Annotated in this window: 36 protein-coding genes and 2 rRNA genes (1 of these 38 running past the window's edge); 16 read left to right on the top strand and 22 right to left on the bottom strand. The window is 71.9% G+C overall.

Translation table 11 applies throughout. The features are described 5' to 3' along the window. Together AB0I83_RS03600 and AB0I83_RS03595 are read right to left on the bottom strand one after the other, a co-directional pair. Window positions 1-905: the 5' portion of a serine/threonine-protein kinase gene (locus tag AB0I83_RS03600; RefSeq protein ID WP_363303472.1), read on the bottom strand. It extends 346 nt beyond the left edge of the window; 905 of the gene's 1,251 nt are visible here — the first part of the coding sequence; the start codon lies at window positions 903-905; the stop codon falls past the left edge of the window. 147 nt (window positions 906-1,052) lie between these two features. After that, window positions 1,053-2,678 carry a serine/threonine-protein kinase gene (locus AB0I83_RS03595; RefSeq protein ID WP_363303471.1) on the bottom strand — a complete coding sequence of 542 codons (1,626 nt, stop codon included), beginning with the start codon at window positions 2,676-2,678 and terminating at the stop codon, window positions 1,053-1,055. A gap of 429 nt (window positions 2,679-3,107) precedes the next feature. On the opposite strand from AB0I83_RS03595, the gene AB0I83_RS03590 reads away from it, so the two are divergent. The 5 genes from AB0I83_RS03590 to AB0I83_RS03570 all read left to right on the top strand — a co-directional run bounded on the left by AB0I83_RS03590 (window position 3,108) and on the right by AB0I83_RS03570 (window position 12,705). Then, window positions 3,108-6,419, top strand: a complete 3,312-nt coding sequence (locus AB0I83_RS03590) for an FHA domain-containing protein (RefSeq protein WP_363303470.1) — start codon at window positions 3,108-3,110, stop codon at window positions 6,417-6,419. Window positions 6,420-6,647: 228 nt separating this feature from the next. Further along, window positions 6,648-8,012 carry an extracellular solute-binding protein gene (locus tag AB0I83_RS03585; protein WP_363303469.1) on the top strand — a complete coding sequence of 455 codons (1,365 nt, stop codon included), beginning with the start codon at window positions 6,648-6,650 and terminating at the stop codon, window positions 8,010-8,012. Window positions 8,013-8,016: 4 nt separating this feature from the next. Further along, window positions 8,017-9,390, top strand: a complete 1,374-nt coding sequence (locus AB0I83_RS03580) for a sugar ABC transporter permease (RefSeq protein WP_363303468.1) — start codon at window positions 8,017-8,019, stop codon at window positions 9,388-9,390. Then, complete coding sequence (locus AB0I83_RS03575) at window positions 9,387-10,301, top strand: carbohydrate ABC transporter permease (RefSeq protein ID WP_356534096.1); 915 nt, start codon at window positions 9,387-9,389, stop codon at window positions 10,299-10,301. Before AB0I83_RS03580 ends, AB0I83_RS03575 begins: the two co-directional genes overlap by 4 nt. A 169-nt stretch (window positions 10,302-10,470) precedes the next feature. Beyond that, a complete protein-coding gene (locus tag AB0I83_RS03570; protein ID WP_363303467.1) occupies window positions 10,471-12,705 on the top strand; it encodes a bifunctional glycosyltransferase family 2 protein/CDP-glycerol:glycerophosphate glycerophosphotransferase in 2,235 nt (744 codons plus the stop codon). 55 nt (window positions 12,706-12,760) lie between these two features. On the opposite strand, the gene AB0I83_RS03565 is transcribed toward AB0I83_RS03570, so the two are convergent. The 6 genes from AB0I83_RS03565 to AB0I83_RS03540 form a co-directional block, all read right to left on the bottom strand. Beyond that, on the bottom strand, window positions 12,761-13,915 hold the full coding sequence (locus AB0I83_RS03565) for a glycosyltransferase (RefSeq protein WP_363303466.1): 1,155 nt from the start codon (window positions 13,913-13,915) through the stop codon (window positions 12,761-12,763). After that, the gene (locus AB0I83_RS03560; RefSeq protein WP_363303465.1) at window positions 13,912-16,758 is read right to left on the bottom strand and encodes a CDP-glycerol glycerophosphotransferase family protein; all 2,847 of its coding nucleotides are present in this window, start codon (window positions 16,756-16,758) and stop codon (window positions 13,912-13,914) included. Before AB0I83_RS03560 ends, AB0I83_RS03565 begins: the two co-directional genes overlap by 4 nt. After that, complete coding sequence (locus tag AB0I83_RS03555; RefSeq protein WP_363303464.1) at window positions 16,755-20,207, bottom strand: CDP-glycerol glycerophosphotransferase family protein; 3,453 nt, start codon at window positions 20,205-20,207, stop codon at window positions 16,755-16,757. The genes AB0I83_RS03560 and AB0I83_RS03555 overlap by 4 nt, the downstream gene beginning before the upstream one ends. A 117-nt stretch (window positions 20,208-20,324) precedes the next feature. Further along, the gene (locus AB0I83_RS03550; RefSeq protein ID WP_356534104.1) at window positions 20,325-21,206 is read right to left on the bottom strand and encodes a TylF/MycF/NovP-related O-methyltransferase; all 882 of its coding nucleotides are present in this window, start codon (window positions 21,204-21,206) and stop codon (window positions 20,325-20,327) included. 11 nt (window positions 21,207-21,217) lie between these two features. Then, the gene (locus AB0I83_RS03545; RefSeq protein WP_363303463.1) at window positions 21,218-21,928 is read right to left on the bottom strand and encodes a methyltransferase domain-containing protein; all 711 of its coding nucleotides are present in this window, start codon (window positions 21,926-21,928) and stop codon (window positions 21,218-21,220) included. Window positions 21,929-22,007: 79 nt separating this feature from the next. Beyond that, window positions 22,008-24,026: a CDP-glycerol glycerophosphotransferase family protein gene (locus AB0I83_RS03540; RefSeq protein WP_363303462.1), complete on the bottom strand. Its 2,019-nt coding sequence runs from the start codon at window positions 24,024-24,026 to the stop codon at window positions 22,008-22,010. Between the two features lie 100 nt (window positions 24,027-24,126). Between AB0I83_RS03540 and AB0I83_RS03535 the strand changes: the two genes are divergently transcribed. Beyond that, window positions 24,127-27,648: a CDP-glycerol glycerophosphotransferase family protein gene (locus tag AB0I83_RS03535; protein ID WP_363303461.1), complete on the top strand. Its 3,522-nt coding sequence runs from the start codon at window positions 24,127-24,129 to the stop codon at window positions 27,646-27,648. Here AB0I83_RS03535 and AB0I83_RS03530 read toward each other — a convergent pair. Next, entirely contained in the window at window positions 27,638-28,243 is a 606-nt protein-coding gene (locus tag AB0I83_RS03530) for a TetR/AcrR family transcriptional regulator (protein WP_356534110.1), read from the bottom strand. The genes AB0I83_RS03535 and AB0I83_RS03530 overlap by 11 nt on opposite strands. A 141-nt stretch (window positions 28,244-28,384) precedes the next feature. Between AB0I83_RS03530 and AB0I83_RS03525 the strand changes: the two genes are divergently transcribed. Continuing rightward, window positions 28,385-29,326, top strand: coding sequence for an ABC transporter permease (locus AB0I83_RS03525; RefSeq protein ID WP_356534112.1), 942 nt, complete (start codon window positions 28,385-28,387; stop codon window positions 29,324-29,326). Beyond that, the gene (locus tag AB0I83_RS03520) at window positions 29,319-30,119 is read left to right on the top strand and encodes an ABC transporter ATP-binding protein (RefSeq protein ID WP_356534113.1); all 801 of its coding nucleotides are present in this window, start codon (window positions 29,319-29,321) and stop codon (window positions 30,117-30,119) included. Before AB0I83_RS03525 ends, AB0I83_RS03520 begins: the two co-directional genes overlap by 8 nt. Window positions 30,120-30,251: 132 nt before the next feature. On the opposite strand, the gene AB0I83_RS03515 is transcribed toward AB0I83_RS03520, so the two are convergent. The 3 genes from AB0I83_RS03515 to AB0I83_RS03505 all read right to left on the bottom strand — a co-directional run bounded on the left by AB0I83_RS03515 (window position 30,252) and on the right by AB0I83_RS03505 (window position 37,048). Next, on the bottom strand, window positions 30,252-35,285 hold the full coding sequence (locus tag AB0I83_RS03515) for an NAD-glutamate dehydrogenase (protein ID WP_363303460.1): 5,034 nt from the start codon (window positions 35,283-35,285) through the stop codon (window positions 30,252-30,254). Window positions 35,286-35,750: 465 nt separating this feature from the next. After that, a complete protein-coding gene (locus tag AB0I83_RS03510) occupies window positions 35,751-36,422 on the bottom strand; it encodes an HAD family hydrolase (RefSeq protein ID WP_356842214.1) in 672 nt (223 codons plus the stop codon). A gap of 119 nt (window positions 36,423-36,541) precedes the next feature. Next, complete coding sequence (locus AB0I83_RS03505) at window positions 36,542-37,048, bottom strand: hypothetical protein (RefSeq protein WP_363303459.1); 507 nt, start codon at window positions 37,046-37,048, stop codon at window positions 36,542-36,544. 280 nt (window positions 37,049-37,328) lie between these two features. On the opposite strand from AB0I83_RS03505, the gene AB0I83_RS03500 reads away from it, so the two are divergent. Then, window positions 37,329-37,757, top strand: coding sequence for an Rv3235 family protein (locus AB0I83_RS03500; protein ID WP_363303458.1), 429 nt, complete (start codon window positions 37,329-37,331; stop codon window positions 37,755-37,757). Between the two features lie 308 nt (window positions 37,758-38,065). Here AB0I83_RS03500 and secA read toward each other — a convergent pair whose 3' ends face one another. After that, complete coding sequence (gene secA / locus AB0I83_RS03495) at window positions 38,066-40,891, bottom strand: preprotein translocase subunit SecA (protein ID WP_356534121.1); 2,826 nt, start codon at window positions 40,889-40,891, stop codon at window positions 38,066-38,068. Between the two features lie 239 nt (window positions 40,892-41,130). Here secA and AB0I83_RS03490 point away from each other — a divergent pair, with 239 nt between their 5' ends. Both AB0I83_RS03490 and AB0I83_RS03485 read left to right on the top strand, forming a co-directional pair. After that, complete coding sequence (locus AB0I83_RS03490) at window positions 41,131-41,718, top strand: GNAT family N-acetyltransferase (protein WP_356534122.1); 588 nt, start codon at window positions 41,131-41,133, stop codon at window positions 41,716-41,718. A gap of 9 nt (window positions 41,719-41,727) precedes the next feature. After that, window positions 41,728-42,906, top strand: a complete 1,179-nt coding sequence (locus tag AB0I83_RS03485; protein ID WP_356842209.1) for a crosslink repair DNA glycosylase YcaQ family protein — start codon at window positions 41,728-41,730, stop codon at window positions 42,904-42,906. 24 nt (window positions 42,907-42,930) lie between these two features. Here AB0I83_RS03485 and AB0I83_RS03480 read toward each other — a convergent pair whose 3' ends face one another. The 7 genes from AB0I83_RS03480 to mtnA all read right to left on the bottom strand — a co-directional run bounded on the left by AB0I83_RS03480 (window position 42,931) and on the right by mtnA (window position 51,566). Then, the gene (locus AB0I83_RS03480) at window positions 42,931-43,683 is read right to left on the bottom strand and encodes a response regulator transcription factor (RefSeq protein WP_356534126.1); all 753 of its coding nucleotides are present in this window, start codon (window positions 43,681-43,683) and stop codon (window positions 42,931-42,933) included. 193 nt (window positions 43,684-43,876) lie between these two features. After that, on the bottom strand, window positions 43,877-44,566 hold the full coding sequence (gene raiA / locus AB0I83_RS03475; protein ID WP_356534127.1) for a ribosome-associated translation inhibitor RaiA: 690 nt from the start codon (window positions 44,564-44,566) through the stop codon (window positions 43,877-43,879). 322 nt (window positions 44,567-44,888) lie between these two features. Continuing rightward, a complete protein-coding gene (locus AB0I83_RS03470; protein WP_356842207.1) occupies window positions 44,889-45,650 on the bottom strand; it encodes a ComF family protein in 762 nt (253 codons plus the stop codon). Between the two features lie 207 nt (window positions 45,651-45,857). Continuing rightward, window positions 45,858-47,723 (bottom strand): LpqB family beta-propeller domain-containing protein, encoded by a 1,866-nt coding sequence (locus AB0I83_RS03465; RefSeq protein ID WP_363303457.1) that lies wholly within the window; start codon window positions 47,721-47,723, stop codon window positions 45,858-45,860. Next, complete coding sequence (mtrB, locus tag AB0I83_RS03460) at window positions 47,713-49,725, bottom strand: MtrAB system histidine kinase MtrB (RefSeq protein WP_363303455.1); 2,013 nt, start codon at window positions 49,723-49,725, stop codon at window positions 47,713-47,715. Before mtrB ends, AB0I83_RS03465 begins: the two co-directional genes overlap by 11 nt. Before the next feature lies 1 nt (window position 49,726). Continuing rightward, a complete protein-coding gene (mtrA, locus tag AB0I83_RS03455; RefSeq protein WP_187282414.1) occupies window positions 49,727-50,416 on the bottom strand; it encodes a two-component system response regulator MtrA in 690 nt (229 codons plus the stop codon). 4 nt (window positions 50,417-50,420) lie between these two features. Further along, the gene (gene mtnA, locus AB0I83_RS03450; RefSeq protein WP_363303453.1) at window positions 50,421-51,566 is read right to left on the bottom strand and encodes an S-methyl-5-thioribose-1-phosphate isomerase; all 1,146 of its coding nucleotides are present in this window, start codon (window positions 51,564-51,566) and stop codon (window positions 50,421-50,423) included. Window positions 51,567-51,706: 140 nt separating this feature from the next. On the opposite strand from mtnA, the gene AB0I83_RS03445 reads away from it, so the two are divergent. From AB0I83_RS03445 to AB0I83_RS03425, 5 genes are read left to right on the top strand one after another with little or no spacing between them, the layout of a single operon-like run. Beyond that, entirely contained in the window at window positions 51,707-52,915 is a 1,209-nt protein-coding gene (locus tag AB0I83_RS03445; protein WP_356842202.1) for a glycerophosphoryl diester phosphodiesterase membrane domain-containing protein, read from the top strand. 4 nt (window positions 52,916-52,919) lie between these two features. Next, on the top strand, window positions 52,920-53,612 hold the full coding sequence (locus AB0I83_RS03440) for a DUF4129 domain-containing protein (RefSeq protein ID WP_363303452.1): 693 nt from the start codon (window positions 52,920-52,922) through the stop codon (window positions 53,610-53,612). Beyond that, the gene (locus AB0I83_RS03435; protein ID WP_363303451.1) at window positions 53,609-54,838 is read left to right on the top strand and encodes a DUF4350 domain-containing protein; all 1,230 of its coding nucleotides are present in this window, start codon (window positions 53,609-53,611) and stop codon (window positions 54,836-54,838) included. The genes AB0I83_RS03440 and AB0I83_RS03435 overlap by 4 nt, the downstream gene beginning before the upstream one ends. Further along, window positions 54,835-55,854: a MoxR family ATPase gene (locus AB0I83_RS03430; protein ID WP_363303450.1), complete on the top strand. Its 1,020-nt coding sequence runs from the start codon at window positions 54,835-54,837 to the stop codon at window positions 55,852-55,854. Before AB0I83_RS03435 ends, AB0I83_RS03430 begins: the two co-directional genes overlap by 4 nt. Window positions 55,855-55,864: 10 nt before the next feature. Next, window positions 55,865-57,178 carry a DUF58 domain-containing protein gene (locus AB0I83_RS03425; protein ID WP_363303449.1) on the top strand — a complete coding sequence of 438 codons (1,314 nt, stop codon included), beginning with the start codon at window positions 55,865-55,867 and terminating at the stop codon, window positions 57,176-57,178. A gap of 226 nt (window positions 57,179-57,404) precedes the next feature. Here AB0I83_RS03425 and rrf read toward each other — a convergent pair. After that, window positions 57,405-57,521 (bottom strand): 5S ribosomal RNA (rrf, locus tag AB0I83_RS03420). Window positions 57,522-57,599: 78 nt separating this feature from the next. Then, window positions 57,600-57,671 (bottom strand): 23S ribosomal RNA (locus AB0I83_RS03415); the annotation flags it as partial.

Below are 57,671 nucleotides of genomic sequence, written 5' to 3'. Positions count from 1 at the left end.
GTGTACTGCTGCTCGTCGTAGGCGGAGGGGCCGGGGTCCCCGTTCTCCGGGTCCGGCTCGTCGACGTCGAGCGGGGGTATCCCCGAAAGGAGTGGCAGCAGGTCGCGCAGGCCGGTCGCGAGCTCGGAGGCGCGCAGCCGGGAGGCCGGGGCCTTGGCCAGGCACTGGACCAGGAGCTGCCAGAGCTCCTCGGGGATGCCGGGCAGCGGGACGACCGTCTCGGTCACGTGGCGGCGCAGGACCGCGCCGGGGTGTCCGCCACCGAACGGGGTGAAGCCCGCGAGGAGCTCGTAGAGCACGGTCGCGAGGGCGTAGATGTCCACCGCGGCGCGCGGCGGGAGACCCTCGACGATCTCGGGGGCCAGGTAGTCCGGCGTACCGATGATCTTGGTGGCCTTGGTGCGGCGCGGGGTGTCGATGAGTTTGGCGACGCCGAAGTCGGTCAGCAGGGCCGGGTGGGATCCACCCGGGCCGGGCGGGCCCTCCATGTCGAGCAGGATGTTCTCCGGCTTGACGTCGCGGTGGACCACTCCGGCGCGGTGCGCGGCGGCGAGGCCGTCGGCGACGTCCGCGATGATCGCCGCGGCGGCCTCGGGGGCGAGACGGCGTTCACGGTCCAGGCGCGTGCGCAGGTCCGTACCCGGCACGAGGTCCATCACCAGCGCCAGGTCGGTGCCGTCCACCACGAGGTCGCGGACGGCGACGACGTGCGGGTGGTCGAGTCCGAGCAGCGCGGTGCGCTCCTGCACGAAGCGGCCCACGAGCTCCTGGTCGGACGCGAGGTCCTCGCGGAGCAGCTTGATCGCGACCGGGCCCTCGGGCCCTTCGCCGAGCCACACCGTGCCGGCGCTGCCGCGCCCCAGGATCTGGTGCGCGGTGTACCGGCTGCCGATATTCCGTGCCAAGACTGCTCCCTCAGCGGCTGGCGTTGACCCCCCGGTCGACAAAGTTACGCGGCGATCGGGGTGTCGCGTGCCCTGGATGGCGCCAACCTTCACTTCTGCGGGCGGATTGGGCCCGAGGAAGTCGACAAAGACACGAAACGCGGGCGGTTACTGGCCGGTCGTGCCGTCCGAACCGCTCCCGTTGAGTTCGTCGAACCAGCCGGTGACCTTGTCGATGCCGTCCCCTATGGCGTCCCAGAAGCTCTTGCCCTGGGCGACCCAGTCCTGAAGCGGCGTCAGTTCCCAGATGAGCCAGGCCGCGACGACCAGCAGCACGACCGAGAACAGGCACCCCTTGAGACAGCCGAGGCCGGGGATGCGCATCGGGTTGGCACTGCGCTGCCTCGGCTGACGCGGCGCCGGCGGCTCGGGCGCGGGCCGCTGCGGCGCGTACTGCTGCCGCTGCTGGGGCTGCTGCGGCCGGCTGTAACGCTGGGCCTGCTGCTGCTGTTGCTGTTGCTGCGGGTACTGCTGCGCCTGCTGCCGCTGGGGCTGCCGGCTCTGCTGCTGTCGCTGCTGCTGGTCCTGCGGGGGCTGCTGGCGCTGAGGACGGCGGCGCAGCGGGTCCTGGCTCGGGTCGAGGTACTGGACCTGCGTCTGCTCGTTGCGGTCGCGGGCCGCCCGCAGCTGGTTCTGCCAGGGGTGCGGCTCGTCGGGCCGCGGCGGCACGGGCGGCATCATCGCGGTCGGGTCGGCTCGACCGCCTGTGCCCCCGGTCTGCTGCATGACGCTGGTCGGCGCGGACGGGTCGTACGAGCCCGCGTTGCTCGGCAGCACCTGCGTCGGGTCCGCGTCCTCAGGGGTCCCTGGGACCGGGGCGGGGGCCGGGTCGGGGGCGAGCAGGGCGCCCACACCCTCGGCGGCCGCGATCTGGGCCGAGTTCGCGTGGACGCCGATGCCGGAGCCGACGGTGCGCAGCGCGCGGGCGAGGTTCACGGCGCTGGGGCGCTGGTCGGGGTCCTTGCGCAGGCAGCGCTCGATGACCGTCCACAGCGGCTCGGGCACCGTGCTGGGGCGCCGGGGCTCCTCGCTGAGGTGCCGGTGCAGGACTTCGAGCGCGGTGCCCCCGGCGAACGGAGGGCGGCCGGTGACCAGTTCGTACAGCAGGATCCCCGCACCGTAGACGTCCACGGCCGAGGTCTGCGGGCGGCCCTCGGCGGACTCGGGGGCGACGTAGGCGGGGGTGCCGACGAACTCGTGGGTGCGGGTCAGCCCCGGGGAGTCCGCGAGGCGCGCGATGCCGAAGTCGGTGAGCATCGGGTGCATCTCGCCGTTGCGCTCGTCGAGCAGGACGTTGGCGGGCTTCAGGTCGCGGTGGACGACGCCGTCGGCATGGCTGGCGGCGAGCGCGTCCGCGATCTGGGCCGTGAGCAGCGAGGCGGCGACCGGGGTGAGCGGGCCGTTCTCGCGGAGGTAGCGGTGCAGGTCGGGACCGTCGATCAGGTCCATCACGAGGGCGAGCAGATCACCCTCGACGACGAGGTCCCTGGTACGCACGATGTTGGGATGGGTGAGCCGCAGCAGCACGGAGCGCTCGCGCAGGAACCGCATCACGACGTCCGCGTCGTTGGCGAGCTCCTCCTTGAGCACCTTGATCGCAACGGTCTCGCCGGGCTGGCCGGCGACGGCCGCCTCGGCGCCCGCGGTCTCCCGCTGGCGGGCTCGCCAGACGGTCCCCGTGGCGCCGCGTCCGAGCGGCTCCTCGAGCAGGTACTTGCTGCCTACCGGCCGCACGTCATGCGCTCCCTGCTGATCGTTGTGCTTGCGGATCCCCCCGGTCCCGCCCGGATGTTCCGGCCCACTGTAGTGCCGCCGTACGGGGCACCGGCCGGTCGTGCCGCGGTCGCGTCGCCACCGCGGGCGGGGGAGGACAAGGAAGACGCAACCACGGAAGAGTTGGTTGCCGAACGAGTGTGCAGCACGTCCGCGGCAGGGCCAAGCAGGCACTTTTACGTCCGTACTCGGCCATTCAAGATCACTAAGCGGTCACCCCCGGGCGTGTTGTCGGTGGCAGGTGCGAGGATGCCACCAACACGGAACCGTGAGGTCGGGAGATTCACGCTCCGTGACGACCTGTACCGGACGACGCGTCCGTACCGGGTGGGGGGAATCACAGGGCGTTCCCCCTGCCGGCACCCCGCGCAGAAGGGACCGCTGACGGCGATGCAGATCCGGCTGACCGTCCTCGCGCCGCGCAGCGGCCAGACCCCGGCGCGCGCCTGCGACGTGCTCGTCACCGCCCCCGCCGGCACGGCCCTCTCGGCCGTCGCATCCGCGCTCGCCACAGCGGTGTCCGGCCCCGAAGGCTCCCTCGGCGGCGGCGCCACCGTCCTCTACGCCGGGCGTGAGCGGCTCGACCCGCAGCGCTGCGCACTCGGCGAGCCTCCCCTGGTGGACGGCGCGGTGCTCTCGCTCCAGGTGCCCGGCGAGGACGAGGCGGCGGACGACGCCGTCCCGGCACGACTGCACGTGGTCGCGGGACCGGACGCCGGCGGGGTCCACCTGCTGCACGGCGGACAGATCCGCATCGGCCGCTCCGCCGACGCCGACGTCCCGCTGGACGACCCGGACGTGTCCCGGCTGCACTGCGCGGTGACGGTCGCCGGCGACGGCCGGGTGTCCGTGGCCGACCTCGGCTCCACCAACGGCACCTCACTGGACGGCGCGCAGGTCGGCGCCCGCCCGGTCCCACTGCCGCCGGGCGCCCTGCTCCGGCTCGGGGAGTCCACGCTCCGGCTCACCCCCGGCACCCCGAGACCCCTGCTCAGGACCGCGCCCGACGGCGAGGGACATCTGCGGGTGGCCCGGCCCGTCCCGGGCTCCGCCCACGGGGCGGAGCCCGGGACGGCGGGAGAGCCGGACACGTACACCGCCACCACCGCCGCCGGGGAGGGGCACGGACACGCCTACAGCGCCGAGCCCGCGGGACCCGGCGCCCGCGACCCGTTCGACGACGGGCCGTCCGGCCACGACATCCGCTACGACACGGCCCCGCCGCCGGTCGCCCACGGCCGCGACGCCGACCTGACGCACGGCGGTGCCCCCAGACGCGCCGGCATAGGAGCCTGGGCCCGCCGCCTCACCGGAGCCAGGGGCGAACCCGCCCCTGGCGCACCGGCACCGTCGGACGGTTCCGGCGCCCGCGCCTCCTCCGCACCAACCGCACCGCGCGCCCCGGCCGGGACCTGGCCGGACCCCGCGGCCGTGCTCCTGACCGCGCTCGGCCCAGGCCCCCGCCTGTGGGAACGCGACACCGCGCACCCCGAGGCCCTGGTCGTACGGCTGGGCACGACGGAGCGGGCCGACCTGCCCGCCGTGCCCGTCACGGTGGCGCTGCGGGAAGCCGGCTCGCTGGGCCTCGCCGGGCCCCGGGAACGGCTGTCCGGGCTCGTGCGGTCGACGGTGGCGCAGCTCGCGGCGCTGCACTCCCCGTTCGACCTGGAGATCGTGCTGATCAGCTCCGACCGGGCCCGCAGCCTGGAGGAACGCCGGCGCGAGTGGTCCTGGCTCGGCTGGCTGCCCCATCTGCGCCCCATGCACGGCCAGGACTGCCGGCTGCTCCTCGCCTACGACCGCGAACAGGCGGACGCCCGCGTCGGCGAGTTGGCCCGCCGCGTGGAGGAGGGGCCGCTGGGTGCCGGCTGGGCGAGCGCGGACCGGGCCTCGGTGGCCGACGCCGCCCGGCGGCACACCGGTCCCTACACGGTGGTGATCGTGGACGGTGACCCCGGCTCCGCCGCACTGCGCGGGACCACCGCCGGGCTGGCGGGCGCCGGAGCGGCTGCCGGGATCCACCTGATCTGCCTGGCCGAGACCCCGGCCGCCTCACCGACGTCCCCGGTCGCCGCGACCTACGACAGCGCCTGCCGGGCCTCGATCGCCTTCCGCGAGTGCGGTGCGGTCGCCATGCTGAGCGGGGACGTGGCGACCGCGCTGCGGCTGCTGCGCACGGCGGGCGGCCAGGCCGCGGGCCACGGCACCGTCGCCGCCGTGGACGCCGTCTCGGCGGCCTGGGCCGAGCGGTTCGGGCGCGCCCTGGCGCCGCTGCGCGACGAGGCCTCGGCATCACTGCGCGGCCGGCCCGCGGCGGCGGCAGCCCTGCCGCCGTCCGCCCGGCTGCTGGACGAGCTGGGCCTCGCCCGGGCCACACCGGCCTCGCTGATGGCCCGCTGGGCCTCCACCGCCGACGAGCAGCCCGGCGCCACGGTGCGCGCGGCGGCGCCCGGAGCGGACCCGGACCCCGCCGGCTCGGGCCGCACCCTGAGCACCGGCCCCCGGGTGGGCGCGCCCCGCGAGTCCCCCGAGCACACCCCGTTCCGCGGCGGCCACGCCGCCGGGAGCGACGACTCCCCGCGGATCGGCTCCCAGCGGCGCGACAGCGGCGCCACGGGGGCCGGCCCCTCGGCGGCGTCCTCGGGTTACGCGGGACGGCCCGTGATCGTGCTCGGAGCCGGGCCCCGTGGCCCGCTCTCCGTCGATCTGGCCGACGAGGGCCCCCACCTGCTGGTCGAGGGGCCCGTGGGCAGCGGCCGTACGGAACTGCTGCGAGCCGTCGCCGCCTCCCTGGCGTCGGCCGCCCGCCCGGACCGGCTCGGCCTGCTGCTGATCGACGGGGCGGGCGGTGAGCACGGGGAGCGCGGCGAGGGGCTGCGCCCCTGCACGGAGCTGCCGCACGTCTTCACACACCTGGTGGCCTCGGATCCCGTACGCATGCGGGAGTTCGCCCAGGCCCTGCTGGGCGAGCTGAAGCGCCGCGCGGAGCTGCTCGGCGAGCTCGACTTCACCGAATGGCACGCGCGGTACGACGCATCGGCCCAGGCGCGCACGGGGCGGCGCACCGCCGGTGCCGCCGAGCAGCGGGGCGACGCCGAGACACCGGCCGGCGGCACCCTGCGGCTACGGCCCGCCGCGGCCCGCCCCGTGGACCCCGGGCCCTCGCCGCTGCCCCGGCTCGTCGTGCTGGCCGACGACTTCGACGCCCTGGTCGCTCCGGCGCTCGGCAGCCCCGGCCGCCCCTCCGCCGGTTCGGTCGTCCGGGTGCTGGAGGCGGTGGCCAGGGACGGCGGACGGCTCGGTGTCCACCTGGTCGCCACCTCGGCCCGCCCCGACCGCACCGAGGACACGGAGCTGGCCCGGGGGGCCCGGCTGCGCATCGTCCTCGACCCGCCCGCCGTCCCCCCGTCCCCGGACGAACCCTCGCCGGGCCGCGGACGGCTCGGGCACCCGGACGGCAGGGTGACGCCGTTCCAGGGCGGCCGGGTGACCGGCCGCATCCCGCGCACCGCGACCCTGCGCCCCACCGTCGTACCGCTGGAGTGGGAGCGGATGGGCGATCCGCCCACCCGCAGGCCGGTCCGTGAGCTCGGCAACGGCCCCACCGACCTGGCCCTGCTGGCCAGCGCTTTGGAGCGGGCGGCCCGTTCGGTGAACGCCGAACGGCTTCCGCCACTGGTGCCCCATACCTCGCCGTCCTGACCAGGTGCGCGTCGGAGCGCACACTGTAGGGAACGTTTCAGTGCGACGTCACGAGCCCACAACGATCAAGGAGTTGGGGCCGACGACTGTATTGCGGCGCTGGTCCACCGGTTGTAGGACTGTGCGCACGGACGGCGTGAACCGCACGACGTGAGACGTGAACGGCGCGGCGGCGAAGCGCTGTTGAGGCCGGTTCACGCACACGCGCACAGATGAAACGGGGCAGGGATGCGCACAACCCTCCGCATGCGTAGGGCCGCAATGGTGTTCACCGCGATCGGGGCGCTGGCCCTCGCCGGATGCAGCGGCGACACCGACGGCGACGACAAGGCGGGCAAGGACTCGGGCAAGAGCGAGGACAGCCCGTCGAGCGTCAATCTGCCGAAGCTCGACGGTCAGAAGATCTCGGTGGCCGCGGTCTGGACCGGGCCCGAGCAGGCCAACTTCACCAAGGTGCTGGACGAGTTCGAGAAGCGGACGGGTGCCACGGTCACCTTCGTCCCGGCCCAGGACCCGATCGTCAACTTCCTCGGTACGAAGATCGCGGGAGGCCAGCCCCCGGACGTGGCGATGATCCCGCAGGTGGGCGCCATCCAGCAGGCCGTGGCCAAGAAGTGGGCCAAGCCGGTGGGAGCCGAGGCCAAGGCCCAACTGAGCAAGAACTACGGCAAGGTGTGGCAGGACCTCGGCGCGGTCGACGGCACCCAGTACGGCGTCTACTTCAAGGCCGCCAACAAGTCCCTGGTCTGGTACAACACCAAGGCCTTCGAGAACGCGGGCGCGAGCGAGCCGAAGACCTGGAAGGACTTCCTGGCGACCGCCGAGACGGTCTCCGCCTCCGGTGTCACCCCGGTCTCGGTCGGCGGCGCGGACGGCTGGACGCTCACCGACTGGTTCGAGAACGTCTACCTCTCGCAGGCCGGTCCCGAGAAGTACGACCAGCTGGCCAAGCACGAGATCAAGTGGACCGACCCGTCCGTCAAGGACGCGCTGGCCAGCCTCGCCGAGCTCTTCGGCAAGCCGAGCCTGATCTCCGGGGGCGCCGACGGCGCGCTTCAGACCGAGTTCCCCGTCTCCGTCACCCAGACCTTCACCGGCGGCGACCAGCCCAAGGGTGCGATGGTGTTCGAGGGCGACTTCGTCTCCATCAACATCGCCCAGACCAAGGCGAAGGTCGGCACGGACGCCAAGGTGTTCCCCTTCCCGGCGGTCGGCGCGGACTCCCCCGTGGTGACGGGCGGCGACGCGGCCGTGGCGCTCAAGGACGGCAAGGGCGCCCAGGCGCTGCTGACCTGGCTCGCCTCGACCGACGCGGCGAAGATCTGGGCCGAGGCGGGCGGGTTCATCTCGCCCAACAAGAGCCTGGACGCAGCCGCCTATCCGAACGACGTGCAGCGCAAGATCGCCGAGGCTCTCATCGCGGCCGGTGACGACGTCAGGTTCGACATGTCCGACCAGGCCCCGCAGTCGTTCGGCGGGACCCCCGGGAAGGGCGAGTGGAAGACGCTCCAGGACTTCCTGAAGAACCCGAAGGACATCGCGGGGACTCAAGCGAAGCTGGAGTCCGACGCGGCCAAGGCGTACACGAGCTGACGGGATGACCACAACGACAGCGGGGGGCGCCGGAGCGGCGCCCCCCACCGACAAGCGTCCCGGCACGACCGCGCTCACCCGGACACGCAGGAGCGTGACCGGCACCCGGAGGGCCGTCGCGACGGCCTTCCTGCTGCCGGCCCTCGTGCTGCTCGGCGCGCTCGTCGTCTATCCGATCGTCTACTCCGTCTACCGCTCGTTCATGGACCAGGCGGGCACGGGGTTCGCGGGCCTCGACAACTACAAGGCGCTGTTCACGGACGCCACCATCCGTACGGCGGTCAAGAACAACGCGATCTGGGTCGTGTTCGGGCCCACGGTCGCCACCGTGCTGGGGCTGATCTTCGCGGTGCTCACCGAGAGGATCAGGTGGGGTACGGCCTTCAAGCTGATCGTCTTCATGCCGATGGCGATCTCCATGCTGGCCGCCGGGATCATCTTCCGGCTGGTGTACGACCAGGCTCCGGAGCGCGGTGTCGCCAACGCCGTGGCGGTGGGCGTGCACGACACGTTCGCCCAGTCCTCGGGCTTCCCGAAGGCGCACCCGCTGCCGGTGCATCCGCTGAAGGCGGGCGGCGGCGGTTCCTTCGTCACGAAGCAGACCGTGCGGGCCGGTGAACCGGCGAGTCTGCCGCTGGTCGGTGTGGTCCCGGCGAAGATGCCGGGCGACGCGGAACCCGCGAAGGCGGCCACCGCCTCCGGCAAGGGCGTCACGGGAACGGCCTGGCTCGACTTCACCAAGGGAGGCGGCGGCAAGCCCAACGTCGTCGACCCCGAGGAGCTGGGGCTCAAGGGCATCACCGTCGAGGCGGTCAAGGACGGCAAGGTCGTCGCGACGGCGACGGCGGGCGCGAACGGCGTGTTCACCCTGCCCGCCTCGGCGGACGGGTCGGTGCTCCGGCTCCCGGCGGACAACTTCCGCGAGCCGTACAACGGCGTCGACTGGCTCGGGCCGTCCCTGGTGACACCGGGGATCATCGGCAGTTACGTCTGGATGTGGGCCGGGTTCGCGATGGTCCTGATCGCGGCCGGGCTCGCGGGCCTGCCGCGCGAACTCCTCGAAGCGGCCCGGGTGGACGGCGCGAACGAGTGGCAGGTGTTCCGCAGGATCACCGTCCCGATGCTGGCGCCCGTGCTCGCGGTGGTGCTGGTCACCCTGATGATCAACGTCCTGAAGATCTTCGACCTGGTCTTCATCATCGCGCCGGGATCCTCCCAGGACGACGCCAACGTCCTGGCCCTGCAGCTGTACCGCTCCTCGTTCGGCACGGACGCGGATCTCGGGGTCGGCAGCGCCATCGCCGTACTCCTGCTGCTGCTGGTGATCCCGGTGATGCTCTTCAACATCCGCCGGATACGGAAGGAGGGGCGCCGGTGACCACGACCGAGGCCGTACAGGCCGAGCGGGCACCCCGCACCGAGGCGGCAGCCAAGGCGGAACGGTCCCTCGGGGCACGGATCGCAGCCCGCGCGGGCGGTGGCGTCATGCGGGTCTTCCTCGTCCTGGTGGGCCTGTTCTGGCTGATGCCGACCATCGGGCTGCTGCTGTCGTCGCTTCGGGGAGCCGACGACATCGCGGCGAGCGGCTGGTGGCGCGTGTTCACCGCGCCGTCCGAGCTCACCTTCGACAACTACCAGCGTCTGCTGGACAACTCGACCATCACCGACTCGCTCCTCAGTACCGTCCTGATCACCGTCCCGGCCACCTTCCTGGTGGTCGTGATCGGCTCGCTCGCCGGATACGCCTTCGCGTGGATGGAGTTCCCCGGACGCGACTGGTGGTTCCTGGTGGTCGTGGGGCTGCTGGTGGTACCCGTCCAGGTCGCGCTGATCCCGGTGTCCGAACTCTTCGGCACCATCGGGATCTTCGAGACGACGTTCGGCGTGATCATGTTCCACACGGCGTTCGGCCTGCCGTTCGCCATCTTCCTGCTGCGGAACTTCTTCGCGGAGATCCCGCGCGAACTGCTGGAGGCGGCGCGGCTGGACGGGGCCGGTGAGATCCGGGTGTTCACCCGGGTCGTGATGCCGCTCGGCGGGCCCGCGATCGCCTCGCTCGGGATCTTCCAGTTCCTCTGGGTGTGGAACGACATGCTCGTCGCCCTGATCTTCGCGGACTCGGACTCCCCGCCGATCACGGTGGCCCTGCAGCAGCAGGTCCGGCAGTTCGGCAACAACATCGACGTCCTGGCGCCAGGCGCCTTCGTGTCGATGGTGATCCCGCTGGCGGTCTTCTTCGCCTTCCAGCGGCAGTTCGTCTCCGGAGTGATGGCGGGCGCCGTCAAGTAGGAAAAGCCGGACGGCACATACGTTCGTCAACACCAGGGCGGTCCGTTCACTCCTGTTCGGGCCGCCCTACCTCGCACTTCCCCCCGGATGCCACGTCCGGCGTAACCAAGTCACTCCATCGGCCGTTTGCGGGCCACCTGCCCGCCCGCGAGCGACCCCTGGATGTGTTGTGCCCCGGTTCAGTGTCATCGTGCCCGCGTACCGGGTCCAGGCGTACCTGCACGCGTGTCTCGACTCCGTGCTGAACCAGTCCTTCAAGGACCACGAGATCATCGTGGTCGACGACTGTTCCCCGGACGCCTGCGGCCCGATCGCCGACGAGTACGCCGTCCGCGACCCCCGCGTCACCGTCGTACACCTGCCGCACAACTCCGGCCTGGGGCCCGCACGCAACGCGGGCGTCGCCCGGGCCACCGGCGACTACCTCCTCTTCCTCGACGGTGACGACACCTTCGCCCCCGAGGCCCTCCAGGCGGTCGCCGACCGCCTGGAGACCACCGGCGAGCCGGACGTCCTGGTGTACGACTACGCCCGCACGTACTGGTCGGGCGAGAGCGTGCGCAACACCTTCGCCCAGCACCTCGCCGAGACCGGCCCGGCCTCCTTCCGCCTCGCGGACCGCCCCGAACTGCTCAAGGTCCTGATGGTCGTCTGGAACAAGGCGTACCGCCGCGAGTTCGTCGAGGCGGAGGGCTTCACCTTCCCGCCGGGCTACTACGAGGACACCCCCTGGACCTACCCGGTGCTGATGGCCGCCGGGTCCATCGCCGTGCTGGACACGGTCTGCGTCGGCTACCGCCAGCGGCGCCGGGGCAACATCCTCTCCACCACCACCCACCGGCACTTCGACGTGTTCGACCAGTACGACCGCGTCTTCGCCTTCATCGACTCGCGCCCCGAACTCGCCGTCTGGCGACCGGTGATGTTCCGCCGGATGCTCGACCACTTCTCGACCCTCTTCACCTCCCGTGGGCGGCTGCCGCGCGGCAGCCGCGCCCAGTTCTTCCGCCGGGCCCGCGCCCACTGCCGCCGCTACCGCACCCCCGGCGCCCCGGTGCCGCGCCGCGCGAGGCTGCGGCACGCGCTCTTCCGGCTCGGGGCGCACCGCACCTACCGCGCCCTGTGGGCGGCGCAGCGGCTGCGCGCCCGGCTCGCCCGCGCGACGGCGACGGCGCGCCGGGCGGGGCGCGGGGCGGCTCTGCAGCTGCACTACCGCGTGCAGCTGCGGCTGCCCGTGCGCTCGGCGGACGCGGTGTTCGCCGCCTACTGGCACCGCGGCTACACCTGTAGTCCCGCGGCGCTGGAGGCCGCGGCCAGGGCCCTCGTGCCCGGTGTCCGCACCTCCTGGATCTGCCGGCCCGAGGACGCGCACACGGTGCCGGACGCGACCAGGGTGCTGCACCCGGGGACAGCCGCGTACTGGACGGCGCTGGCCCGCTCGAAGTACCTCGTGAACAACGTCAACTTCGACCGGCGGCTGGTGAAGAGACGGGGTCAGGTGCTGCTCCAGACCCATCACGGCACGCCGCTGAAGACCATGGGCACCGATCTCGTGCACCATCCGGCAGCCGCCGGGACCATGGACTTCCGGCAGCTGCTCCGCAACGTCGACAAGTGGGACTTCTCGCTCTCGGCGAACCAGCACTCCACGCTCGTGTGGGAGCGCACCTACCCCTCCGGCTACACCACGCTGGAGTACGGCAGCCCCCGCAACGACGTCTTCCACCGCACCCGCCCCGAGGAGTGCGCCCGGCTCCGCGAGCGTCTCGCCGTGCCGGAGGGCAGCACCGCCCTGCTGTACGCGCCGACCCACCGCGACTACCGGCGGGAGCAGCAGCACCCGCTGGACCTGGAGCAGCTGGTCCGTGTCCTGGGCCCGCACTTCGTGATCCTGGCCCGCTCCCACTACCTGGACCCGACGGCCAGGGCACTCGCCGGCCACACCAGGCACCCCCGGATCATCGACGTCAGCTCCCACCCGTCCGTCGAGGAGCTCTGCCTCGCCTCCGACGGGCTGATCACGGACTACTCGTCGCTGATGTTCGACTACGTCAACCTGGACCGCCCGGTGGTGCTGCACCTGGAGGACGCGCAGGCGTACGAGGCCGCCCGGGGCACGTACTTCGACCCGGCGGCCTTCCCGCCCGGGGCGGTGGCGCGCGACCAGGAGGAACTGCACGAGATCTTCGCGACCGACCACTGGCGCGGGCCACGCTCCGCGCAGCGCCGGGCGGCCTTCCGGGCCCGGTTCTGTCCGTACGACGACGGGCACGCGGCGGAGCGGGTGGTGCGCCGGGTCTTCCTCGGGGACACCTCGGGGCTGCCCCTGCCCGCCCAGCTCGCCGGGCGGGGGCCGACGGGGGTGCCCCGGCAGGTGCCGGTGCGGGAGTACACCAACGGCTGACGCCCCGTCCCGGCCCTCGGGAGGGCCGGGACGGGGCGTCACGGGGTCCGGCGGTTCAGCGCTCCAGGAACGCGAACAGTTCCTCCCAGCGGCACATGATCTCCGCCTCGGAGAAACGCTGGACGTCGACCCGCGCCCGGTCCCCCATCGCGTCCCGCATCCGGGGGTTGCCGGTGAGCCGCAGCAGCCGGTCGGCGAGCGCGCCGATGTCACCGGCGGGCGCGAGCAGACCGTCCTCGCCGTCCCGGACGATCTCGCGCACCCCCGGTGCGCAGTCGAACGCCGCACACGGCACCCCGCTCGCCATCGCCTCCAGCAGGGCCAGCGGGAAGCCCTCGCCCCGTGAGGACTGGACGAAGACGGAGGAGCCGGCGAGCGCTCCGGGAACGTCGTCCGTACGCCCCCGCCAGCGGACCGAGGCGTCCAGTCCCAGGGCGGTGCACCGCGCCCTGAGCGCCTCTTCGTCCTCGCCCGTGCCGTAGACGTCCAGCCGCCACTCCGGGCGCTGCGGGGCCACCAGTGCCCAGGTGTCCAGGAGCATGTCCACGCCCTTCTGGTCCGTGAGCCTGCCGATGCTCGCCACCGACTTCTCCCGGCGCGGGGACGGCACTTCGGGCAGGCCGGCCAGGGCGTTCGGCATGAAGCCCACGTTGTTCATCCCGTCGGCCGCCCAGCTGTCGGCGTCCTCGGCCGTGAGGACGAGCCAGCGGTCGAGCGCCGTGTAGTGGTTCCTGATCCAGCGGTAGCGGTGGCTCGCACGGGAGTAGTCGTACGACTCGTGGCTCATCCCGATGACCCGCAGACCGGCCGTGTCCGCCTCGCCGACCCACTCCATCGCCCACACCTGACTGACGATCACCACACCGCCCGGCCGGGCCCCCCGGAAGATCTCCGAGAGCCGGTCGACGGCCTGCCGCTTGCGGGCCGCGCGGGCGGCCTCGGCACGTCGGGCGGGGATCCGGAAGCGGTCCCGCATCCCCTTGGGGACCCAGGGGGTCGGGGGGTGCTCCGGGTACAGGGCGGTGACGGGATGGCCGCGCGCCTCGGGCAGGGCCATCTTCCGTTCGGCGGCGTGGATGCCGACGACGTGCACCCGGTGGCCCGACTCCTGGAAGAGCTGGGCCATCCGGTGCGTCCAGCCGGTCACACCGCCGAGTTCGTCGGTGCTGTTGGAGACGATGAAGACGTCACGGTCACGGATGCCGCTCATCGGCGGGCCTCCCCGGTGCGGCTGGTGCGGGACGGGACGACGTGCCGGGCGAACACCGTGTCGACGACGGCACGGGCCGCGTCGCCCCGGTCGTAGTCGCCGAACTCCGCCGCGAAGGAGGCACGTCGCTCCTGGAAGCCGCTGTCCGCGGTCTTCAGACGGGCGAGCACGGCGAACAGCTCCTCCTCGGTCGCGGCCACCGGCCCCGGCGCCTTCTCCCGCAGGTCGAAATAGCTGCCGCGCTCGGCGGCGTACTCGTCGAGGTCGGGTGCGAACAGGACGATCGGGCGGTCCAGGAGCGCGTAGTCGAACATGATCGACGAGTAGTCCGTGACCAGGACGTCGGTGAGCGCGAGCAGTTCGCCGACGTCGTGGTGGTCCGAGACGTCCACGACCGTGCCGGGCGGGCAGGCGGGCAGACTCGCCGCCTCCAGGTAGTGGGCCCGGACCAGCAGCGTGTACGTGTCTCCGAAGCGCTCCGCGAAGCGCGCCGCGTCCAGCAGGAGCCGCTGCCGCCTGCGCCTGCCGGGCCCGCCCCGGAAGGTCGGCGCGTACAGCACGACCTTCCGGTGGTCGGGCAGACCGAGTGCGGCCGCCGGCGCCGGGCGCGGCAGTCTTCCCTCCGCCTCGTCCCGGGCACGCGCCGCGAGGAGGACGTCGTTGCGCGGGTACCCGGTGCGCAGCAGTGCCTTGTCGGGCAGCCGGTAGGCGCGGGCCAGGGTGCGCTCGTCGTGCTCGGAGCGGACGAGGAAGTGGTCGAACCGGCCCACCGCCTGCTGGAGCCGCTCACGCTGCGGGGCGTTCTGCATGCGCACCCGCGTCTCGTCGAAGCCCATGCGCTTGTACGCCGACCCGTGCCAGGTCTGGAGGTAGGTGGTGCCGACCGGCTTGTCGAGGTGCTGCGGGAACCCCTGGTTGTCGACCCAGTACTCCGCGCGGGCCAGGGCCCACAGATAGCGCCAGGACCAGCGCCGCACCAGCCGGGCGTCCGCGGGGAAGCCCTCGGGCGAGTCGGCGTACGCCCAGACGCAGCGCAGCCGGAGCCCGCGGGCTCGGACCTCCTCGTGGACGGCGCGCGGGCTGTCGCCGTAACACGTGCCCATGTGGCTCTCGAACACCGCGGTGCCCTTGCGCACGGGCAGCCTCAGCAGCCAGGAGCGGTAGACGGAGGTCTTGAAGCCCCGTGACCTGAACCGGTCCCGGCGCCTGCCAAGGGCCCGCGCCAGCCGCCTGACCAGGCGTGCGGGGCGGAAGTGGGTGGCGTAGTGGACCAGCCGGCGGGCCGTGCGGGCAGGGCGCCGGTGGGCCTCCAGCCGGAGCGCCAGGTGGTCCCGGAGCGTGATGTAGGGCTGCCAGGTGTCCCCGGTCGCCCGGCCCAGCCGGGGCCGGGCCGGGGAACGGTGGGCCGGACCGAGCAGGTCGTGGGGGGCGAACAGGTCGCTGACCGAACGCGTGCGGCCGTCCTCCACCACCATCCGGACGTCCCAGACCGTGTCACGCGGCCCGTGGGGGCGTACCGCTCCCGTGAGGTCGAAGCGGACCGACCAGTCGATGCCGGTGGCGTCGGCCCGGAGGTCGTCCACCGGGACACGGAAGGCGCGCGAGCCGTCCCGCACACGGAACTCCAGATGGGCGGTGAGGGGGCCGTCCGGGTCCGGGCCGGTGTGCGCGGGCAGGACCATCCGGCCCCGGAGCAGGACGCCGCGACCCTCGGCCTCGTAGCGGGTGAGCCGGTTCATCAGCTTCACCTCGCCGAACACCCGGTACTGGTGGCCCAGTTCGGTGACGTCCAGCGCGGGGTCGGTCCCGTCCGACCAGTGGACGCGCCCGTCGTCGCCCGTGGACAGGGGAGCCGCCACGGTGCCACGCCTGCGCAGGGCGTACGCCGCCGTGAGCACCCCGTCCGCGTCGCCCCGCTCCAGCAGGCGCACGCCGACGCGTTCGACGGGCGGCAGGGTGAGCAGGGCCGCGTCCGGGACGCAGCCGGGCAGCACCCGACCGGCGGTCGCGGCGATCGCGGCCCGCCGGGCGGCGGGCAGCTCGGGATAGCTGCGCACCAGCGGGACGAGGTGGTCCTGCGGGAAGGCGCGGTCCCGCTCCTCGCGCAGTCCCGCCAGCCCCTGGGCCACCAGCACGTGGCACACCCGCCGGTGCGCCTCGACGAGCCCGGCGAGGTCCCGGCCCGCGTCGGGCAGGGCCCGCCCGGAGACGATCCGGCGGCGTACGAGCGCGATACGGCCGACCACGGACGCGGCCAGCGGGCCGAAGAGCACCTCGCTGTGGGTGAGGTCGTCGGCGTAGCGCAGGTTGTGCCGCTCCAGCGCGTCGCGACGCAGGCAGAAACCGGTCACCAGGGCTTCGTGCACGGCCAGTTCGGGGGCGTCGGTGAAACGGCGGACGGTCCGGGAGCGGACGAACAGCGACTGCTGCCAGGACGGTTCTCGCTCCTTTGCCCCGTCCCCGGTGAAGCGGCTCCAGCGCCCGGCGACAAGATCGGCGCCGGTGCTCATGCCGGCCTCCAGGAGGTTGCGGCAGGCGTGCCGCTGGAGGCGTTCGCCGGCGTCGAGCACCAGGACGTAGGTGCCACGCGCCGCCGCCAGACCCGTGTTCCGCAGCACCGCGACGGAGTCCGCCTCGGCGTCCAGGACGCGGACGCGGTCCGGGGAGCGTACGGCGAGCTCCTCCGCCGCCGTCCGCAGCTCCCCGCCCGCGCCGGGGGGCAGGACGACGAGGGCCTCGGCGGCGCGCAGACTCTGGTCGAGCACGGACTCCACGGACGCCCGCAGTTCCTCCTGCCCGCCCTCTCCGGCGGCGACCACGCAGCTGAAGTCGGGGGCGCTCACGCCTGTGCCCCCTTCAGCATCCGGTCCACTACCCGGGCCGACGCGGTCCCGTCGTCCAGATCGCAGAACGACTCCCGGAAGCGGGCGTACGCCTCCCGGTGGCCCGCCGTCGCGGCGTCCGGGTCGCGCAGCGCCTCGACGACACCGGCCGATCCGGTGATCAGCGGGCCGGGCGCCTGGTTCTCGAAGTCGAAACAGAACCCGCGCAGGGTGTCGCGGTAGTGCTCCAGGTCGTAGGTGTGGAAGAGCATCGGCCGGCCCGTCTGCGCGAAGTCGAACATGAGTGACGAGTAGTCCGTGACCAGCGCATCGCTGATCAGCATGAGTTCGGCGACGTCGGGGTGGCGCGAGACGTCGCGGACGAAGTCGCTCTCGGGGATGCTCCCGCCGACCAGGTAGTGGCGGCGCACCAGCAGGACCACGTCGTCGCCGAGTGCCTCGCGGGCCCGCTCCAGGTCCAGTTGGAGGTCCAGCCCGTACAGCCCGCTCCGCTTGGGCAGGTCCTCGCGCCAGGTGGGGGCGTAGAGGACGACCCGCCTGCCGTCCGGCACACCGAGCGACTGGCGGACCTGGGCGGCGACCTTCGCCCGGTCGGGGGCGAACAGCAGGTCGTTGCGCGGATAGCCGCATTCGAGCACCTCGCCGGTGTGCCCGAACGCGCGGCGCAGGACCGGCGTGGAGAAGCGGTTCGGCGACACGAGGACGCTCCACTGCGCGGCGCGCCGGGGCAGGGACTCCATGTACGCCGTGTCCGCGCAGGCGGTGCCCGCCAGGTCCCGGCCGATGCGCTTGAGCGGGGTGCCGTGCCAGGTCTGGACGACGAACTGGCCGTCCGCCCGCTCGAACCACTCGGGCAGCTGGGTGTTGGTCACGATCCACCGGCTGCGGGCGAGGGCCTCGTACCACTCGGCGCTGTGCAGGGCGACGGCCCGGACCCCGGCGGGCACGGCGGCCTGCTGGTCCCGCACCACCCACAGGTGCTCGACCCCGGTGTCGCGGCGCGCCAGTTCCTCGTGGACGGCACGGGGCGAGTCCGAGAACTGGCGCCCGTCGAAGCTGGAGTAGAGCACGGCCTCCCGCAGCTCCGCGCCGCGTGCGCCGGCGTACCGGTCGCGCAGCCGGCGCTGTGCGTACGCCCCGCGGTCACGCACCGGCAGGGCGCTGCCCGACGACAGGCAGAGACGGTCGTGGAAACGGCGCTCCAGGGTGAAGCGGCGACCGCCCGGATCGTGGTGGAGCGGCAGGCCCGCGTGCAGTTGGGAGACCACGCGCAGCGGCAGGTACCGCCCGGGATCCGTCTCCCCCCGCTGCCGCAGGAAGGGGTACCACCTGCCCTCGGCGAGCGGCAGCGTGCCGCCGGGCCCCTCGACGGCCCCGGGAGTGAGCGTCGTACGGAATCCCGCTGCCGTGTGCTCCACGGCGAAGGCGTTCTCCTCCTGGTGACCGCCGTGGCGCAGGACCAGCTCTACCCGGCCGTCCCGCGCGATGGGGAAGGTGCCTTCCAGGACCAGGGCGCCGTCCCGGGTCCAGGTCGCACCGGTGACGACGGGCGGCACGGCCCGGTCGGTGAGCACCAGGTCGCCGGACGGGTTGGCGGCGGCGTACACCTCACGGCCGCCGGTCAGCCGATAGCGCCCGGTCTCGGTCTCGGGACGGGCCGCGACCGTCAGACGGCTCTCACCGCCCACGAGTTGGACACCCCAGTCGCCGTCCGTCCCGGGGAACGCGTCCAGCGGGATCTCGGCGACGAAGGTGCGGCCGTCCGTGCCCTCGCCCGGAGCCAGGGGGAACTCGCGGGTCTGCTTCGTACGCCACTCCTGGATGCGCAGGGCCGTCGCCGTGTCCCGGCCGAGCATCCGCACCGCGATCCGGACGCCGTCGCCCGCCTCCGTCGCCCGGTGCCCGGCGAGCACTGCGTCGATCCGTTCGGCACGCAGCTCCAGCTTGTTCCCGGAGAGCAGGGGGACGACCCGGGTGCGCTCGTCGACGTACCGCACGGCGGGCGCCGCCGGGTTCCCGAGCAGGCGCATCGGGCCGCGGCGGGGACGTCCGGCGCCGACGACGACGGACTCCAGCTTCCACAGGGTGCGGACCCCGCGGGCCGTACGCCGGCCCGCCAGGCGCCCCGGGTCGACGACGGTCTCGAAGCCGGACCGCTCGTAGCCGTGCAGCGAACGGCCCGAGCCGGCAGCCGCCTCGTCCGTCGCCGTCCTGCGCAGCCGCAGCGGAACCACCCTGCGCCCCGAGCGCAGCCAGCCGGCCCCGGCCGACCCGCCCGGTGCGTTGCGGACGTACGCGTACCCCTTGAGGTGCAGCAGGCCGTCCCGCCAGACGGCCTCGGTGAGGTGCGCGTGCACGGGGAGGTCCGCGGCGGACAGGGCGGTCGCCCGGCGCGGGAGCGGGGCGACGACCCCCGGGTAGGAGGCGCGCGGGCGGAGCCGGCCCCGGACGTGGAAGGTGTCCCGGTCGGTGGACTCGTGGGCGAGGAGGGCGAGGAGCTCCGCCGTCCTGCGCTCCCGGATGAGCTGCCACTTGACCCGCAGGTGCAGCGGCAGCCCGTCGAGGACCGCCGGGTCGACCGTGTCGGCGAAGGCGTTGGCATGGGTGAGGAAGGCCTCGTGGAAGCCCTCGTCGCCGTCCGGCAGCGCCTCGATGAACAGCCACAGGTCGCCGGAGAGCACGTGCTCGTCGTAACGCCGCTTCGCCTCCGTCATGCCCCGGCCGGCGAGGAAGCGGCTGACGGTGGAGACCGCGGTGACCCGGTCACGGATGCCGTGGGCCACCGCGCGCCGGGTGGTGATCGAGCCGTCCCGGTCCCGCCAGTGGTAGACCGGCGCCTCGACCACGTCGACGCTCCGGGCCAGGAAGTACGCCGGCAGGACCACGGCGATGTCCTCGTACAGGACGCCCGTCGGGAAGGCGAAGGCGTGCCGGTCCCAGAAGGACCTGCGGAACACCTTGTTGCACGCGATGCGGTCGCCGAGCAGGATCCAGTCCCGGGTGATGTGCGTGGCCCGGCGGGACCTCTCCATGGGCCGGCGGAACATCGGGGACTGTTCGAGCGCGCCGTTCGCCCGGAGCCTGAGCACGTTGCCGGTCGCGAAGTCCGATCCGGAGGAGTCGAGTTCGGCCAGCAGCAGGGCGAAGGCGTCCGGCGGCACCACGTCGTCGCTGTCGACGAAGGCCAGGAACCCCGCGTCCGGGTGGGCCTGTCCGGCTCCCGCGTTGCGCGCGGCCCCGAGCCCGCCGTTCTTCTGGCGCACGAGCCGGAAGCGCGGATCACGCCGGGTGAACTCCAGGGCCACAGCGGCGCTGCCGTCCGTCGAACCGTCGTCCACAATGACGACTTCCAGGTCCGCCATGGTCTGCCCCGCGAGCGATCCGAGACAGGCTCCGAGGTACTCCTCGACGTTGTAGAGCGGGACGACGACGGTGAGACGGGGTGCCATGACGCTGCGCACGATCCTTCCGGAGGGACGAACGGACGTCCTTTCGTGACGGACGTCCTCTCTATGGAACGAGCCCCGTGCCGGGGAGGCACGGGGCTCGCAACGGGGCCTGCCCGGTCAGGGTTTGACGGCGATCCGGCCCTCGTCCATGCGCAGCAGCAGGAGCTGTTCGCCGGTCTCCTCCAGGAACTCGTCCACGGCCTGGCGCGATCCCTGCCAGTAGCCGTAGTCGTCGATCAGCAGCACCCCGCCGCTCACCAGGCGCCCGTACAGGTGGTTGAGCTCGTGCTTCGTCGACGCGTACCAGTCGGTGTCGAGCCGGAGGATGGAGATCTGCTCCGGCGCCTGCTCCGGGACGGTGTCCTCGACCTTGCCCCGCACGTAGTGGACGCGGTCCTTCGGGTACGGCACCTGCTCGAACCCGGCCTGCACGTCCTCCAGCGAGGCCACGGCCCAGATCGGCCGGTCCCTGCCCTGGGTGTCCAGCAGCTCCTGGGCGGGCCTGCCGTCCCGCCGCAGGTCCTCGGCGGTGGGCGGGGTCATGCCCTCGTACGTGTCGAAGAGGTAGAGGTCGCGGCCGGTCTCGCCGAGCGACAGCAGCGTCCTGGCACAGGCCTGCATGGAACCGCCTCGCCAGACGCCGCACTCGACGATGTCTCCCGGGATGCCGTGCTTGACGACGTGCCGCGTGGCGAGGACGAAGGCGTTGAGCCGCTCGGGCGAGGTCATCGTGTACGGCTTGACCGCGCGGATGACGTCCTTCGCCTCGTTGTCGTAGTCCGCGGGGAACTGCGGCTTCTTCGCGGCGGCGGGCTTCACGGCTGCGGGCTTCACCGCCGCCGGCCGCGCCACGACCGGGTCCTGCCGCGCCTCGGGGGCGGAGCGGGGGGCGGGGACGGTCGCGCGCCTGAGCTGGTATCCGGTGAGTTGCTGAAGGACGCCGTTGACGGCGTTGCGCCAAGCCATGGGCCGGGACAGTACGCGCGCTTTGCGGCTCATGTCATCTTTCGTCAACCTGTAGTTGATGGGAACGTACGCGTGTCCGGCCGCCCGCACAGCTCCCGCCCGTCCAGCGGCCTCGGCAGCGGCACCCGGTCCACGCCGCCGACCCGGTTCGCCCACCAGACCGCCGTCTCCCGCACGGCGAACATCGTCAGCCGGGGGTAGCGGAGCGGCCTGCGGAAGACGCCGACGGAGTCCCCCCAGTAGGCGGCCTTCGCGTCGATGGACCGGTAGTCGTGCCAGATGCCCCTGGTGGGCGGGAAGTCCGTGTACGCCTCGCGGAGTTCGAGACCGGAGTGCGCCGCCATCGCCCGGAAGCCGTCGGGGTAGTAGCGCCAGCAGTCCTGGGCGTCGTGGACGTGACCGCGCGAGGGCGCGGTGACGAAGGCGTGGCCGCCGGGCTTCAGCACACGGGCGATCTCCATCATCGACACCCAGAAGAAGGGGATGTGCTCGAACGCCTGCCCGGACAGCACGACATCGGCGCTGCGGGAGGCGGCGGGGATGCGGTAGGGCCGGGTCATGACCGCGTCGACGTTGGGGCCGTCCTGGACGTCGACCCCGAAGTAGTCGATGTCGTGTTCCGCGAGCAGACCACGGTGGGTGCGGGTCTGCTTGCCGGAGATCCGCGAGCCGAGGTCCACGACCCGGTGCCTGCGGTCCCTGGGCAGATACTCCTCGACGCAGAGCCGCATCTGTTCGTAGGCGGACCGGTGCATGGACTCTCCCGACGTTGCCGTGTGCGCTGTTGAACACAACGACCGCGGGGTGCGGAGGACACCCCGGAGCCGGTCCGCCTCAGTCCGGGCGCACCGGGAAGACCCGCCGCACCACCCGCTCCGCCGCCTTCCCGTCGTCGTACGGGCAGAAGCGGTCACGGAACGCGGCGCGCAGCGCGGTCGCCTCCCGCGAGCGCCAGGCGCCCCGGCGGAGGACCTCGACCAGCTCGTCCTGCGTGGTGGCCACCGCCCCCGGGGTGTCGCCCGGGCGCCCGGAGAGCAGGTCGACGTAGGTGCCGCGGGCGGCCCGGTAGGCCTCCCAGTCGGGGGCGTAGGTGACGATCGGGCGGTCCAGGCAGGCGTAGTCGAACATCAGGGACGAGTAGTCGGTGATCAACGCGTCCGAGGCCAGGCAGAGTTCCTCGATCCGCGGATGCCCGGTGACGTCCACGACCCGCTCCCCCGCACCGGCGCCGGCCGAACTCCCGTAGAAGTAGTGGGCCCGCACCAGCAGGACCCAGCCGGGGCCCAGCTCCCGGGTGAGGCGCTCCACGTCCAGCAGGGGGACGAAGCCCCTGCGGTAGTCGCGGTGCGTGGGCGCGTACAGCAGGACCGTCGCGCCGGGGGCGATACCGAGCTCCGCCCGGACCTTCCGGGCCGGCTCCGCGGTGGCCGTGCACAGGACGTCGTTGCGCGGGTAGCCGTAGGGCAGTTGCTCGTACGACGACGGGTAGGCCCGGTCCCAGACCTCGGAGCTGTGCGGATTGGCGGAGAGGCTGAAGTCCCACTGGTCGGTGTGGGCGACGACGCGTTCGAGACCGGCGCCTGCGGTGAGGGCGGGGTAGGGGTACTGGTCCAGGCCCATGGTCTTGAGCGGGGTCCCGTGGTGGGTCTGCAGGTAGATCTGGCCCGGCCGCTTGGTGAAGCCCCCGGGGAAGCTGGAGTTGTTGACGAGGTACGTCGCGGTGGCCATGGCCCGCCAGTAGGCCCGCGAGCCCTCGATGACGTACGGCACACCCGGCGGCATCCGGTCGCGGTGGCGGGAGGAGACGACCCAGACGCCCCGGATGTGCGGGACCAGCTCCCGGGCCTTGGCGTAGACGGCGGCCGGATTGCAGGCGACTCCCCTGTTCCAGTAGGCCCCGTAGACGGCGAGGCACGGGTCCAGCGGGCGGTGCAGGTCGGCGCGGTAGACGGCTCTCATCACGCGGGCGCGCAGCGACTTGCGGCCCGCGCGCAGCGAGGCACGCGCCCGGGCGCGCCCGGCGCGGACGGCTTCCCGGGCGCTGTGCACGGCGTACGGACCGGGGAGCCCGGCGGCGCGGAAGAAGGCGGCGCGGTCCCCCGGGGCGACACGGCCGGGATCCCTGAGCACGGCCGTCAGGTGCGCGGTGCGGGCGGCGGGGATCCGGGGGTCGTCGCCGGCCTCGTCGGCCAGCCGCGCGTAGGCGTCGATCACGGCGAAGTGCGCGCGGCCGGGTGCCGGGGCGGAGGGGCCCGCCCGGCGCAGCCGGTGGCGCACGCACAGCCGGTCGAGCGAGGCCAGGGTGCCCGCGTCGGAGGCGAGGAACACCGCGTGGTGGACGGGCACGACCTCGCCGTACGGGCCGTCGGCGAAGCGGAGCCGGCGGCTCTCCCAGAAGGCACGGCGGAACAGCAGGCCACGGGCGGCCGGGAGTCCGTCGTCGCCGGGCTGCTCCGTGCCCCACCAGTCGACGAGGCCGTGGCCCAGCCGCAGGACGTCCGGCCGGTCCGGCGTCAGCCGTGCGGCGATGGCCGCGACCGCGCCGGGGAGCAGCAGGTCGTCCCCGTCCAGGAAGAGCAGATACGCCCCGCGCGCCTCCGCCGCACCGGCGTTGCGGGCCGCACCGGTGTCCCAGGGACCGTCGAGGAGCAGGACGCGCGCGCGGGGCTCACGCGCCGCGCACTCCCGCGCGATGGCGAGCTCAGGGGCGCCGTCGGGGGCGCCGGTGCCGACTGCGATCAGCTCCAGTTCCACCGGCCCGCTCCCGGCCGGCGCCTGCCCGGTCACGGACTCCAGGGCCGCCCTCAGGTAGCCCTGGGCGTGGTGGGCGGGCATGACGACACTGAGCAGCATGGCAGCCGAGCGTAGTGCGGACCGTGCGCGGCCCCCTACGGATCTTCACCCGTTCGGGGCAACGGCGTGACCCGCGGCCCTCACCCGGGTTGATCCGTACATGAAGCCACTCCTCAGCGTCGTCGTCCCCGTGCACAACGTCGAGGACTATCTGGAGGAGTGCCTCGCCTCCCTGGCAGGCCAGTCCCTGGCGGACATCGAGGTGGTGCTGGTCGACGACGGCTCGACGGACGGAAGCCGCCGCGTCGCGGAGGACTTCGCCGCCCGGGACGACCGCTTCCGCTGCGTCCACCAGCCCAACGCCGGTCTGAGCGCCGCCCGCAACACGGGGGTCGCCCACACCACCCCCGGGGTTCCGTACCTGGCGTTCGCCGACAGCGACGACCTCGTCGTCCACGACGCCTACGAGCGGATGGTGGCGTCCCTGGAGTCGACCGGCTCGGACCTGGTGACGGGCAACGTGTGGCGGCTGAACGAGCAGGGCAGGCAGCAGGCCTGGCAGTACCGCTGGCTCACCGACGACCGCCCGCGCACCCACATCACCCGTGACGCCCGGCTGCTGTCCGACCGGGTCGCGTGGAACAAGGTGTTCCGGCGCTCGTTCTGGGACAGGCACGCCTTCTCCTTCCCGGTGGGGAAGCTCTACGAGGACACACCGGTGATGATCCCCGCGCACCACCTCGCCGGGTCGGTGGACGTGCTCCACGAGCACGTCTACTACTGGCGGGTGCGGGAGGGCTCGATCACCAGGCGGCGTACGGACGTCCGGGGCGTGCGCGACCGGATCGCGGCCTGCGAGCAGGTCAGCGCGTTCCTGGCCGACCGCGGTCCCGTGCAGCGGCTGCGCTACGACACCTCCTGCCTGCGCGACGACTTCGTGTACTTCCTGGAGGGGCTGCCGATGGGCGGCCCCGACTACCGTGCGGCGTTCCTCGACGACGCGGGTGCCTTCCTCGACCGCGCGGGCGACGCGGCCCTGGCCGGCCTGCCCGCCGAGGCGCGGATCCGGTGGCGGCTGGTCCGGGAGCGCCGGCTCGACGAACTGCTGGCCGTCCTGGCCTTCGAACGGGCCAACGGGAACGGCACGTTCACCGTCGAGGGGCTGCCGGGCAGGCGGCGGGCCACGCACCCCGGGCTCACGGGGTCCGGCGATGTGTCGGCGCGGCTCGGCCGGGGTGATCTCCCGGTGGTGGCCCGGCTGGTGGAGTCCTCCTGGGGCGACGACGGCCGGCTGCGGCTCCGCGGCTACGCCTACGTCCGCAACCTCCCGGCGGCCACGGCCCGGCAGTCACTGAAGGCGGGGCTGGTCAGGGAGTCGGGCGGCAGACGACTGCGGGCGGTGCCGGTGCGCACGGTGCGGACCGACCGGGCCACGGCCGACTCCGGCCAGGAGACGCACTGTTACGACCACGCGGGCTTCGAGATGGTCCTGGACCCGGGCCGGCTGGGACCCGGCACCTGGCTGGTGGGTGTGGTGGTGGCCGGACACGGCGTCGTACGCCGGGCCGCCGTGCGCGCCGTGGCGGCCTCCGCCGCGCAGCCCCTGGTCCACGACCTGGGCGGCGGGCTGCGCGCGGTACTCGGCTACCGGGACGGCAGGCTCCGGCTGGAGGTGGACCGGCTGCCGGCCCTGGCGTCCGGCCACGACTGCGGTTCGGGGGAACTGGAGTTGACCGGCCGGCTGTACGGGGGCACCCGGCCGGAGTCACTCGTGCTCACCCGCGACGGGGCGGCGGAGCAGGTCTGCCCGGTACGGATCCTGGACGGGCCGGGCGAGAAGCCCGGCGGGGACGACGGTCACGGTGACGGGCCGTGCCGCGATGTGCCGGGCGGCGGACGGGCGGACGGCCCGGGCAGCGGCGCTGGCCGCCGGGACGCCCAGGACGGCGGCGGGAGCCGCTTCGCCGCCCGGATCCCGCTCGCGGCGCTCGCCGTCGCACCCGTCCCCGCCCCCGGCACGCCCCGCGGGGCCGCCCCGGTGCCGGACCCGCGGTGGCGCGCCGCACTCCTGACCGGCGACGGCGCGCGCCTGCCTCTCGCCGCCGCACCCGACCTGCCGCCCCCCGCCTTCGCGGACGCGGCGGGACGGCTGGTGCTGGAGCTGACCGGCGAACCGGTCGTGGACCGCGCCGCCGTCGCGGACGGCGGACTGCGCGTCGAGGGGACCGGTGCCGGGACCCTCGTACTGCGGCACAGCTCCCTCGGCGAGACGGTGACCGTCCCCGTCGAGGAGGACGGTGGACGCTTCCGCTCACTGCTCACCGAGCCGCCGCGCGAAGGCGACTGGGAGGTGCTCCTCGGCGGCCGGACCGTGCGCGTGGCGGCCTCGCTCGCCACCCGCCTGCCGGTGGGGGCCGCCGGTGAGCGGTTCAGCCTCGACCGCAGGAACGGCGACCGGCTGACCGTGCACTGCGCGCCTCCGCTGGGCGACGCCGGGCGGAGCGCGTACCGCCGCGGCCGGCTGCGCTCGGCGTACTACCCGGCACAGCGGCGGCTGCCGCTGCGGAACGCCGTGCTCCACGTCGGAGGGGGCTCGACGCGCGCCGTGCACGCCGAGCTCGTGCGCCGGAGCACCGACGCCGAACACCTCTGGGTCACCGACGGGTCGGCGGGCGACGCGGCCCACGTCCCGGCGACCGCCGTACCCGTCGTGGCGCACAGTGCCCGGTGGCACGAGGCACTGGCGCGGGCGCACCGCATCGTGGCGGCGGGTCAGCTGCCCGCCTGGTTCGAGCGCCGCCCGGACCAGACCGTCGTACAGACCTGGCACGGGGCGCCGCTCGGCCGCTTCGGCCTGGACCTGGCGGGCACCCTGTACGCCGACCACCAGCACCTCGCCACGCTGCCCCACCGCTCGGCCCAGTGGTCGGTCCTGGTCTCCCCGAGCACCTACGCCACCCCGCACCTGCGCCGGGCCCTGGCCTACGAGGGGGAGGTGCTGGAGTCGGGCTCCCCGGCGGGTGACCTGCTGACCGCGCCGGGCCGGGACAAGACGGCCGAGCGGGTACGCCGGCTGCTGGGCGTCCCGGACGGCCACCGGGTCGTGCTGTACGCGCCGACGTACCGCGACCATCTCGCACACGCCCCCGGCAGTGTCCCCGCCGGATCCCCGCCGCTGTACCGCTGGGACCCGGCACTCGACCTGGCCGCGCTGGCGCGGTCGCTCGACGGACGCACCACGGTGCTGGTCCGCAGGCACCCGAGGGTGACGGGCAGTGTGCCGGCGGACCCGGCACTGCGGGACGCGTCCGCCCACCCGGACGTGACCGAGCTGCTGCTGATCGCCGACGTGCTGGTCACGGACTACTCGGGGCTGGTCTTCGACTTCGCGCTCACCGGCCGGCCGATGCTCTTCCACACCTACGACCTGGAGCACTACCGGGACACCGTGCGCGGCTTCTGCCTGGACTTCGAGACCCGTGCGCCCGGGCCCCTCCTCGTCAGCACCCAGGAGGTGGCGGACGCCCTGCGGGCCACCCCGGCGTCTGCGGCGCTGCACGCGGACGCGTACGAGAGCTTCCGGCGGGACCACTGCGGCCCCACCGGCGGAGGGGCCGCCCGGCGGGTCGTGGACCGGCTGCTGGGCGAGGGCCCGAACCGGTCCGGGCCCTTCAGTCCTTGAGCGCCCGGACCGCGGATGCGGCGAGGTCGTCCAGGTACCCCTTGGGAAGATCGCCGCGGACCACGACGAGACGCCAGTAGAGCGGCCCGACGATGAGGTCCAGCGCCCGGTCCGGGTCACTGCCCTCGGGCAGCTCACCGCGCGCCACGGCCGCCCGCACGACCACCGCGGCGACCCCCTGCTGCTGGTCCAGCAGTGCCGCCTTGATGGCGTCGGAGATCTCCGGGCTGCGGGCCGCCTCGACCAGGAGGTCCGGGATCACCTGCGAGGCGACGGGGTGCCGCAGGGCGTAGGCGGCGAGTTCGAGCACGGCACGGACGTCCCCGTACAGCGAGCCGGTCGCGGGCGCCGGCATGCCCTGCGCCGCGACCGCCGCGACCAGGTCGAGGACGAGGTGCAGCTTGGACTTCCAGCGGCGGTAGACGGCGGTCTTGCCCACACCCGCGCGCCTGGCGATGCCCTCGATGGACATCCGCGCGAATCCGACGGCGGCCAGCTCCTCGAAGACCGCGCCACGGATCGCGTCGGTCACGTCCTCCCGCAGCACCGCGGCACCTGCCGGGGTGCGGCGCCCGGTTCGCCGTTGGGTGGTCATGGCCCGAATGATAGACCGTAACGACGAAACGGTTGCGTTGCGACGCACAAACGTCCTACTGTCGACGTTGCGACGATACGGTGCCGTCCCATCCGACCGGATCTGTCCACCCCCTCCCCCAAGCCCCCGTCGAAAGCGATCGTGGTGAGCCAGACAGCAGCCCCGCCGGCCCCGGTGGACACCGCATCTCCCGCCCTCCTCCCCTCGTACGGACCCGGCGAGCTGGCCGCGCTCGCCGCCCGCCACGGGCTGACCGTCAGCGGGGCCCGTCCGACGCTCGGGGACTACGTCCGGCAGCTCTGGGGGCGCAGGCACTTCATCACCGCCTTCGCCACCGCCAAGCTGACCGCCCAGTACAGCCAGGCGAAGCTCGGCCAGATCTGGCAGATCATGACCCCGCTGCTCAACGCGACGGTCTACTACTTCATCTTCGGCGTCCTGATGAACACCAAGCACGGGGTCCCCGACTACGTGCCCTTCCTCGTCACCGGCGTCTTCATCTGGACCTTCACCGCCAGCTCGATCACCGCCGGCACCCGGGCCATCAGCGGCAACACCGGACTCGTCCGCGCCCTGCACTTCCCCAGGGCGTCCCTGCCCATCGCCCTGGCCGTCCAGCAGCTCCAGCAACTGCTGTTCTCCCTGGGCGCGCTCTTCCTGATCCTGCTCGTGTTCGGCCAGTACCCCCGGCCCTCCTGGCTCCTGGCGATCCCCGCGCTCGCCCTGCAGGCCCTGTTCAACACCGGCATCTCGATGGTCATGGCCCGCCTCGCCGCCAAGACCCCGGACATCGCCCAGCTGACGCCCTTCATCCTGCGCACGTGGATGTACGCGTCCGGCGTCATGTGGAGCCTCGACACCCTGCTCACGGCCGACCGCGTGCCCCGGGCGGTCCTGCTGGTGCTGGAGTGCAATCCGGCCGCCGTCTACATCGACCTGATGCGCTACGCCCTGATCGACAGCTTCGGCGGAGACCAACTGCCCCCGCACGTATGGGCCGTCGCGACGGGCTGGGCCCTCGTCTGCGGCATCGGCGGATTCGTGTACTTCTGGAAGGCCGAGGAGAGGTACGGACGTGGCTGACACCCTCGACACCCGAGTGCCCACCGTCGTCGTCGACGACGTCCACATCACCTACACCGTCAACGGCGCCCGCACCGGGCGGGGCAGCGCCACCTCCGCCCTGAACCGGATCGTGTCGCGCAGGCAGCCCCGGGGCGCGCGCGAGGTGCACGCCGTGAAGGGCGTCAGCTTCGCCGCGTACAAGGGCGAGGCCATCGGACTGATCGGCTCCAACGGATCCGGGAAGTCGACCCTCCTCAAGGCCATCGCGGGACTGCTGCCCCCGTCGAAGGGCCGGGTCCACACCCAGGGCCAGCCCTCGCTCCTCGGCGTGAACGCCGCCCTGATGAGCGACCTGACCGGGGAGCGCAACGTCGTGCTCGGCGGGCTGGCCATGGGAATGACGCGTGAGCAGATCCGCGAGCGCTACCAGGACATCGTCGACTTCTCCGGCATCAACGAGAAGGGCGACTTCATCACCCTGCCGATGCGCACCTACTCCTCCGGGATGGGCGCCCGGCTGCGCTTCTCCATCGCGGCCGCCAAGAGCCACGACGTCCTGCTGATCGACGAGGCGCTGTCCACCGGCGACGCGAAGTTCCAGCGGCGCAGCAGGGACCGCATCAGGGAACTCCGCGAGGAGGCCGGCACCGTGTTCCTGGTCAGCCACAGCAACAGGTCGATCATCGACACCTGCGACCGGGCGATCTGGCTCGAGGCCGGCACACTCCGGATGGACGGCCCGGCCACCGACGTCGTCGCCGCGTACGAGGAGTTCACCGGACCGGCGAAGCCCAGGAAACCCAAGAAGTGACACGTCCGCCGGACGGGCCGCGAAGGCCCGCCCGGCGGACGGTCTTCCGGTCGGATCGTGCCGGACCCCGCGGGCCCGGCACGATCCGACCGGAAGGCCCCAGGTGCGCCACCGCCCCTGGGACCGCGGGGCTCAGGAGTGCGTACGCAGCAGGGTCCGCATCGTCCGCATCGCCACCGACAGGTTCGCCAGGTCGAAGGACTCCGAGCTGCGGATCTCCTCCAGGGTCGCGCGTGAACGCGCCAGGATCGCCGCGTTCTGCTCCTCCCAGTCCTTGAAGCGCTGCTCCGGCGACGCCGTGTCGGCACCGGCGGAGAGCACGTCGGACGTGAGCGCGGCGTGCGCGGCGTACAGGTCCTCACGGATGGACGCGCGGGCCATGGACTGCCAGCGGTCGCCCCGCGGCAGCTCGATGATCCGGTCCATCAGCTGGGTGATGCCCAGCCGGTCGGCGAGGTCGTAGTACACCTCGGCCACCGCCAGCGGGTCCTTGGCCGTGCGCTCCGCGATGGCCACGATGTCCAGCGCCGGGAAGGCGGAGGAGAATCCCGCCACCCGCACCGCCAGCTCGTCGGGCACACCCACCGCGGTGAGCTCGTCGCGGATCGACTGGTACCACTCGACGTCCGCGCCCCTGAGCAGCTTGGGCAGCTCGTCCCAGACGCGTTCCACACCCTCGCGGAAGAACTCGATCGTCTCCGCGATCTCCACCGGCTGCGGCCGGTTGCCGAGGAGCCAGCGCGAGCCGCGCTCGACGAGCCGGCGTGAGTGGAGCCGGATCCGGGTCTGCACGTCGGCGGCCACCGTGTTGTCGAGCGCCTCGACGGCGTCCCACACCCTGGACAGGCCGAAGATCTCGCGGGCCGAGAACTGGGCCCGCACGATCTCCTCCAGCGACGCCCCGGTCTCCTCGCGAAGCCGGTGCAGGAAGGTCGAACCACCGCTGTTCACGGTGTCGTTGACCAGCACCGTCGTGATGATCTCGCGACGCAGCGCGTGCGCGTCGACCGCCTCGGGGAATCGTTCGCTCAACTGCTGCGGGAAGTAGGCGTGGACCAACTTCTGCAGGTGCGGGTCGTCCGGCAGACCGGTGGAGACCAGCTCGTCGGCGGCGGTGATCTTCGTGTAGGCGATGAGCACGGCGAGTTCGGGCTGGCTGAGTCCCTTGCCGTGGTTCAGCAGTTCACGGACCTGGCGGTCGTTCGGCAGGAACTCCAGCGCCCGGTCCAGGTGCCCGTCGCGGCCGAGCCTGCGCATGAAGCGCTGGTGGGCGTGGAGGAGCGAGGGCGCCTCGGCGCAGGCGTTGGCGAGCGCGGTGTTCTGCGCGTAGTTGTTGCGGAGCACGAGCTGTCCGACCTCGTCGGTCATCTCCGCAAGCAGCTTGTTGCGCTGCTTCACGGTCATGTCGCCGTCCCGGACGAGCCCGTTGAGCAGGATCTTGATGTTCACCTCGTGGTCGGAGGTGTCCACACCGGCGCTGTTGTCGATCGCGTCGGTGTTGATCCGGCCGCCGGCCCGGGCGAACTCGATGCGGCCGAGCTGCGTGGCCCCGAGGTTGCCGCCCTCACCGACGACGCGGGCCCGCAGATCGGCGCCGTCGACCCGGATCGCGTCGTTGGCCTTGTCGCCGACATCGGCGTTCGACTCGGCCGTCGACTTGATGTACGTACCGATGCCGCCGTTCCACACGAGGTCGACCGACGCCTTGAGGATGTTCTGCATCAGCTCGGCCGGCGTCATCTTGGTGACCTTCGCGTCGATGCCCAGCGCCGCGCGCATGTGCGCGTTGACCGGGATCGACTTGGCGGAACGCGGGTGGATGCCGCCGCCCGCGGACAGCAGGTCCTTGTCGTAGTCCGCCCAGGAACTGCGGGGCAGGTCGAACAGCCTGCGCCGCTCGGCGTACGAGGTGGCAGCGTCCGGATCCGGATCGATGAAGATGTGCCGGTGGTCGAAAGCCGCGACCAGCCGGATGTGCTCCGAGAGCAGCATCCCGTTGCCGAACACGTCACCCGACATGTCACCGACGCCGACGACGGTGAAGTCCTCGCTCTGGGTGTCGTGGCCCAGCTCGCGGAAGTGCCGCTCGACGGACACCCAGGCGCCGCGGGCCGTGATGCCCATGCCCTTGTGGTCGTATCCGGCCGATCCGCCGGACGCGAAGGCGTCGCCGAGCCAGAAGCCGTACGCGACGGCCACGTCGTTGGCGATGTCGGAGAAGCTCGCCGTCCCCTTGTCGGCGGCGACGACGAGATACGTGTCGTCCTCGTCGTGCCGGACGACCTCCGAGGGGTGCACGACCTCGCCCGCCACCATGTTGTCGGTGATGTCGAGCAGCGCCGAGATGAAGATCTTGTAGCAGGCGATGCCCTCGGCGAGCCAGGCGTCACGGTCCACGGCCGGGTCCGGGAGCTGCTTGGCGACGAACCCGCCCTTGGCACCCACCGGCACGATCACGGTGTTCTTGACCATCTGCGCCTTGACCAGGCCGAGGATCTCCGTACGGAAGTCCTCCCGCCGGTCCGACCAGCGCAGACCACCACGGGCGACCTTGCCGAACCGCAGGTGGACGCCCTCGACGCGCGGCGAGTAGACCCAGATCTCGTACGCCGGACGCGGCGCCGGAAGGTCCGGGATCGCCTGCGGGTCGAACTTCATCGAGACGTAGCCGTGCGGCTCGTGGTCGTCGGCCAGCTGGAAGTAGTTGGTCCGCAGCGTCGCCTTGATGACCGTGAGGAAGGACCTCAGGATCCGGTCCTCGTCCAGCGACGCGACCTGGTCGAGAGCCCCGTCCAGCTCCTCCAGCAGCCCGTCGGTCAGCTCCGTGCCCGCCTTCTGGCGGGTCGGGGACATCCGCGCCTCGAAGAGCGAGACCAGCAGCCGCGTCGTGTGGACGTTGTTGGAGAGGGTGTCCTCCATGTAGTCCTGGCTGAAGGGCGAACCCGCCTGGCGCAGGTACTTCGCGTAGGCCCGCAGCACCATGGCCTGGCGCCAGTCCAGTCCGGCGCCCAGGACCAGGGAGTTGAAGCCGTCGTTCTCGGCCTCGCCGGTCCAGATGGCCGCGAACGCCTCCTGGAAGCGGTCCCGGGCACCTTCGGCGAGGTGGTCGCCCTGGCCCGTGACCTTCGGCAGACGCAGCCCGAAGTCGTAGATCCAGGCGTGCGTACGGTCGGAGCAGCGCAGCTCGTACGGCCGCTCGTCGACGACCTCGACGCCGAGCCGCTGGAGCGCGGGGAGCACGGCCGAGAGCGAGACCTGTTCACCGGTCCGGTAGATCTTGAAGCGCCGCTCGCCGGGGCCGGCGCCCACCGGCTCGTACAGGCTGAGCGCGAAGTCCTCGCGCCCGCTCTTGAGCTCCTCGATGTGCACCAGGTCGGCCACCGCGGCACGGGGCGAGTGGTCCGCCTTGTACCCCTCGGGGAAGGACTGGCCGTAACGGCGCATCAGCTCGGCGGCACGCTCCTCGCCGCACTCCGCGTTCAGCGCGTCCTGGAAACCGTCGGCCCAGGAGCGTGCGGCCTCGACCAGGCGCGCCTCGATACGGTCCGCGTCCGCGTCGGTGAGGTGCGACAGCTCGGTGCCCGGCGGGACCCGGACGACGAAGTGCAGCCGGGAGAGGATCGACTCGGTGTTCCAGGCGGTGAAGTCGACGTTGGTACCGCCGAGCTCCTCCTTCAGGATGTCGATCAGACGGAGCCGCACACCCGTGGTGTAGCGGTCACGCGGCAGGTAGACGAGCGCGGAGTAGTAGCGCCCGTACTCGTCCTGGCGCAGGTAGAGCCGCAGCCTGCGGCGCTCCTGGAGGTACAGCACGGAGGTGACGATGGAGCGCAGCTGGTCGACGGGCGTCTGGAAGAGCTCGTCGCGCGGGTACGTCTCCAGGATCTGCATCAGGTCCCGGCCGTCGTGGCTGTTGGGCGTGAAGCCGGCGCCCTCCAGCACCTCGGCGACCTTGCGGCGCACCACGGGGACCCGGCGCACCGACTCGGTGTACGCGGCCGACGAGAACAGCCCGAGGAAGCGCCGCTCGCCGATGACGTTGCCGTCGGTGTCGAACTTCTTCACCCCGACGTAGTCCAGGTAGCTGGGGCGGTGCACGGTCGCCCGGCTGTTCGCCTTGGTGAGGACGAGGAGCTTGTGCTCCCGGGCCTTGGCCCGGGCGTCGGCGGGGAGCCGGTCGAAGGACGGGCTCACCGGGTGGGCCTCGTCCTCGCTGTGCTTCGGGTCGGAGCGCAGGATGCCGAGACCGGTGCCGGGGACGGCCGTCAGCGCGTCGGAGTCCCGGAGCGCGTACTCCCGGTAGCCGAGGAAGGTGAAGTGGTCGGCGGCGAGCCAGCGCAGCAGTTCGCGGGCCTCCTCCACCTCCTCGTCGGCCAGCTCGTCCAGCGGCTCCGACGGCAGGTCCTCGGCCATCCGCAGCGCGGCGTCGCGCATCTTGTCCCAGTCCTCGACGGTCTCCCGTACGTCGGACAGGACACGGAGCAGGTCGGCGGTGATCTGCTTCAGGTCGGCGCGGTCCGTCTCCCGGTCGATCTCGACGTGGATCCAGGACTCGACGAGCGCGTCGTGCGGCAGCTCGGGCCGGGCCTCCTTGCCCTTGCCCCGCTTCCCGCCGTGGCCCCTGGGGCCGTCGTCGGCGAACACCTCGATCAGCTTGCCGGCGACGTCACGGCGGACGATCACCTGCGGGTGGATCACCAGATGGATACCGCGGCCCTGACGGGAGAGCTCGTTGGTCACCGAGTCGACCAGGAAGGGCATGTCGTCGGTGACGACCTCGACGACCGAGTGGCTGCTCGTCCAGCCGTTCTCGTCGACGGTCGGGGTGTGCACCCGGACGTTCGCGGTTCCCTGGGGACGGTTCTCGGCGAGACGGTAGTGCGAGGAGGCCGCGCCGAAGACGTCGACCGGGTCGCGGTCGCTGACGTCCTCCGGAGCGGTGTGCAGGTAGTAGCGCTGGAGATAGGCGAGCAGCGTGTCACGGGCCGGCCCGTCACCCCGGCCGGCCTCCGTGCCGTCCTCCGGCCCGGTGCCGGTCGCTGCTTCGGCAAGGTGCACCCGGAGGCCACCTCCCGGGCCGCCGACACCACCGCCCGGACTGTTGTCAGCTACCCGGGCCGCCCGTGCGAGCAGCTCGGCCTTGGCTTCGTCCAGCTTGGTCTGCATGTCCTCTGGCTCCTGTCGCGCGCCGTTGCGTGACGTAGGTGAAGAAAGCGACGTGACGCCACGACGCGGGGTTTCCGGTCTGGATCGACGCTATGCCGCCTGGGGAGACACCCGGGACCATATCGGCCATTCTCGGCAGAAGGTCCGGGGCGCGGGGATCGCGGATCGCCCGGGTGCGCTGGCACTCCGGGTCCATGCCGGGGGCTTCACTGCCCCCGAGACGTATCGCGCTGATCACCGCACCAGGCTATCCCTCTCGCACCCACAACCGTCATGAGCCGTATATGTACAAAAGAAGCCCTCGAACTTTGACACTCTGGACATCGCACGCGGCCGCTCCGGTCCGTAAGGGTGCGCGCGTGGGCAGATCCGATCAGTCCATCGCCGAGGCCGTCGTGCCGCCCGCCCCTCGGACCGCCGGTCCCTCAGGCCGTCACCCCGTCACCCCGTCAACCCGTCAACCCGTCAGTCCGTCATCAGCTCGGCCAGGGCGACCGCTTCGGCCAGGGTGTCGACCACGGGCACGCCCGCCGCCTCCAGGCTGCCTCGGCTGTGCGAACCGCCGGTGTACAGCACGGCTCGCGCTCCGACATGGGCCGCGGCGACGGCGTCGTCCACCGCGTCCCCGATGACCACCGCGTGTTCGGGAGCGATGCCCCCGAGCACCTCGAAGTGCCGCTCCATGTGCTGTGCCTTGCTGCCACCGGAGGGACCGGTCCGGCCGTCGACCCGCACGAAGTGACGCTCGATGCCGTACCCGCGCACGACGGGGACCAGGTGCTCGTGGCCGTACATGCTCAGCAGCGACTGGCTGCGTCCGGCGAGCCGCCACCGGTCGAGCAGGTCCTCGACGCCCGCGGTCAGGCCGCAGGCGGCCCGGTGCTCGGTGTAGTGGCGGTTGAAGAGGTCGTCCATCCGCTCCCACTCGGCGAGCGTGGGGGGCCTGCCCATCAGCCGCTCGTAGAACCTGGGTATCGGCACGCAGTACGTCTCGCGGTACTGCTCCAGCGTGAGCGGCGCGAGGTCGACCTCGGCGAAGGCGGCGTTCGTCGCCCCGAGGACCGCGTCGATGTCGTCGAGCAGCGTGCCGTTCCAGTCCCAGACCAGATGTGTGCGGTGATTCCCCGATGTCGCCATAGGGAAAAAATACCCGGCACCTACGACAGCGCTCCCGGTGGCGGGTCGTGCGGGCGGCCGGGGCCGCTCCCGCAAGGCGAGGCCGAGTCGGGCAAGCGGGCGGTCAGACGGGCAGGGGGTCAGGCGATCAGGCCGGGGATCTCCTGGATCCCGAACCACAGCAGCTCGTGGTCCTCCGCGCCGTCCACGGTGAACTGGGCGTCGCCGTCGCCGAGATCCGCGGCCCCCAGCGCCCCGGCCGCCGCGGCGACGTCCTTCTCGGCGTCGCCGGCGTCCACGTGGACGGCTGCGGCCTTCGACAGCGGCACCGCTTTCGCGATCCGCACCTCGCCGAGCGACGACGCGTCCAGGACGTGGTCAGGATCGGCGACCGCGGCCCCGTCCGGTACCTCCAGGGCCACCACGACCCGGCGCCGGAGCTCGTCCGGCTTCCCCGCGATCAACCGCAGCGACGCGGAGGCGGCACGGCTGAGCGCGGCGTACTCCAGCTCCTCGATGTCGTCGGAGACGTACCACTCGCGCAGACCGGGCGTCACCGCGTAGGCGGTCAGCGGACCCGGTCCCAGCTCGCCCGCCCCGTGCACCGCGGCGAGACCGGAGAGGGTCAGGGGGACGTACACACGCATGGCTGACCGCTTTCGTAGTCGATGACGTCCTCAGGATACGTGCGACGTCCCTCTTGGGGGTTGCCGATCAGTCCCCCGCTGTCCACCCCGCGACGGCCGTCACCCTCGCCGTTCCCTTGGGGCGCCGGGCCCGTCACCCTGATAGGTGATCCCGCCCGGCGCCCGACCGGCCCTGACGGCCGCTTGCGGGGCCGCCGACCCGCCCCGTAGAAGAGCCCCAGCAGAAGTTACCGCCCGGTACTCGCCCGGGCGCCGCACCGCAGCCACGGGGGCTACCAGCATGAGCACGGACAGGACGAGGCCGGCCGGACGACGCGACCGCACCAGGCCGGGCACCGTACCGCCGCAACGGACACCGCAGCGGACCCGGCGCCCGCTACGCCCGCACCAGTGGTTCGCGGAGCGCCTGCTCGCGGTCCTCAGCGGCCAGCGCCCGGTGCACTGGATGCTCGGCCACACCATCGGCGAGGCCTACGACCAACTGGCGGATCTCGCCCCGGACGCCCCGCTCGGCGCCGGGTGCATGCGCCCCGTCGTACGCGCCTGCCACGGCGCCCAGCCGGCCACCGGCGTGGTCGAGGCCTTCGCCAGCATCGCCACCGGGGAGCAGGTCCGCGCCATGGCGTTCCGCCTGGAACAGGGTCCCGACAACCGCTGGCGCTGCGCTGCCGTCGACCTGGGCGGCGAACGCCTCCCGGCGGTCCGCTGACGCCGTCCGAGGCCTGGGGCGGACGCCTCCACGGCCGGGGAGGGCGTCGCCCCGGGGGCCCTGGGAGCCGAGTCCACGCCAGTCCCGGCCGCGGCCGCGCGTGTCCCCCTCGGGGCATTCGCGCCGACCCGTACGCCGACCCACCGCGCCCCGCCGGAAGCCGCACAGCGGCGCCCACGGGCCGCCGCCGCCCGCCGCCTCACCCGCGCACACCACGACGCCCGCAGGCCCGGAGAACCCACAGCAGACGGCCTGGGCCGGACACCCCGCGGTGTCCGGCCCAGGCCGTCTACGGAACGCGCGTCCCGCTACTTCTTGCGGCGGCGACCGCCGCCACCGCTCTTCTGCGCCTTGCGGCGCTCCGCACGCGTCATGCCGTCGCCCTCGGACTGCGCGGCGTCACCGTTGGAGAAGTCGCCCTCGACGACACCGCCCTCACCGTCCACCGTGGGAGCGGAGAAGTGCAGCCGGTCCGGGCGCTGCGGTGCGTCCAGGCCCTTGGCACGGATCTCCGGACGGCCCGTCCCGGCCGCCACCGGGGCGTCCTTCTTGTCGAGCGAGGTCCGCTCCGCCGCGTCCTGCACCGGAACCTCCTCGACCTGCTGCTCGACCTGGACCTCCAGGTTGAACAGGTAGCCGACGGACTCCTCCTTGATGCCCTCCATCATGGCGTTGAACATGTCGAAGCCCTCGCGCTGGTACTCGATCAGCGGGTCCTTCTGCGCCATCGCCCGCAGGCCGATGCCCTCCTGGAGATAGTCCATCTCGTAGAGGTGCTCACGCCACTTGCGGTCCAGGACGGACAGCACCACACGCCGCTCCAGCTCACGCATGATGTCCGAGCCGAGCGACTTCTCGCGCTCCTCGTACTGCTCGTGGATGTCGTCCTTCACCGACTCCGCGATGAAGTCGGCCGTGACCCCGGCGAGGTCGCCGGCGGCCTCCTCGAGCTCGGCGACCGTCACCTTCACCGGATAGAGCTGCTTGAACGCGCCCCACAGACGGTCCAGGTCCCACTCCTCGGCGAAGCCCTCCGCCGTCTCCTGGCGGATGTAGTCGTCGATCGTGTCGTCCATGAAGTGACGGATCTGGTCCTGCAGGTCCTCGCCCTCCAGGACACGCCGGCGCTCGCCGTAGATGACCTCGCGCTGCCGGTTGAGCACCTCGTCGTACTTCAGGACGTTCTTACGCGTCTCGAAGTTCTGCTGCTCCACCTGCGACTGCGCGGAGGCGATCGCACGGGTGACCATCTTGTTCTCGATCGGGACGTCGTCGGGAACGTTGGCCATCGACATGACCCGCTCGACCATCTGCGCCTTGAACAGGCGCATCAGGTCGTCGCCCAGCGAGAGGTAGAACCGGGACTCACCCGGGTCGCCCTGACGGCCGGAACGACCGCGCAGCTGGTTGTCGATCCGTCGCGACTCGTGCCGCTCCGTGCCGAGCACGTACAGCCCGCCGAGCTCCTTGACCTCCTCGAACTCCGCCTTCACGGCCTGCTCGGCCTTCTCCAGCGCGGCGGGCAGGGCGGCGGCCCACTCCTCGACGTGGTCGACGGGGTCGAGACCGCGCTGACGCAGCTCCGCCTCGGCGAGGTCGTCGGGGTTGCCGCCGAGCTTGATGTCCGTGCCTCGGCCGGCCATGTTCGTGGCGACCGTGACCGCGCCCTTGCGGCCGGCCTGGGCGACGATCGTCGCCTCACGGTCGTGCTGCTTGGCGTTGAGGACCTCGTGCTGGACACCGCGCTTGGAGAGCTGCTGCGAGAGGTACTCGGACTTCTCGACGGACGTCGTGCCGACCAGGATCGGCTGCCCCTTCTCGTGCTTCTCCGCGATGTCGTCCACGACCGCGGCGAACTTCGCGACCTCGGTGCGGTAGATCAGGTCCGACTGGTCGGCACGGACCATCGGCCGGTTCGTCGGGATCGGCACGACACCCAGCTTGTAGATCTGGTGGAACTCGGCGGCCTCGGTCATGGCCGTACCGGTCATGCCGGAGAGCTTGCCGTACAGGCGGAAGAAGTTCTGCAGGGTGATCGTGGCGAGCGTCTGGTTCTCGTCCTTGATGTCCACCCCTTCCTTCGCCTCGATGGCCTGGTGCATGCCCTCGTTGTACCGGCGGCCGGCGAGGATACGGCCGGTGTGCTCGTCGACGATCATGACTTCGCCGTCGATGACGACGTAGTCCTTGTCCTTCTTGAAGAGTTCCTTGGCCTTGATGCCGTTGTTGAGGTAACCGACGAGCGGGGTGTTCACCGACTCGTAGAGGTTGTCGATCCCCAGCCAGTCCTCGACCTTGGAGACACCGGGCTCGTGGATGGCCACGGTCCGCTTCTTCTCGTCGACCTCGTAGTCGCCGGTCTCCTCGATGCCCTTGAGCGGGTTGCCCGGCTCACCCCGGGTGAGACGGGTGACCAGCTTGGCGAAGTCGCCGTACCACTTGGTGGCCTGGTCCGCGGGGCCGGAGATGATCAGCGGCGTACGGGCCTCGTCGACGAGGATCGAGTCGACCTCGTCGACGATGGCGAAGTTGTGGCCGCGCTGGACGAGCTCGTCCTGGGACCACGCCATGTTGTCGCGGAGGTAGTCGAAGCCGAACTCGTTGTTCGTGCCGTACGTGATGTCGCACGCGTACTGCTCACGGCGCTGCGCCGGAGTCATGTTCGCGATGATGCAGCCGACCTCGAGACCGAGGAACTTGTGCACCCGGCCCATCATCTCGGAGTCTCGTTCGGCGAGGTAGTCGTTGACCGTGATCAGGTGCACGCCCTTGCCGGAGAGCGCGTTGAGATACGCGGGCAGGGTGCCGACGAGGGTCTTGCCCTCACCGGTCTTCATCTCGGCGACGTAGCCGAGGTGCAGCGCGGCGCCGCCCATCATCTGGACGTCGTAGTGGCGCTGTCCGAGGACACGCTTCGCGGCCTCACGGACGGTCGCGAACGCTTCGGGGAGCAGGTCGTCCAGGCTCTCGCCGTCCGCGTACCGTTCCTTGTACTCGTCGGTGAGGGCCCGCAGCTCGGCGTCGGAGAGGTTGACGAAGTCCTCTTCGATGGAGCTGACCTGGTCCGCGATGCGGTGCAGTTTGCGCAGGATCTTGCCTTCGCCTGCACGCATGAGCTTGTTGAAGACGGACACTGAGGCTGGTCTCCTTGCCGGTCGGGCCTGGCACTGGGTCGTGTTATGGACTCTGGCGCGGGCACGGCAGGTAGGCCCTACCGCAACGGCCATCGTAAGCGAGGACCCCGCCGCGCCGGGAGGCTGCTGCCGCGATGTCCCCATCGCACCCTTCCAGGACAACGGACGGAGGGTACGGAAGGTGCCGGGCTGCCCGAAAAGAGCTCGCGTCCCGAGGGTGCCGTCAGCAGAATTCCCTCATGGATCCCACAGCCCTGACCACCGGCCGCCTGCTGCTGCGGCCCTTCGAGCCCCGGGACGCGGAAGAGACGTACAAGGCCTGCCAGGACCAGGCGATCCAGCGCTGGACGGTCATTCCCTCCCCGTACACCCGTGCCGACGCCGAACTCTTCACCCGGAAGCTCTCGCCCGCCGGGTGGCAGGACGACACGATGTACAACTTCGCGGTGCTGCTGCGGGACGGCGGGACGCTCGTCGGTGCGCTCGGCGTCAACCGCCGCAGCCCCGGCACGTACGAGGTGGGCTTCTGGACGGCCACCGGGCACCGCGGCGCCGGCTACACCACGGAAGCGGTCCTCCGGGCCGCCCGCTGGGCGTTCACCGAGCTCTCGGCGGACCGCCTGGAGTGGCGGGCGGAGATCGGCAACTCCGCGTCCCGGGCCGTCGCCCTGCGTGCCGGGTTCCGCATGGAGGGCGACCAGCGGTCGGCCCTGCTCAACAAGGGCGTGCGGCTCGACACGTGGACGGGCGCACTCCTCCCGTCCGACCTGGGGCTGCCCGGCACCCGGCCGCGCCGGCCGGCCACCGATGTCGGTGCCGCACCCTAGGGTCGTCGTATGACCTCTGTGCCGCAGCCAGTTCTGGAACTCTCCGCCGACCAGGCCCGCCGGATCGCCCTTCGCGCACAGGGTCTCCTGGGCGCCCCGGACCGCCGCGGCGGGGTCCGGGGCGTGCTGCGCGATCTCGGTGCCGTACAGCTCGACACGATCTCGGTCCTGGCCAGGTCGCACGAGCTCGTGCCCTACGCACGCCTGGGCGCCCTGGGCCGCCGCGCCGTCGACGAGGCCTACTGGTCGGGCGGCCGCTCCTTCGAGTACTGGTCCCATGCCGCGTGCGTCCTGCCGGTCGAGGAGTGGCCGCACTTCGCGTTCCGCCGCCGCGCCTACCGCGCACGCCCGCACTGGAACCACGACCTGCCCGACGGGGCCTACGAGTCGGTGATCAAGCAGCTGAGCACCGAGGGCCCGCAGACGGCGACCGAACTCGGCGGCGCGAAGAACGGCGGCGAGTGGTGGGACTGGTCGGCGTCCAAGGTCGCCGTCGAGCGGGCCCTGATGTACGGCGAGGTGGTGTGCACCGAGCGGCGCGGCTGGAAGCGGGTCTACGACCTGGCCGAGCGCGCGATCCCGGGCCCCCTCCTCCACGACGACATGGACGACGCGGAGTGCCTGCGCAGGCTGGTGGCCCTGGCCGGGCGTTCGCTGGGCGTCGGCACCCGGGCGGACATCGCCGACTACCACCGGCTCAAGGCCGAGCAGTTCGACGCGGTCGTGGCGGACTCCGGACTGGTTCCGGTGTCCGTGCGGGGCTGGACGAAGCCGGCGTGGGCACATCCGGAGGCCCTGGCCTCGGAGCCGCGGGGACGGCACCGCACGACGCTCCTGTCACCGTTCGACTCACTGATCTGGGAGCGGGCACGCACCGAGCGGATCTTCGGCTTCATCCACCGACTGGAGGCGTACGTCCCCCGGCCCAAGCGGATCCACGGCTACTTCGCGATGCCCCTGCTGGCAGGCGGCAGGCTGCGGGGCCGGGTCGACCCGGCCAGGGAGGGGACCACACTCGTCGCACGCCAGGTGTCCCTCGACGGCGGGAACTCCGTGACGCCGATGGCCGAAGCCCTCGCCGAAGCGGCGTCCTGGGTCGGCTGCACCGGCGTCCGGCTCGAGCGGGTCGACTCACCGGAGCTGCGTGAGCCCCTGATGGCGGAGATCACCCGAGTCCTCGGCCGATGACCGTCCCGGGCGCCCCGTGCCACTTCATCGGATCTCGAGGATCTTCTCCCGCATGGCATAGACCACGGCTTCCATCCGGGAGTGCAGCTGGAGCTTCTCCAGAATATTGCGGACGTGGTTCTTGACCGTGTTCTCCGAGATGAACAACTCCTTCGCGATATCACGGTTGTTCATACCCGTGGCCACGAGTTTCAGCACCTCCAGCTCCCGCTCGGTGAGACGCGGCGCGGGAACGAGCCGACGCTCGTCGGTTCGCTGGATCATCGACTTGAACTCGGTGAGCAGCTTGGACGCCATCGACGGGCTGATCTGGGACTGGCCGTCCGCCACCGCGCGAATCGCCGTGGCCACCTCGTCGGTGGAGATCTCCTTGAGGAGATAGCCGGTTGCACCCGCCTTGATCGCCTCGTAGAGGTCGGCCTCCTCGTCGCTGATGGTCAACATGATGATCTTCGCGCTGGGGGCCACCTCCTTGATCGAGGTACACGCCTCGATACCCCCGCGCTTGGGCATCCGCACGTCCATCAGCACGATGTCCGGCAGCAGGTCCGCCGCCTTGTCCACCGCCTCGGCGCCGTCCCCCGCCTCTCCGACGACCTGGATGTCCTCCTCCTGGGCGAGGACGATCTCCAGCCCCCTGCGGAAGAGCGCGTGGTCGTCGACCACGAGAACCCTGATCGGTTCCTTACGGGAACTGCCGCCGTCCGCATCGAAGTCCGCACCGGTAGTGCTGCCGGCATCGGTCGTCCCGCGCACGGGCCCGAAGGTGTCCGCCATCGTTCCTCCCCCTGAAGGCCACTGCCTGAGGTCACAGGCCGCCCGCCAACACCAGTGCACAGCGCACCGATTGGTCCGGGACGCCATGCTTTCATGCCTGGCCGCCGAAGCGGTGCCCCGCGGACACGAACGGTGCCCCCGGCCGCGCGCGAACGCTTCCAGGGGCACCGTGTCCGGACTGTGAACGGCTGTGTCAGCCGCCGAGCGCACCGCCCGCGCCGCCCGCGCCGTCGGAGGCCAGCGGGTCGGTCCTCAGGTGGATGACACCGTAGTCATAGGCGTGCCGACGGTAGACGACGCTGGGCTCCTTGGTCTCGGAGTCGACGAACAGATAGAAGTCGTGACCGACCAACTCCATCTCGTAGAGCGCCTGGTCGAGCGTCATCGGCGCTGCGACGTGCATCTTCTCGCGCACCACGAGCGGCCCGTCGCCCTGCACCTCGAGCGACCCGATCCTCTTCGTGGGCACGGACTGCTCCGGCTCCTCGGGGATCAGTTCACCGTCACCGTTGAACGAGGCGGCATCCGGCACGACCTCGGCAACCTCGGCCGCGGACAGCCGGCCGTTGCCGCGCCTGCTGTAGCGCTTGTCGTGCTCCTTGCGCAGCTGCGTGTCCAGCTTGTCAGTGGCCAGGTCCAGCGCTGCGTACGGGTCGCCTGCCGCCGCTTCCGCCCGAATGACCGGCCCACGCGAGCGGAGCGTGATCTCCACCCTCGCCGCACGATCGGCCTGACGGGGATTGGGCTCCTTGGACACCTCCACGTCGAGGCTGATGACCTTGCCGTCGAACTTCTGGATCTTGTCCAGCTTCAGTTTCTCGGCCACGTGCTTGCGGAACCGCTCGGGCACCTCGGTCTTGCGGCCCTTGACGACGATGTCCACGCAGAACTCCGTTCCCGGATCGCTCCGCTTCGGCGGCGGAGCATCTCCCTTTTGCACCAGGCTCCAGTGATCACCGGAGCCGCGGACTCGGTGACTTTCACCTCCTCCTCCCCCACCGGCGGAGTATCAACCCCACCGACTTCCACGCTTCTGGCCTACTGGTGAGTTACCTGCCCGAAACCTGGTGGTGCATTCGTCGAGGTGCGGAATTCACCGTCCCTCACAACCGAACATAGCCTGCCCACCACCGTGTCGGCACCCGCTACTCACGCGTACCTCCGATCAGGGCCCTTTACCCACTCACTACCTGCAACGACGCAACTTAACTGTCAGTTCCGGATCGGTTCCGGTTGAAATCGAAAGCAGACGGGGAAGCCGCGACGACGGCGGCCCGGAGCCCCTCCGCGGCCGCACCGTCGGAACGCCCCGCGACCCGCCCCGCCACGCTCCTCGCGGCACGGACCGCGCGGGCGGCCTCCGACAGCGAGGCACCGGTCGTCAACAGGTCGTCCACCAGCACCACCCGGCCGCGCTCCAGGTGCCGGCCGGCACCGTCCGTCACCACCAGGGCGCCCGCCAGGTTCACCTGCCGCTCGCGGGCTCCCAGCCCTGCCTGGTCGGCCACGGACCGCGCCTGTCCGAGCACGGAGAGCACCCGGGCCCGCGTGCCCCCGCGCCGCAGTTCGGCGGCGGCCGCGAGCGCGATCCTGCGCACGGGATCGTGCCCACGCGCGGCCGTGGCCCGGCGCGCCGACGGCACGGGCACCAGGAGTAGCGGCTCCGCGCACCCCACTCGCCCCGAACCGGCCTGTACGGACGCTGCCAGCGCCCTCCCGAGTGCTCCCGCGAGCCCGAGTGCCCCGCGCTCCTTGTGAGCCAGCAGCATCGCGCGTACGGCGTTCTCGTACGGCGCGACGGCGTGGACCTCGGGAAGCCCGGCCGGCTCGGGCGCCGGTCTCACCCGGCACGGCGCCCGCGCGAGCGCCGCCGCACACTCCTCGCACAGCTCCGTACGCGGCCTGCCGCAGCCACCGCAGGCCACGGGCAGCACCAACCCCACGATCTCCCGCCACCATCCCCGCACAGCACCCACTCTGGCCGGGAAGCGGACACCGGACCAGCCCTGTGGAAAACCCCCTGTGGACAACGTGCCGGAGAACGGAGAACGGAGAACGGGAGAGGGGCGGCGAGGCACCCGGGCGGTCCCGCCTCTCCCCGCCGCGTGCCTCCGCCGCCCGTTCCGTCCTCCCGCAGCGCCGCCCGGGAGCCCCGCCGGATCCGGGTACTCCGCTCAGCCCGGGTAGACCAGCGACGAACCGTCCTTGAGGACCGTCTGCCAGTTGTCGCCGGGCGACAGCTTCACTATCCCGTCGCTCTCGGTGTCCGCCATCAGCGGCAGCTGTTCGTCATCCGCCGCCGCGACCGCGGTCACCAGGTTCACGCCCGGCAGGACCCCGGAGGCCGACGTGGAGCCGTCGGCCTGCACGTACCGCACCTGCTGGACGCCGCCCTCCTCCTTACCGACCACGACGAGCCGGCTGCGGCCCGACCAGGACACCGCCGTCACCTCGGCGAGCTGAGGCGCGGCCTGGCGCAGGTCCTCCACCGACACCGTCTCGGACCCGCCGGCGCCGTGCCGCTCGACCCGGCCGATGTACAGGGTCGTGTGACCGTCCTTCGACACCCGCAGCGCGATCCGCACCCCGTCGGCGGAGAGGCGCAGCGCCTCGATGCGCCCGCCGTCCAGGCCGGGAACCGAGACCTCCTGCGGCTCCCCGGCACCGTCCACCAGGCGCAGCAGCCTGGGGTCGTCCGGATCGCGGTCGGCGACCCACAGGTCACCGCCGCCGTCCCAGCTCGGTGCCGACAGCCGGTCCGCGGCCTTGCTCGCCTCGCTGGTCACCACGGGGGCGCCCGGCTCGCTCTCCGCGACCAGCGAGGACACGTAGAGGTACTGCTGGTTCGCCGAGACCGCCGCCGCCCGCTGCTCGTCGCGGGCCACACCGACGGCGCTCATGGCCACCGTCCCGTTGCCGAACGGGCCGGTCACCGGCTCGGGATCACCGCTGCCCTTGTTGCTGCCGGGCATGCGCATCACATGCCCCTCGTCGTCGACGAAGTACTGGCTGTCGGGAGTACCGGAACCCCCGTCCGCGGAGAACTCCTCGGCCTCGTCCGCCCCGAGGGAACACAGCGGCCCCTGCCCGCCCTGCAGCTCCACCTGCCCCACCCTGGCGGACGTCAGGTCGCGCAGCGTGAAGAGCACCTGGGCGGCCATCATGCGGCAGACACCCTGCCCCGCCTTCTCGGCCTTCTTGTTGAGCGGCACCTTCAGGACGTTCTGGTCGTCGGGCGCCAGCGACGTGACGCCGCTCTTCAGCGCCGTACCGGTGGGGAACCGCGAATCGACCACCGGCCGCAGCCAGTTCGAAGGCCCCGCGAGCAGCGCGCGCACCGTCTGCGTGGTCGTGTCCATCCGCGTGACCGGGTCCGTGCGGTTGCGTACGTAGACGGGATCGGCGACCAGCGCGGGCTCCTCGTCGGTCCGGCCCGCGGCGAAGTAGTACTTGTTCACCGAACGGTAGAGGCGCTTGAAGTCGGACTGCCCGAGCACCAGGCCGTCCGGCACGACGTCGATACGCCATTCCTGCTTGCCGCCCGCCGCCTTCTCCCTGACCAGATGCAGCATCTGGGAGTACTCCGTCGGCGCCAGCGGCCGGTAGGAGCTCTGCGAGTCGACCGCGGCCACCTGCTCGCCGGTGAGCGTGTAGGTGGTCTCGGCGGCCCTGCGTTCCTTGTCGTGGATCGTGGGCCCGTTGCGGTTGGGTGCCTTCGCGAGCACCGTGGTGCCCCCGCTCGGCTGCCAGGTGCGGGCCGCCCCCGCGGTCAGGTACTTGCGGGTGGTCCGGAAGTCGGGGTCGTCACTCGTCATCGACTCGAGGAAGCCGTCGACGACCTCCAGGGGCGCGGCGCCCTCCCTCGGCGGGACGGCGTACACCTGTACCTGGGAATCGCCGGGCTGCGAGGCGTCGACCGGCTTCACATCCCCCGTGACCGGCATCGCTCCGCACCCCGCGAGCACCACCACGCCGCAGGCGAGCAGCGCGGACAGCCGCACCGCCCGGCCGTGGCCGCCCCGACGACGCTCAGTGTCCACGAATGGTGTCCTCCCGCTCCGGGTCCTGCGTCTCTGGATCGCCGCCACCGCCGGGCCGCTCACCGGCCGGACGCGACACGACACGCGCTCCGTTGCCCGGCAGCGCGGCCGGATGGACCGACGCCGGGTTGCGCGACGCGGCCGGAGCGAGCGGCGAACGCGCCGAGCCGGACTGGTTCGGCACGGCCATCAGCCGGTGCTCGGAAACGGCAGGCACCGCCTCCGCACGCTCACGCTCCTCCCTGTTCCGCCGGGAGTCCTCAGGCTCGAGCGGTATGGGCGACCCGCGCAACGGCTCGTCCGCCGTACGCGGCAGGGTCAGCCGGAACTGCGAGCCGCCACCGGGCTCGCCCCACGCCTGCAGCCAGCCGCCGTGCAGCCGCGCGTCCTCGACGGCGATCGACAGCCCGAGGCCCGTGCCGCCCGTCGTCCGGGCGCGTGCGGGGTCCGCACGCCAGAAGCGGTTGAAGACCCTGGTCGCCTCGCCGGGCTTGAGCCCCACGCCGTAGTCCCTGACCGCGACGGCCACCGCACCCTGGGCCACACCCATCCGCACGACGACGTCCCGGCCCTCACCGTGCTCGACGGCGTTGACGACGAGGTTGCGCAGGACCCGCTCGACACGGCGCGCGTCCGCCTCGGCCACCACGGGCTGCTCGTCACCGACCACTCGGATCCGGCTGCCCTTGCGCTCCGCCAGCGGCTCGGCACCGCCGATCACCCGCCGGACGACCGTGCGCAGATCTATCGGTTCGGCTTCCAGCGCCGCGGCCCCCGCGTCGAACCTGCTGATCTCCAGCAGATCGGACAGGAGGGACTCGAAGCGGTCGAGCTGGTCCCCCAGCAGCTCCGCGGACCTGGCGGTCACCGGATCGAAGTCGACGCGCGCCTCGTGGATGACATCGGCGGCCATGCGTACCGTCGTCAGCGGGGTTCGCAGCTCATGGCTGACGTCGGAGACGAAGCGCCGCTGCATCCGGGAGAGCTCCTCCAGCTGCTGAATCTTCAGCTGCAGGTTCTGCGCCATCTTGTTGAAGGCCTCGCCGAGGCGGGCGATGTCGTCCTCGCCGGTGACCTTCATCCGCTCCTGGAGCCGGCCCGCGGAGAGCCGCTCGGCGATCCCCGCCGCCATGCGTACGGGCGTCACGACCTGGCGCACCACGAACCAGGCGATGGCCCCGAGCAGCACCACCACGAACAGTCCGGCCGTGGCCAGGGTCGTCGTGACCAGGGTCAGCGACTTCTCCTCCTGTGCGAGCGGGAAGAGGTAGTACAGCTCGTACGGGTTGTGGTCGACGTCGTAGAGCCGCTTGCCCACGACGAGCCCCGGCTCCGGGCTCTTCCCGTGGGAGTACCTGATCAGCGAGTACGTCTGGAAAGCCCCCACGCCCTTGGCCACGTCGTCCCGCAGCTCCTGCGGGATGGACGACGCATCCACACTGCCCGAACCGCGCGGAGCACGGCTCGTGCCCTGTCCGGCCGAGCCCGCGCTGAGCGCCACCACGTTGAAGGCGTTCGTGCCACCGCTGGCGAGCTGGTCGACGAGCTCGGTACGCCACGAGGAGTTGGCCGTCATACCGTCGGCGCCCTCCTCGCTCTGGTCACCGGGCACCAGCGGAGCGTTCGCGTTCGTCTGCGCGGCCGCGAAGCCGCCGGCCGCCTGGGTCTGCGCGGCCTTGCCCTTCGCGTCGAGCAGGCCGTTGCGGACCTGCCCGATCACGACGAACCCCAGGAGCAGCACCACGGCGATCGACATGAGCAGCGTGCCCGCGACCACGCGCAGCTGGAGATTGCGCCGCCACAGCCGGACGGCCGGGAGCAGCGGCCCGCTGATCCACCGCATCAGCAGCCGGGGCACGGGGCTGCCGGGTGCCCGGTCGCTGAACAACCGGGCAGCCCGCGGGACCCTGCCGAAGCGGGAGAACATCCGTACCGGACCGGCAGCCCGCTCCGTACGGGCCCCGGTGCCCCCGGGTGGCGGAGCAGCGCTGCCCAGGGTCATGTCAGCTCGGCCCGGCCTTGTAACCGACACCACGGACGGTCACGACGATCTCCGGCCGCTCGGGGTCCTTCTCGACCTTCGAGCGGAGCCGCTGGACATGCACGTTCACCAGGCGGGTGTCGGCGGCATGGCGATATCCCCATACCTGCTCGAGCAGCACCTCACGGGTGAACACCTGCCACGGCTTGCGGGCGAGAGCGACCAGCAGGTCGAACTCCAGCGGGGTGAGGGCGATGGACTGCCCCTCCCGCTTCACCGAGTGGCCGGCCACGTCGATGACCAGGTCACCGATCGTGAGCTGCTCCGGCGCAGGCTCTTCCGACCTCCGCAGACGTGCCCTGATCCGGGCGACCAACTCCTTCGGCTTGAACGGCTTGACGATGTAGTCGTCGGCCCCGGACTCCAGGCCCACCACCACGTCCACCGTGTCGCTCTTGGCAGTGAGCATGACGATCGGCACACCCGACTCGGCCCTGATCAGCCGGCAGACCTCGATGCCGTCCCGTCCGGGCAGCATGAGGTCCAGCAGCACCAGGTCGGGCTTGGCCTCACGAAATGCGGCCAGTGCCTTGTCGCCGTCCGCTACGAACGACGGCTCGAAACCTTCTCCCCGCAGCACAATGCCGAGCATCTCGGCCAGTGCGGTGTCGTCGTCGACGACAAGGACGCGTCCCTTCATAAACGACATCATCCCATTAGCTAATCGTTACCTGCGATGATCTGGCACACAGCTCTGCCAGTCCGACCCCCGTTACCGGGGAAATGACACCCTCATCCGTGACGATCGCCGTGACCAGTTCGGGTGGCGTGACATCGAACGCGGGGTTGTACGCCTTGGTTCCCGGGGGTGCGACGGCGATCCCGACCCCGCCGCCGCCGGCCGGAAACCCCGGCCTCGATGTGATCTCCGTCACTTCGATGCCGGAACGCTGCTCGACGACGATCGCCGTGCCCTCCGGTGTCTCCAGATCGACCGTGGTGGTCGGAGCCACGACGATGAACGGCACATGGTGGTACTTGGCGAGCACCGCCAGCGGATAGCTCCCCACCTTGTTGGCCACGGAGCCGTCCGCGGCGATCCGGTCCGCACCGATGAGTACGGCATCCACCTCCCCCGCCGCAAACAGCGAACCCGCCGCACTGTCCGTGAGCAGGCTGTACGGCATCCCGTTCCGGGCCGCCTCGTACGCCGTCAGCCGGGCCCCCTGCAGCAGCGGTCTCGTCTCGTCCACCCAGAGCTGCCGGAGCCTGCCCTCACCGTGTGCCCTCAGAGCCACCGCGAAGGCCGTCCCCGCACCGCCGGAGACGAGTGCCCCGGTGTTGCAGTGGGTCAGCAGACGGTGCCCGTCACCCGGCAGGAGTTCGCCCAGCAGGTCCAGGCCGTACTGCGCCATCCGCCCACTGGCCTCGGCATCCTCCCGGTGCAGAGCCCGCGCCTCGGCCAGGGCGGCCGCGGCGGCCACCGACGTGTCGGCACCCCCCTCGACCGCCGCCCGGTACACAGCGGCCACCCTCCGCGCCCCGTACCCGAGATTGACCGCGGTGGGCCGCGCCCGCTCCAGCAACTCCGCCGCCGACTCCACGTCCTCACCCCGGGCAGCGGCGAGCGCGACCCCGTAACCCCCGGCAATGCCCAGCAGAGGAGCGCCGCGCACCGCCAGCGTGCGGATCGCCTCCACCAGCGCGGGCACATCGGCGCACACGAGATCGACCTCCTCCGAAGGAAGCCGCGTCTGGTCGACAAGCACCACGGCGGGCCCTTCCGGGGGCTCGTACCAACGGAGTGCGGAGAGGGCCGGGGGCTCGATGCCCACCGGCGATTGCGCGTCCTGATCAGCCATCCACCCAGTCTGCCCGCTGAACCGCCCGCGCATGAAGGCAAGAAGGAGATGGAGGGCCCGACCCGCACCGGAGCGACGCGTGACACGATGGCTGCCAACCTGCCGCCCCGATGAGCGGACGGGACCGTGAAGGAGCGACGATGAACGACTCTCCGGGCTGGGCTTCGCCCGGATCCGCCCCCTCCGACGGCCAGGAAACGGGTATTCCGAAGCCGTCCCCGCCCGTGGACGAAGGTGGCCCCGCCGGTCAGTGGTCTCCCACCCAGCCGCCTCCGGGGCAGTGGACCCCGCCCGCCGCCCCCGGCAACGGTCCCGGCGCACCCCCGCCCGCTCCCGGCCGGGCCGGGATGCCCCCGGGATCCGGGTGGGGCGGTCCGCCCACGGCGGCGAAGCCGGGAGTCATCCCGCTCCGCCCGCTGGGAGTGGGCGAGATCCTCGACGGCGCCGTCTCCACGATGCGCACCCACTGGCGCACCGTGCTCGGCGTCAGTCTCACCGTCTCCGTGATCGCCGAGATCGTGATCGTCCTCGTGCAGCGCTACCTCCTGCCGAGGCCGCCGACGGTCGACCCGAACGCCACCGGGACGGAGGCGCTCCGCCAGGCCACCGACTCGGCACAGTCGGAGCTGCTCACCAGCGCCCCGAGCACACTGGTCGCGATGATCGCCACGCTCATCACCACCTCGGTCCTCACAGTGGTCATCAGCCGCTCCGTACTGGGCCGCGGTGTGACGCTCTCCGAAGCCTGGTCCGAGGCCCGCCCCCGAATTCTTCCGCTCGTCGGGCTGACGCTCCTGCTGAGCCTCATGAGCGCCGCGATCATGGCCGTGGGCGTGCTCCCGGGCCTGCTCCTGGGCGACGGCGCCGGCGGACTCGCACTGACCTTCCTCGGGCTCTTCGCCGCGTGCGGCGTCGTCCTCTGGCTGATGATCCGCTTCACGCTCGCGGCACCGGCACTGATGCTGGAAAGGCAACCGGTACTCACCGCGCTGCGCAGGTCCGCGAAGCTGGTCAAGGGCAACTGGTGGCGGACCTTCGGGATCCTGGCACTCACCTACCTGCTGGTCATCGTCGTGACCTTGATCATCGCCGTCCCGTTCGGCATCATCGCCCTGGCAGTGGACAGCGACGGCCTGAGCGAGCTCCTCAACAGCAACTCGACCGACTTCGGCTGGCCCTTCCTCATCATCACCGGCATCGGCGACGTGATCATCTCCACGCTCGCCTACCCCTTCACCGCAGGAGTGATGGCACTGCTCTACGTCGACCAGCGCATCCGGCGGGAGGCCCTCGACCTCGAACTCGCCCGGGCCGCGGGCGTACCCGGCTACGACACCCCCAGGAACTGATGCGGTGACGCGGCCGGGGGGCACCACCGCGGCGGGACGCTTCATCAGGGCGGGCGAGGACATACCTGTGGACACCCCGCGCGTCCCCGCCCGCGAAGCGGCGCGCGACGAACTGTCCGACCCGATGTACCACGAGCACGACCCGAACCTCGTCGAACGCGGCATGGACCACTTCTGGGACTGGATCGGCGGACTCTTCGACAGCGCCGCCGGGGCCGCCCCGGGCGGCCCGCTCGGGCTCGTCCTCATCATCCTGGCCGTCATCGGCCTGGGCGCCGCCCTGTGGTGGAGGCTCGGGACGCCGCAACGCACACTCCACGCGCCCGACGCCCTCTTCGGCAGCACCACACGCAGTGCGGCCGGACACCGGACCGCGGCGGACGCCCACGCCGAAGCCGGGCGCTGGACCGAAGCAGTCCAGGAACGCATGCGCGCCATCGTCCGGTCCCTGGAGGACCGGACCGTCCTCGACCCGCGCCCCGGCCGCACCGCGGACGAGGCCGCCGACGAAGCCGGTCGGCTGCTGCCCGAGTACACCACCCGGCTCCGCACCGCGGCACGGGTCTTCGACGACGTGACGTACGGCGGGCGGACGGCCGACGAGACGGCGTACCTGAGTCTGTGCAGGCTCGACCAGGCCGTCGAGGCCGCCGAACCGCTCCTGACGGCCGGCCGGGCCGAGGGGGCCACCCCGTGACCCGCACGACGGCCGTTGCCACCACCTCGGACTCCCCTACCCCCCAACAGACATGGCTGCGCGTACGAGGCCTGCTGCTCGCCGTCCTCGTCCTCGTGCTCGCAGGGGTGGCCTACGCAGCGCTCAACTCCGGTGGCCGGCACGGCCGCCTCGACCCCCGGTCCCCGGACCCCGAGGGGAGCAGGGCCGTCGTCGAACTCCTCGAGGACCGCGGCATATCCGTCGACGTGGCGACCACGCTCGACGAGGCCACCGGCACGGCGGGACCCGACAGCACACTGCTCGTCGCCGGCCCCAACCTGCTCACCGCGGACCAGCAGCGGCGCCTCCGTACCGCAACCTCCGACTCCGAGGGGCGCACCGTCCTCATCGCCACCGCCGGCCCCTCCCTGGACCGGCTCGCGCCCTCCGCGCGTGCCGAGGCCCACGGGCCGGTGACCGCGCGCACCCCGAACTGCACCCTCCCCGCCGCTCGTACCGCGGGAACCGCCGACATGGGCGGCATCCACTACGCCACAGACGCACACGGGGCCGTCGGCTGCTACCGGGGCCACGGACACGACGCCCTCCTCATCCTGCCGGAGGCGAAGACGGGCGACACCGTCCTGCTCGGCTCCCCCGACATCTTCTACAACAACCGTCTCGACCAGCACGGCAACGCATCGCTGGCCCTGCAACTCCTCGGCTCCCGACCGCATCTCGTCTGGTACCTCCCCTCGCTCGACGATCCCTCCGCCGCCGAGACCGGCAGCGGCGGCTCCGACGACGACACCGGCGGACAAGCCGGCGGAGAGAGCGACTTCATCAGCCTGATCCCCTCCGGTTGGCTGTGGGGCACCCTCCAACTCGCCCTCGCCGCAGTGCTCGCCGCGATCTGGCGCGCCCGGCGCCTCGGCCCTCTGGTGACCGAGCGGCTACCGGTCGCCATCCGTGCATCCGAATCCACCGAGGGACGGGCCCGCCTCTACCGCAAGGCCGACGCCAGGGACCGCGCCGCCGCCACCCTGCGCTCCGCGACACGTCTCCGCGTCTCCCCCCTCCTCGGGGTCTCCCCCCGGGACGCCGACGCGCCCGACGTCCTCCTGCCCGCCGTCGCCGCACGCCTCAGCCCCTCGGCCACGGACCTCGGTGCCCTCCTCTTCGGCCCGGCTCCTGCCGACGACGCCGCGCTCCTCCTCCTGACCGACCAACTCGACGCCCTCGAAAGAGAGGTACGCACCTCATGAGCGCCCCGACCCCGGAGACCGTCGAGCCTGCGGCGACCGCACCCGCCCCTGCGGCCCCCGTCAACTCCGACAGCGCCCGCGCATCCCTGGAAGCCCTCCGTTCCGAGATCGCCAAGGCAGTGGTCGGCCAGGACCCGGCCGTCACCGGCCTGGTCGTGGCTCTCCTCTGCCGGGGCCACGTACTCCTCGAAGGTGTCCCCGGAGTCGCGAAGACACTTCTTGTACGGGCCCTGGCCGCATCCCTGGAACTGGACACCAAGCGCGTCCAGTTCACCCCCGATCTGATGCCGAGCGATGTCACGGGCTCCCTCGTCTACGACGCACGCACCGCAGAGTTCTCCTTCCAGCCCGGGCCCGTGTTCACCAACCTCCTGCTCGCCGACGAGATCAACCGCACTCCTCCCAAGACCCAGTCCTCCCTGCTCGAGGCCATGGAGGAACACCAGGTCACCATCGACGGCTCGCCCAGGCCGCTACCAGACCCCTTCCTGGTCGCGGCGACCCAGAACCCGGTCGAGTACGAGGGGACCTACCCGCTGCCCGAAGCACAGCTGGACAGGTTCCTCCTCAAGCTCACCGTCCCCCTGCCGTCCCGAGCGGACGAGATCGACGTACTCACCCGCCACGCGGACGGATTCGACCCTCGCGACCTCGATGCCGCAGGCATACGGCCCGTCGCAGGGCCTGCGGATCTGAAAGCGGCGCGCGCCGCCGTCGCCAAGACCTCGGTGTCCCCCGAGATCGCCGCCTATGTCGTGGATATCTGTCGTGCCACCCGCGAATCCCCCTCGCTCACCCTCGGTGCCTCCCCCCGAGGAGCCACCGCTCTTCTCTCCACCGCACGGGCATGGGCCTGGCTCACGGGCCGGGACTACGTCATCCCGGACGACGTGAAAGCTCTCGCCCTACCCACGCTTCGTCATCGCGTCCAACTACGGCCGGAAGCCGAGATGGAGGGAGTCACCGCCGACTCCGTCATCACCGCTGTACTCGCCCACGTCCCCGTCCCCCGGTGAGGCGGTGACCATGGCCCTCACCGGACGGGCCGCCTTGGTGGCGGCCCTGGGGTCACTCCCCGTAGGCATTCTGGCTCCGAGCTGGACCGGCGTACTCGCGGTCAACATCCCGCTCTCACTGGCAATTCTGTGCGACTACGCCCTGGCCGCGCCAGTGCGTACGCTCGAGTTCACTCGATCTGGTGATACATCCGTTCGACTCGGCGAGACCGCCGCCGTGCAACTCACCGTCACCAACACTTCGCGGCGCCGCCTCCGAGCACACCTTCGCGACGCCTGGCCGCCCAGCAGTTGGAGTTCGGAGGCCGAACAAGCATCGTCCCGGCACGAGTTCGCCGTACCACCAGGCGAACGCCGACGCCTCACCACGCTCCTCCGGCCGTCACGGCGCGGAGACCGTCAGGCGGAACGGGCCACCATCCGCTCGTTCGGTCCGCTCGGCCTCGCGGCCCGGCAGGGATATCACCGCGTGCCATGGACCGTACGGGCGCTACCTCCCTTCACCAGCCGCAAGCACCTGCCTTCGCGGCTCGCGAGACTCCGTGAACTCGACGGTCGTACCAGCGTGCTCACACGCGGGGAGGGCACCGAGTTCGACAGCCTGCGCGCCTACGTACCGGGAGACGACACCCGTTCCATCGACTGGCGGGCCACCGCCCGAGGTGCCGGGGTCGCCGTCCGGACCTGGCGCCCGGAACGCGACCGGCACATCCTCGTCGTCCTGGACACGGGACGTACGTCGGCCGGCCGCGTCGGAGACGTGCCCCGCCTCGACGCGGCCATGGACGCCACCCTGCTGCTCACGGCCCTTGCCACCCGCGCGGGCGACCGCGTGAACCTCCTCGCGTACGACCGGCGCGTCCGAGCCCAGGTACGGGGACGCGCGGCCGGAGCGGACGTCCTGGCGGCTCTCGTGAACGCAATGGCGCCCCTGGAGCCGGAACTCGTGGAGACCGACGCCCGGGGGCTCAGTACCGCAGCATTGGCCAACGCTCCCGGTGGCTCACTGATCGTCCTGCTCACGAGCATGGACGCCGCACCCATCGAGGAGGGTCTGCTCCCTGTGCTCCCACAGCTCACCCAGCGCCACACCGTCCTGGTGGCCGCGGTGGCGGACCCCGAGGTCGAGAAGATGGCCCGCGCCCGGGGCACCGTGGACGCGACCTACGAGGCCGCAGCCGGCACACAGACCCAGGCCCAGCGCAGACGGACCGCGGACCAGCTCCGCCGTCACGGCGTCACTGTCGTCGACGCCGCCCCGGACGCCTTCGCTCCCGCCCTCGCCGACGCCTACCTCGCCCTGAAGGCATCCGGCCGGCTGTGACAGGGCCGGCCGGACCGGAACGGTCCCCGACCCGACGCTCGGAGCTGAGCACCGCAGAAGCCGAACCCATGTCCATGTGTCCCTGCGGGCCGTGGAACCTGGCCTTGCGCACTCCGTCGGGACAGGTCTCTCGTTTGCCGGGTTCCACTCCCCGGTCGGCGACGTTCTGGTCCGGAACGCAGAAAAGCCCCGTGCCACAAGGGCACGGGGCTTTCCCGGAATAATTGTTCGGCGGCGTCCTACTCTCCCACAGGGTCCCCCCTGCAGTACCATCGGCGCTGAAAGGCTTAGCTTCCGGGTTCGGAATGTAACCGGGCGTTTCCCTAACGCAATGACCACCGAAACACTATGAAATTAACCAACACCGGAAAAAACACGGCCGTTCGTTATTTCAGAACCAACACAGTGGACGCGAGCAACTGAGGACAAGCCCTCGGCCTATTAGTACCAGTCAGCTCCACCCGTTACCGGGCTTCCACATCTGGCCTATCAA

Origin of the sequence: Streptomyces sp. NPDC049970, assembly GCF_040660235.1 — a bacterium.
GTDB lineage: Bacteria > Actinomycetota > Actinomycetes > Streptomycetales > Streptomycetaceae > Streptomyces.
The sequence above is the reverse complement of the archived record's forward strand: the minus strand, read 5'-3'. Positions and strand labels throughout refer to the sequence as shown.

What these genes read in the sequence shown, in the direction of transcription:
- AB0I83_RS03505 (WP_363303459.1), bottom strand. Translation starts at nt 37,048, where the DNA reads ATGCGTGTGTACGTCCCCCTGACCCTCTCCGGTCTCGCCGCGGTGCAC.
- mtrB (WP_363303455.1), bottom strand. Translation starts at nt 49,725, where the DNA reads ATGACCCTGGGCAGCGCTGCTCCGCCACCCGGGGGCACCGGGGCCCGT.
- AB0I83_RS03485 (WP_356842209.1), top strand. Translation starts at nt 41,728, where the DNA reads ATGACCTCTGTGCCGCAGCCAGTTCTGGAACTCTCCGCCGACCAGGCC.
- AB0I83_RS03585 (WP_363303469.1), top strand. Translation starts at nt 6,648, where the DNA reads ATGCGCACAACCCTCCGCATGCGTAGGGCCGCAATGGTGTTCACCGCG.
- AB0I83_RS03555 (WP_363303464.1), bottom strand. Translation starts at nt 20,207, where the DNA reads ATGGCACCCCGTCTCACCGTCGTCGTCCCGCTCTACAACGTCGAGGAG.
- AB0I83_RS03530 (WP_356534110.1), bottom strand. Translation starts at nt 28,243, where the DNA reads ATGACCACCCAACGGCGAACCGGGCGCCGCACCCCGGCAGGTGCCGCG.
- AB0I83_RS03430 (WP_363303450.1), top strand. Translation starts at nt 54,835, where the DNA reads ATGAGCGCCCCGACCCCGGAGACCGTCGAGCCTGCGGCGACCGCACCC.
- AB0I83_RS03445 (WP_356842202.1), top strand. Translation starts at nt 51,707, where the DNA reads ATGAACGACTCTCCGGGCTGGGCTTCGCCCGGATCCGCCCCCTCCGAC.
- AB0I83_RS03590 (WP_363303470.1), top strand. Translation starts at nt 3,108, where the DNA reads ATGCAGATCCGGCTGACCGTCCTCGCGCCGCGCAGCGGCCAGACCCCG.
- AB0I83_RS03545 (WP_363303463.1), bottom strand. Translation starts at nt 21,928, where the DNA reads ATGCACCGGTCCGCCTACGAACAGATGCGGCTCTGCGTCGAGGAGTAT.
- AB0I83_RS03490 (WP_356534122.1), top strand. Translation starts at nt 41,131, where the DNA reads ATGGATCCCACAGCCCTGACCACCGGCCGCCTGCTGCTGCGGCCCTTC.
- AB0I83_RS03550 (WP_356534104.1), bottom strand. Translation starts at nt 21,206, where the DNA reads ATGAGCCGCAAAGCGCGCGTACTGTCCCGGCCCATGGCTTGGCGCAAC.
- AB0I83_RS03500 (WP_363303458.1), top strand. Translation starts at nt 37,329, where the DNA reads ATGAGCACGGACAGGACGAGGCCGGCCGGACGACGCGACCGCACCAGG.
- mtnA (WP_363303453.1), bottom strand. Translation starts at nt 51,566, where the DNA reads ATGGCTGATCAGGACGCGCAATCGCCGGTGGGCATCGAGCCCCCGGCC.
- AB0I83_RS03480 (WP_356534126.1), bottom strand. Translation starts at nt 43,683, where the DNA reads ATGGCGGACACCTTCGGGCCCGTGCGCGGGACGACCGATGCCGGCAGC.
- mtrA (WP_187282414.1), bottom strand. Translation starts at nt 50,416, where the DNA reads ATGATGTCGTTTATGAAGGGACGCGTCCTTGTCGTCGACGACGACACC.
- AB0I83_RS03540 (WP_363303462.1), bottom strand. Translation starts at nt 24,026, where the DNA reads ATGCTGCTCAGTGTCGTCATGCCCGCCCACCACGCCCAGGGCTACCTG.
- AB0I83_RS03515 (WP_363303460.1), bottom strand. Translation starts at nt 35,285, where the DNA reads ATGCAGACCAAGCTGGACGAAGCCAAGGCCGAGCTGCTCGCACGGGCG.
- AB0I83_RS03510 (WP_356842214.1), bottom strand. Translation starts at nt 36,422, where the DNA reads ATGGCGACATCGGGGAATCACCGCACACATCTGGTCTGGGACTGGAAC.
- AB0I83_RS03565 (WP_363303466.1), bottom strand. Translation starts at nt 13,915, where the DNA reads ATGAGCGGCATCCGTGACCGTGACGTCTTCATCGTCTCCAACAGCACC.
- AB0I83_RS03425 (WP_363303449.1), top strand. Translation starts at nt 55,865, where the DNA reads ATGGCCCTCACCGGACGGGCCGCCTTGGTGGCGGCCCTGGGGTCACTC.
- AB0I83_RS03580 (WP_363303468.1), top strand. Translation starts at nt 8,017, where the DNA reads ATGACCACAACGACAGCGGGGGGCGCCGGAGCGGCGCCCCCCACCGAC.
- AB0I83_RS03535 (WP_363303461.1), top strand. Translation starts at nt 24,127, where the DNA reads ATGAAGCCACTCCTCAGCGTCGTCGTCCCCGTGCACAACGTCGAGGAC.